44 protein-coding genes and 1 riboswitch (1 of these 45 only partly in view) are annotated in these 57,671 nt (G+C 49.7%); of the genes, 24 read left to right on the top strand and 20 right to left on the bottom strand.

From position 1 onward, the window contains the following. From ilvN to K6Q96_RS14995, 9 genes are all read right to left on the bottom strand, one after another. Positions 1–77, bottom strand: partial view of an acetolactate synthase small subunit gene (ilvN, locus tag K6Q96_RS14955; protein ID WP_002537707.1) — the start only. It extends 421 nt beyond the left edge of the window; 77 of the gene's 498 nt are visible here — the first part of the coding sequence; it begins with the start codon at positions 75–77; the stop codon falls past the left edge of the window. Beyond that, on the bottom strand, positions 77–1,795 hold the full coding sequence (locus K6Q96_RS14960; protein WP_039849785.1) for an acetolactate synthase 3 large subunit: 1,719 nt from the start codon (positions 1,793–1,795) through the stop codon (positions 77–79). Before K6Q96_RS14960 ends, ilvN begins: the two co-directional genes overlap by 1 nt. 522 nt (positions 1,796–2,317) lie before the next feature. Continuing rightward, positions 2,318–4,114: an AMP-dependent synthetase/ligase gene (locus tag K6Q96_RS14965; protein WP_251876666.1), complete on the bottom strand. Its 1,797-nt coding sequence runs from the start codon at positions 4,112–4,114 to the stop codon at positions 2,318–2,320. 298 nt (positions 4,115–4,412) lie between these two features. Next, positions 4,413–5,360 (bottom strand): transcriptional regulator LeuO, encoded by a 948-nt coding sequence (gene leuO / locus K6Q96_RS14970; RefSeq protein WP_251876667.1) that lies wholly within the window; start codon positions 5,358–5,360, stop codon positions 4,413–4,415. A gap of 336 nt (positions 5,361–5,696) precedes the next feature. After that, the gene (locus K6Q96_RS14975) at positions 5,697–6,833 is read right to left on the bottom strand and encodes an MJ1255/VC2487 family glycosyltransferase (protein WP_251876668.1); all 1,137 of its coding nucleotides are present in this window, start codon (positions 6,831–6,833) and stop codon (positions 5,697–5,699) included. A 21-nt stretch (positions 6,834–6,854) separates the two neighbouring features. Continuing rightward, entirely contained in the window at positions 6,855–7,361 is a 507-nt protein-coding gene (locus tag K6Q96_RS14980; RefSeq protein WP_251876669.1) for a phosphatase PAP2 family protein, read from the bottom strand. 89 nt (positions 7,362–7,450) lie between these two features. Next, positions 7,451–10,567, bottom strand: coding sequence for an efflux RND transporter permease subunit (locus tag K6Q96_RS14985; RefSeq protein WP_251876670.1), 3,117 nt, complete (start codon positions 10,565–10,567; stop codon positions 7,451–7,453). After that, on the bottom strand, positions 10,564–11,895 hold the full coding sequence (locus tag K6Q96_RS14990) for an efflux RND transporter periplasmic adaptor subunit (RefSeq protein ID WP_251876671.1): 1,332 nt from the start codon (positions 11,893–11,895) through the stop codon (positions 10,564–10,566). The genes K6Q96_RS14985 and K6Q96_RS14990 overlap by 4 nt, the downstream gene beginning before the upstream one ends. Further along, a complete protein-coding gene (locus tag K6Q96_RS14995; RefSeq protein ID WP_251876672.1) occupies positions 11,892–12,536 on the bottom strand; it encodes a TetR/AcrR family transcriptional regulator in 645 nt (214 codons plus the stop codon). The genes K6Q96_RS14990 and K6Q96_RS14995 overlap by 4 nt, the downstream gene beginning before the upstream one ends. 453 nt (positions 12,537–12,989) lie before the next feature. Between K6Q96_RS14995 and leuA the strand changes: the two genes are divergently transcribed. The 10 genes from leuA to K6Q96_RS15045 all read left to right on the top strand — a co-directional run bounded on the left by leuA (position 12,990) and on the right by K6Q96_RS15045 (position 25,083). After that, a complete protein-coding gene (gene leuA / locus K6Q96_RS15000) occupies positions 12,990–14,546 on the top strand; it encodes a 2-isopropylmalate synthase (RefSeq protein WP_251876673.1) in 1,557 nt (518 codons plus the stop codon). Between the two features lie 2 nt (positions 14,547–14,548). Continuing rightward, positions 14,549–15,637 carry a 3-isopropylmalate dehydrogenase gene (gene leuB, locus K6Q96_RS15005; protein WP_165015781.1) on the top strand — a complete coding sequence of 363 codons (1,089 nt, stop codon included), beginning with the start codon at positions 14,549–14,551 and terminating at the stop codon, positions 15,635–15,637. Between the two features lie 39 nt (positions 15,638–15,676). After that, positions 15,677–17,077 (top strand): 3-isopropylmalate dehydratase large subunit, encoded by a 1,401-nt coding sequence (leuC, locus tag K6Q96_RS15010; RefSeq protein WP_251876674.1) that lies wholly within the window; start codon positions 15,677–15,679, stop codon positions 17,075–17,077. 10 nt (positions 17,078–17,087) lie between these two features. Beyond that, entirely contained in the window at positions 17,088–17,690 is a 603-nt protein-coding gene (gene leuD, locus K6Q96_RS15015; RefSeq protein WP_251876675.1) for a 3-isopropylmalate dehydratase small subunit, read from the top strand. 113 nt (positions 17,691–17,803) lie between these two features. Beyond that, the gene (locus K6Q96_RS15020) at positions 17,804–18,601 is read left to right on the top strand and encodes a DUF547 domain-containing protein (protein ID WP_434802170.1); all 798 of its coding nucleotides are present in this window, start codon (positions 17,804–17,806) and stop codon (positions 18,599–18,601) included. A gap of 345 nt (positions 18,602–18,946) precedes the next feature. Beyond that, a riboswitch (TPP riboswitch) is annotated at positions 18,947–19,049 on the top strand. 71 nt (positions 19,050–19,120) lie between these two features. Then, positions 19,121–20,092: a thiamine ABC transporter substrate binding subunit gene (thiB, locus tag K6Q96_RS15025; protein ID WP_434802171.1), complete on the top strand. Its 972-nt coding sequence runs from the start codon at positions 19,121–19,123 to the stop codon at positions 20,090–20,092. A 4-nt stretch (positions 20,093–20,096) separates the two neighbouring features. Further along, entirely contained in the window at positions 20,097–21,698 is a 1,602-nt protein-coding gene (gene thiP, locus K6Q96_RS15030; protein WP_251876678.1) for a thiamine/thiamine pyrophosphate ABC transporter permease, read from the top strand. Further along, the gene (gene thiQ / locus K6Q96_RS15035) at positions 21,682–22,371 is read left to right on the top strand and encodes a thiamine ABC transporter ATP-binding protein (protein WP_251876679.1); all 690 of its coding nucleotides are present in this window, start codon (positions 21,682–21,684) and stop codon (positions 22,369–22,371) included. The genes thiP and thiQ overlap by 17 nt, the downstream gene beginning before the upstream one ends. A gap of 93 nt (positions 22,372–22,464) precedes the next feature. After that, a complete protein-coding gene (locus K6Q96_RS15040) occupies positions 22,465–23,466 on the top strand; it encodes a GGDEF domain-containing protein (RefSeq protein ID WP_251876680.1) in 1,002 nt (333 codons plus the stop codon). 177 nt (positions 23,467–23,643) lie between these two features. Then, positions 23,644–25,083, top strand: a complete 1,440-nt coding sequence (locus K6Q96_RS15045; protein ID WP_251876681.1) for a transporter substrate-binding domain-containing diguanylate cyclase — start codon at positions 23,644–23,646, stop codon at positions 25,081–25,083. Between the two features lie 60 nt (positions 25,084–25,143). Here K6Q96_RS15045 and K6Q96_RS15050 read toward each other — a convergent pair whose 3' ends face one another. After that, positions 25,144–26,517, bottom strand: coding sequence for a PhoH family protein (locus tag K6Q96_RS15050; protein ID WP_251876682.1), 1,374 nt, complete (start codon positions 26,515–26,517; stop codon positions 25,144–25,146). Between the two features lie 357 nt (positions 26,518–26,874). On the opposite strand from K6Q96_RS15050, the gene rapA reads away from it, so the two are divergent. The 3 genes from rapA (at position 26,875) to K6Q96_RS15065 (ending at position 31,639) form a co-directional block, all read left to right on the top strand. Continuing rightward, positions 26,875–29,793 (top strand): RNA polymerase-associated protein RapA, encoded by a 2,919-nt coding sequence (gene rapA / locus K6Q96_RS15055; RefSeq protein ID WP_251876683.1) that lies wholly within the window; start codon positions 26,875–26,877, stop codon positions 29,791–29,793. Positions 29,794–29,920: 127 nt separating this feature from the next. Beyond that, the gene (rluA, locus tag K6Q96_RS15060; protein ID WP_251876684.1) at positions 29,921–30,643 is read left to right on the top strand and encodes a bifunctional tRNA pseudouridine(32) synthase/23S rRNA pseudouridine(746) synthase RluA; all 723 of its coding nucleotides are present in this window, start codon (positions 29,921–29,923) and stop codon (positions 30,641–30,643) included. A gap of 42 nt (positions 30,644–30,685) precedes the next feature. Further along, positions 30,686–31,639, top strand: coding sequence for a D-2-hydroxyacid dehydrogenase (locus K6Q96_RS15065; RefSeq protein ID WP_251876685.1), 954 nt, complete (start codon positions 30,686–30,688; stop codon positions 31,637–31,639). 4 nt (positions 31,640–31,643) lie between these two features. Here K6Q96_RS15065 and djlA read toward each other — a convergent pair whose 3' ends face one another. Next, positions 31,644–32,471 carry a co-chaperone DjlA gene (gene djlA / locus K6Q96_RS15070; protein ID WP_251876686.1) on the bottom strand — a complete coding sequence of 276 codons (828 nt, stop codon included), beginning with the start codon at positions 32,469–32,471 and terminating at the stop codon, positions 31,644–31,646. Between the two features lie 161 nt (positions 32,472–32,632). On the opposite strand from djlA, the gene lptD reads away from it, so the two are divergent. From lptD to K6Q96_RS15100, 6 genes are read left to right on the top strand one after another with little or no spacing between them, the layout of a single operon-like run. Beyond that, positions 32,633–34,984 carry an LPS assembly protein LptD gene (gene lptD, locus K6Q96_RS15075; RefSeq protein ID WP_251876687.1) on the top strand — a complete coding sequence of 784 codons (2,352 nt, stop codon included), beginning with the start codon at positions 32,633–32,635 and terminating at the stop codon, positions 34,982–34,984. A gap of 22 nt (positions 34,985–35,006) precedes the next feature. Then, positions 35,007–36,305, top strand: a complete 1,299-nt coding sequence (gene surA / locus K6Q96_RS15080; protein WP_251876688.1) for a peptidylprolyl isomerase SurA — start codon at positions 35,007–35,009, stop codon at positions 36,303–36,305. Beyond that, positions 36,292–37,287: a 4-hydroxythreonine-4-phosphate dehydrogenase PdxA gene (gene pdxA, locus K6Q96_RS15085; RefSeq protein WP_251876689.1), complete on the top strand. Its 996-nt coding sequence runs from the start codon at positions 36,292–36,294 to the stop codon at positions 37,285–37,287. Before surA ends, pdxA begins: the two co-directional genes overlap by 14 nt. Next, entirely contained in the window at positions 37,284–38,093 is an 810-nt protein-coding gene (gene rsmA / locus K6Q96_RS15090) for a 16S rRNA (adenine(1518)-N(6)/adenine(1519)-N(6))-dimethyltransferase RsmA (protein WP_251876690.1), read from the top strand. Before pdxA ends, rsmA begins: the two co-directional genes overlap by 4 nt. A 20-nt stretch (positions 38,094–38,113) precedes the next feature. Further along, positions 38,114–38,488 carry a Co2+/Mg2+ efflux protein ApaG gene (gene apaG, locus K6Q96_RS15095; RefSeq protein WP_002536469.1) on the top strand — a complete coding sequence of 125 codons (375 nt, stop codon included), beginning with the start codon at positions 38,114–38,116 and terminating at the stop codon, positions 38,486–38,488. 8 nt (positions 38,489–38,496) lie between these two features. Continuing rightward, positions 38,497–39,330: a symmetrical bis(5'-nucleosyl)-tetraphosphatase gene (locus tag K6Q96_RS15100; RefSeq protein ID WP_251876691.1), complete on the top strand. Its 834-nt coding sequence runs from the start codon at positions 38,497–38,499 to the stop codon at positions 39,328–39,330. 4 nt (positions 39,331–39,334) lie between these two features. Here K6Q96_RS15100 and folA read toward each other — a convergent pair whose 3' ends face one another. The 4 genes from folA to rplU form a co-directional block, all read right to left on the bottom strand. After that, the gene (gene folA, locus K6Q96_RS15105; protein WP_251876692.1) at positions 39,335–39,817 is read right to left on the bottom strand and encodes a type 3 dihydrofolate reductase; all 483 of its coding nucleotides are present in this window, start codon (positions 39,815–39,817) and stop codon (positions 39,335–39,337) included. 121 nt (positions 39,818–39,938) lie between these two features. Next, positions 39,939–41,114, bottom strand: coding sequence for an Obg family GTPase CgtA (cgtA, locus tag K6Q96_RS15110; RefSeq protein ID WP_251876693.1), 1,176 nt, complete (start codon positions 41,112–41,114; stop codon positions 39,939–39,941). 383 nt (positions 41,115–41,497) lie between these two features. Next, on the bottom strand, positions 41,498–41,755 hold the full coding sequence (rpmA, locus tag K6Q96_RS15115; RefSeq protein WP_002536479.1) for a 50S ribosomal protein L27: 258 nt from the start codon (positions 41,753–41,755) through the stop codon (positions 41,498–41,500). Between the two features lie 17 nt (positions 41,756–41,772). Further along, complete coding sequence (gene rplU, locus K6Q96_RS15120) at positions 41,773–42,084, bottom strand: 50S ribosomal protein L21 (protein ID WP_002536481.1); 312 nt, start codon at positions 42,082–42,084, stop codon at positions 41,773–41,775. A 269-nt stretch (positions 42,085–42,353) separates the two neighbouring features. Between rplU and ispB the strand changes: the two genes are divergently transcribed. Continuing rightward, positions 42,354–43,325 (top strand): octaprenyl diphosphate synthase, encoded by a 972-nt coding sequence (gene ispB / locus K6Q96_RS15125; RefSeq protein ID WP_251879655.1) that lies wholly within the window; start codon positions 42,354–42,356, stop codon positions 43,323–43,325. Positions 43,326–43,410: 85 nt separating this feature from the next. On the opposite strand, the gene mdh is transcribed toward ispB, so the two are convergent. Then, on the bottom strand, positions 43,411–44,346 hold the full coding sequence (mdh, locus tag K6Q96_RS15130; protein ID WP_251876694.1) for a malate dehydrogenase: 936 nt from the start codon (positions 44,344–44,346) through the stop codon (positions 43,411–43,413). Positions 44,347–44,655: 309 nt separating this feature from the next. On the opposite strand from mdh, the gene argR reads away from it, so the two are divergent. The 3 genes from argR (at position 44,656) to K6Q96_RS15145 (ending at position 48,587) form a co-directional block, all read left to right on the top strand. Further along, positions 44,656–45,126 (top strand): transcriptional regulator ArgR, encoded by a 471-nt coding sequence (gene argR, locus K6Q96_RS15135; protein WP_046303052.1) that lies wholly within the window; start codon positions 44,656–44,658, stop codon positions 45,124–45,126. A gap of 401 nt (positions 45,127–45,527) precedes the next feature. Continuing rightward, positions 45,528–48,098 (top strand): TRAP transporter permease, encoded by a 2,571-nt coding sequence (locus K6Q96_RS15140; RefSeq protein ID WP_251876695.1) that lies wholly within the window; start codon positions 45,528–45,530, stop codon positions 48,096–48,098. 51 nt (positions 48,099–48,149) lie between these two features. Then, positions 48,150–48,587, top strand: a complete 438-nt coding sequence (locus tag K6Q96_RS15145; RefSeq protein ID WP_251876696.1) for a universal stress protein — start codon at positions 48,150–48,152, stop codon at positions 48,585–48,587. A 64-nt stretch (positions 48,588–48,651) separates the two neighbouring features. Here the strand turns inward: K6Q96_RS15145 and K6Q96_RS15150 are convergent, their stop codons facing one another. Together K6Q96_RS15150 and mpl are read right to left on the bottom strand one after the other, a co-directional pair. Further along, positions 48,652–49,284: a flavin prenyltransferase UbiX gene (locus tag K6Q96_RS15150; protein ID WP_434802150.1), complete on the bottom strand. Its 633-nt coding sequence runs from the start codon at positions 49,282–49,284 to the stop codon at positions 48,652–48,654. A 7-nt stretch (positions 49,285–49,291) separates the two neighbouring features. Next, on the bottom strand, positions 49,292–50,647 hold the full coding sequence (gene mpl / locus K6Q96_RS15155; RefSeq protein ID WP_251876698.1) for a UDP-N-acetylmuramate:L-alanyl-gamma-D-glutamyl-meso-diaminopimelate ligase: 1,356 nt from the start codon (positions 50,645–50,647) through the stop codon (positions 49,292–49,294). 294 nt (positions 50,648–50,941) lie between these two features. Here mpl and fbp point away from each other — a divergent pair, with 294 nt between their 5' ends. Continuing rightward, positions 50,942–51,958, top strand: a complete 1,017-nt coding sequence (gene fbp, locus K6Q96_RS15160) for a class 1 fructose-bisphosphatase (protein ID WP_062666551.1) — start codon at positions 50,942–50,944, stop codon at positions 51,956–51,958. 45 nt (positions 51,959–52,003) lie between these two features. On the opposite strand, the gene tamB is transcribed toward fbp, so the two are convergent. After that, a complete protein-coding gene (gene tamB / locus K6Q96_RS15165) occupies positions 52,004–55,726 on the bottom strand; it encodes an autotransporter assembly complex protein TamB (RefSeq protein WP_251876699.1) in 3,723 nt (1,240 codons plus the stop codon). Beyond that, positions 55,723–57,447, bottom strand: a complete 1,725-nt coding sequence (tamA, locus tag K6Q96_RS15170; protein WP_251876700.1) for an autotransporter assembly complex protein TamA — start codon at positions 57,445–57,447, stop codon at positions 55,723–55,725. The genes tamB and tamA overlap by 4 nt, the downstream gene beginning before the upstream one ends. Between the last annotated feature and the right edge of the window lie 224 nt (positions 57,448–57,671).

The raw sequence follows: 57,671 nt of genomic DNA on the forward strand, positions 1-57,671 counted from the left end.
CGCTGTGAAAACAGGCCAACTACGCGAGACAATGCGCCCGGTTCGTTTTCCATCAAAATCGATACAATACTGCGCATTATGTTCTCTCCGTCTTGCTCAACCACATTTCATTCATCGCACCACCACGCACCTGCATTGGATAAACGTGCTCTGTTTCATCCACGCTGATGTCGAAGAAGACCAGTTTGTCTTTCATCGCCAGACCGCGTGCCAGCTCGCTTTCCAGCTGAGCCGGATCGCTGATGCGAATACCTACGTGACCGTAGGCTTCTGCAATTGCAGCAAAATCAGGCACCGAGTCCATGTAAGAGTGAGAGTGACGACCTTGGTAAATCATGTCCTGCCACTGCTTCACCATGCCGAGGAAGCGGTTGTTGAGGTTGATAATCTTGACGGGGATATCGTATTGCAGCGCCGTCGACAGCTCCTGAATGTTCATCTGGATACTGCCGTCACCTGTCACACACAGCACTTCTGCATCAGGGATTGCAAATTTCACACCCATCGCAGCAGGTAGGCCAAAGCCCATGGTGCCGAGACCACCGGAGTTGATCCAGCGACGTGGCTTATCAAACGGGTAGTAAAGCGCAGCAAACATTTGGTGCTGGCCAACATCCGATGCCACGTATGCATCACCATTGGTGAGCTTATAGACCGCTTCAATCGCTTGCTGCGGCTTGATGCGTTCGTTATTCGTTTCGTAAGCCAAACACTTGCGTTCACGCCATACGTTGATGTTGTTCCACCAAGCGTCCAGTGCGGCTTCATCGTTCGTGCCGCCCTGCTCGGTCAGGATCTTCAGCATGGTGTTCAGTACCACGTCTGCCGAACCAACGATTGGGATGTCAGCCGAAACGGTTTTTGAAATGCTCGATGGGTCAATGTCGATGTGCATGACCTTGGCATTTGGACAGTATTTCTCGAGGTTATTCGTCGTACGGTCATCAAAGCGAACACCAATACCGAAGATCAGATCCGCATTGTGCATTGCCATATTGGCTTCGTACGTGCCGTGCATACCAAGCATGCCCAGCGATTTGTCACCCGTACCCGGATAAGCACCAAGGCCCATCAATGTACTGATAACAGGAATATTTAGTGTGTCTGCCAGCGTTTTAATTTGCTCGCCACACTCAGAAATGATGGAACCACCACCGATGTACAGTACCGGTTTTTTCGCTTCGAGTAGAGCTTTAAGGCCACGCTTGATTTGTCCTTTATGACCCGAGGTTGTCGGGTTGTAAGAACGCATGGACATGCTTTCCGGGTACTCGTAAGGGAACTTGTTTGCTGGGTTCAGCATGTCTTTTGGCAGATCGACAACCACAGGACCTGGGCGGCCGGTTGACGCCAAATAAAAAGCTTTCTTGATGATTTTTGGAATGTCTTCGGTGTTTTTCACCAAAAAGCTGTGTTTCACGATAGGGCGCGAGACACCCACCATGTCACATTCCTGGAAAGCATCGTTACCAATCAGGTTACTCATGACCTGGCCGGACAAAACCACCATAGGAACTGAATCGTAATACGCGGTCGCGATACCGGTAATGGCGTTGGTTGCGCCTGGGCCTGAAGTCACCAGTACAACACCGACTTCGCCGGTTGCACGAGCATAGCCATCAGCCATGTGAACGGCTGCTTGTTCATGGCGAACGAGAACGTGCTCGATATCGCTTTTCTCATGCAGTGCATCATAGATATCCAAAACCGATCCGCCCGGATACCCAAATATATGTTTTACGCCTTGGTCGATCATCGAACGAACGACCATGTCGGCTCCTGACAACATTTCCACTATATGCCTCCATGTATGCATAGTTTAGGACTTATTTGTAGCCTAGAGATGGATGTCGGCGTGACTACCTGTTTGCCGCCAATCCATGCCAGCTATGCTTTTGATTCCGGTCGTAACAAGAATCAAAAAAGCTTCCACTTTTCCCGCTTTTTTGGGCTGGCTGACGCCAGTTGCTCACTGCGGTTAAAGCACTGTCAACTTTAACGCTTTGTTAGCAAATATGTCTATTGGTTAACTCAGATTCCCATTAATACTCTAATTGGGCAAAGTTTCATCACTAAAGACTCTACCCAGACCACCCAAATCAGCATTCACTGCTAAAAACCCTCCAATTGACAATATTTACTGTTCATAAGATGGGTGTTTCAGCGTATGACAAAAGTATGTTTTTGGCTGTTACCGACAGATTTCCTGGGAAGTAGCACGTTAAGGACACTTTAACGCCACTTTCCTTACGGGAATTTGGGGAAGGCAGCAATAAAAAACCCGGCTCAGTGGCCGGGCTTCTCAATCCAATCAGGATCAGCTGTGCTTCTTGTACATCGCTTCGATTTGTTTCTTATAACGCTCGAGGATCACCTTACGGCGTAGCTTCAGCGTAGGCGTCAATTCGCCTTGTGCCATGGAGAACTCAGAAGGCAGTAGAGTGAACTTCTTCACCTGCTCAAACTTCGCCAGCTCTTTTTGCAGCTCTTCTACGCGTTTTTCGAACATTTCCACCACTTCACTGTGCTTAATCAGCTCAATGCGATCATGGTATTTGATGTTCAGCTCTTTCGCCCAGCTTTCAAGTGATTCAAAACAAGGCACAATCAGTGCAGACACAAAATGGCGCGCATCCGCTACGACAGCGATTTGCTCGATAAAGTGGTCTTTACCCAGCTTACCTTCGATGACCTGTGGGGCGATGTATTTACCCCCAGAGGTTTTCATCAGTTCTTTGATGCGGTCAGTGATAAACAGGTTACCCTGCGCATCAATATGGCCTGCATCACCGGTTTTCAGGAAGCCGTCCGCCGTGAAGGTTTCCGCTGTCTCTTTTGCCTTGTTGTAGTAGCCACGCATCACCATTGGGCCGCGCACCAGAATTTCGTTGTTCTGGCCAATCTTCACTTCTGCATTCGGCATTGGCATACCGATAGAATCCGGATCAAAGCTACCGCTGTCCCAGCAAGAGATGGTGGCGGTGGTTTCAGTCATGCCGTAACCCAGCTTCACGTTCACACCAATGGCATGGAAGAAGCGTCCAATGGTCGGCTCCAGTTTAGCACCGCCACACGGCATCATGGTGATATTACCACCCAGCAGTTGGCGCAGCTTGCTGAGCACCAGTTTGTCTGCCATGCGGTGAGCACTTTTCAGCCACGGTGCAGGTTTCTTACCTTTACGGGTAATTTCCGCCATCAGGTTGCCAATATATACCGCGGCGCGGAACATACTTTTTTTCACCGGACTGGCTGTCGCCACCTTCTCGTGAACGGCGCTATAGATTTTCTCGTAGAAGCGCGGAACCGCACACATCACGGTTGGTTTGACTTCCTGCAACGCTTCGCGGATGGCATTGGTGTTAGACAGATAGCAGTTGGTCGCACCGTGGTGCAGGACGTAAAAGCTCCAGCAACGCTCAAACACGTGAGACAGCGGCAGGAATGCCAGTGATACTTCGTTCTCACTGATCCCCAACACCTTATCGTGGCTTTCAATCTGTGCCGCGACATTGGCATAATCCAGCATCACGCCTTTTGGCTCGCCCGTGGTGCCTGAGGTATAAATCAATGTCATCAGATCGCTCATTGAAGCGTCTGCAATACGCGCCTGCATTTCCTGCTCGACATTGTCATTGGCTGTTTGCAGGAATGCTTCCCAGCTTTGGCCCATTTCATGGCCGGCAAAATCGACGTTATCAGCAAAGCTGACAATCTTTTCCAGTGCTGGGCAGCTTGCTGCAATCGACATCGCGGCATCTGCCTGCGATTGGTCGCCAACAAACAGAATACGCACACCCGCATCGCACAGGATATACGCAGCCTGATCGGCAGTGTTGGTTGGATAAATTGGCACTGGCACGCAGCGCACCTGAAGTGCGGCAATATCCGCAATACTCCATTCCGCACAGTTGTTGGCAAAAATGCCGATTTTGTCCTGCACAGCGAGGCCTGAAACCAGCATCGCTTTTGAAGCTGCATCAATACGCTCACCGAACTGACGCCAGCTCATTTCGCCCCAGGTATTTCCTTGCTGGAAACGCAGTGCGACTTTTTCGCCTTGAGCTTTTACCTGCTCGCGAATTCGGTTAACGATATGAAGTTCCAGCGCCATTTAATTCTCTCTCAGCACGTGGTGCGTCCCTTTGGAATACATGTTGGGACGACGACAAAATTTAGCTAACACTTGTAAGCTAAAACTCAGGCAGCAGTGTAATGACTCCCCCATCAATTACAAGAAAAAGCGCAGCCAAAGCGGTTAAAATATAGGCAATGATTTTGACGAACACTGTTCATTTCAGAGTACACTTGTTTCCTCAACTTTCAGGAAAGTTGTAACAGGCTGTAATCAAAAAGGTCTTAGGCACAAAAAAACCGGCCGAAGCCGGTTTTCACATCTATTTTGGCATCACTTATGCCAGTGAATTACCACAAATTGACAGTAATTGGTCACGCATCCAAAGGTGGCCTTTGTCTTTTTCTGCAGACGCATGCCAGCTCAGATAGCCACTGATACGGTTGGTATCCAATGGCAGCGGCAACATCTTCAAATTATCGCGGTTATGGCCTGCTTCGATCATCCAGCGAGGCGCTACAGCCACCAGCTGTGATTGGCTGACCACATAAAGAATATTGCTCAGGCTAACGCCCTGATACGCTTCACGGTAACGACCGTCACGGTAAAGCGCTTCTGCGTAACCCTGCATTTCACCATTACGCTTCAGCACGGCGTGCGCTTCAGCTGCCAGCTCTTTCGCTGTGATGCTTTCTGTCAAACGGGGATGATTCTTGCTCGCCACCACAACCAGCTCATCATTGAACATTTCTGTGCTGCTGAAGCCTGATTCATTGAAGTGCAGGTAATCAATCACAAAATCCACTTCCTGATAACGCAGCTTACGCGCGATATCACGATCAAATTCCGTTTCTACCTGAACTTTCACGCACGGTGCAACTGACGAAATCGTGTTCAGGATTTGTGGAACAAAGCGCATGTCTGATGGGCTGCAAATCGCCAAGCGGAATGTACGGTTACTGGTTTCCGGAATGAATACGGAAGTAGGCAGTTCATTTTTAATCAACTGGATCGCCTGACGAATCGGACCAAATAGCTGACGGGCACGTTGGGTAGGTTTAATACCACGGCCATTTCGAACAAACAGCTCATCGTTAAACATCACTTTAAGACGTGACACTGCATTACTCACCGCTGGTTGTGACATGCCTAGACTCTGTGCGGCGCGCGTAATGTTCTGTTCCTGCATCACTGCATCAAAAACGGTGATGAGATTGAGATCAACACTTCTTAACGTCGTATCCGTACGGTTTTCAATATTGTTAACCGACTCTTTCTGCGTCATAGCAAAACCCTAAAGGAAGGAGTAAATGTAAAGCGTCCGTCACCGAAATTACCGAACGACCCTGAAAATGAGTATGTAAATTGAAAAGGGTCGACAGCTATCAGTAAGGCAACTCAGCCTGCTCACGCCCCAGCATAATGAGTGAAACTGAACACACGCTAACCAAGGCACCAACTTAGTAACATGATCGGATAAATGCGCCCCAGTAAATTGTTATAAAATCATGTGCAACAGAAATGGTAAAAATCTAAAAATAAAACAAAAAAGAGGCTGATAATCAGCCTCTTAGATCTAAAAATCAAAACTAACAACCTTGTTAGTTACACATTCATTCCATCAATGCTGGCGTAATCCTTTATTCGCTTGCGATGGCAGCCGCATGCTGAACATCGCACGCTTACGTGTTTTTTGAGGCCAGAAATCTGAGAGAAGATCGGTGACATGCTCTGGAAATGACACTTGTGACCAGAGAGATTCACGAAGCAAGGATAAGGTGCTTAAATCCCCTTTCCCGAGCCATGTTGCCAATTCCGAAGCAACATTCGGGTATTTAACTCGACTGCTCTCTGCCTGCTCCAGCCACTCGCGAATCATGCCAACATCCAGCGACTCCATCGAGCTTGCAAGCCCCAGCATGTCGAGCGTCGAGACATTGCTTTGCTGTTCAAACTGACCACTTAGGGGTTTCAACAATAGCTTCTTTCCCAAAGACAATGCTTCAGAAGGTAGCTCAAATCCGCCGTTAGCAATCACACCATCACAACGAGCTAACGCTTCATGGAAAGCTGCTTTGCTCAACGGACGCACATCCACATTCTCTTCGATTCTTGCTTCCTGACAGGATGGATGAAAACAAATGAAACGGTGACTGAAATGTTGTAGTACGCCGATAACCTCGTCCAGTTCTTCAAACGGAAGGTACGTCAAAACAGTACCATTCTTGGAGGTTTCTGTTGTTTTCAGATCGATGATCGGCGGCAGTATAGGCTGATTGAAGTGGTACCAATGCAGGCCAATTTTGGTCTCAGTTGGCGCAAAGTAATGCATGATGAGCTTATCCAGCAGGGATTGCGCCTGCTTTGGGACATCGAAGGCAAACGCCGATTGATGGCTGACCGATACTGTCGGCACCCTCTGACGCCTAGCGGCATGCGCGGATATTGGCTCGAAATCAGACACCACCAAATCGTATTCGGACACATTCAAATCACGCACTTCTCGGGCAAACGACACCAGACTGTTGTTCAATGCCGTTTTCAGCATACTGACTTTGCCTGCCTCACTGATAAACGTCAGGCCACGACGAACCTCATAATCCCCGAATATACCCATATCAAAATATTCCGACGCAGGTCGGCCGGAAAACAGAAACTTCACCTTAACATGCGGTAGCTTGGAAAAGGCTTCAGCCATCGCACGCGCACGGGAAATATGGCCATTCCCTGTACCTTGCACGCCATAAAGTATTTTCATGCAGATTCTCGTTGTGATTAATCAGACCATTAAAGCCAATGAAGCACAGGCCAGTCCAAGCAGAGCACCGACGAAGACATCGGTAATGAAGTGAACACCAAGCAGCACACGTGAAGCGCCAATCGCGGCCGCCCATCCCCAATAAACATGACTGAATTCGGGGTAGAAGTGGCTTAGCAATGCCGCCATAACAAATGCTGCCGCCGTGTGTCCTGAAGGCATACTGTAGAGATCAGACGGCGTGATAAATGCTGGAAGATGCTGTGGCCTTGCGCGGCGAAAGCGCCTTTTTAGCCACATAAAAAGAGGGACTTCAATGGCAAACGCTAGCAGGCCGACGACAAGGAAATGTAGGCCTTGCATGCCGCCGAAAAGAGCAAGCAACACACCTATTGCTGCATAAAGATGACCGTCTCCACTTTTAGAGACCCAACGGAAAATCCGTGCGATATCCGCACTGAAACGGTGATTAAGGCAAAGGGTGGACACGGCATTATCCACCCTTTGGATAGCGACAAGACTCCGCATTCATCTACTCCAATTCTTCACGTTACCGTTTCAGATTAGGAGTCAGGAATGACAGTCCCGTGACGCTTTGCAGACGAGTTGATGAACTTTTAAGCGAAATCTCCGTGCAAAGACTCGTGCTTTTTCACTTTGCCGAAGTCCGCCAATATGGCGTAGGCCGCCGGTATCATAAACAGCACCAGCAGTGTCGAAGTGAAAATCCCAAACACGATCGAGATGACGAGAGGCTTCACCACCTGAGCCTGCAAACTGGTTTCCAATAGTAGCGGCAACAAACCTGCCGCCGTGGTCAGCGACGTCAGGAAGACGGCACGGAAACGCTCCTGACTGGCTCGCACCACGGCATCATAAATGTCTTCCCCTTCGTCCAGGTGATGACGGATATATTGCACCAGCAAGATGGAGTCATTTACGACCACACCCGCCAGCGAAACGAACCCCATCAGGCTTGGCATACTGAGCGGATGCCCCAGCAGCCAATGCCCCCACAGCACGCCAATTAAGGCAAGTGGAATGGCAATCAAGACCACAAAGGGTTCAAGGTAGCTGCGGAATTGATAACTCAGGATCACGAAGATACCGAACAAGCCCAGAGCAAAACCAATGGTCATGGATTGACTGGTCTCAGCCGTGTCCTGACTCTGGCCTTCAAACAAAACATGTAACCCCGGATATTTCGTTTCCAGCCCTGGGATCACATCGCGTTTTAATTGCGCCAAAACATCACCAATACTGACCTGGCTTTGCACCACATCGCCATAAACACTGAGCGTGCGCATGCCATCAATGCGCTGGATACGCACGAAGTTACGCTGGTAATTAAGCTCTGCGGCGGTAGAAAGCGGTACCTGACTGCCATCAGGCAATACAATCGGGAAATTGGCAAAGCTTTGCAGGCTGGCGGCATCATCACTGTCGAGGCGAACATCTATCTCGATACTCTCAGGGCCCACCTGAATTTCATCTGCCGTTTGACCAAAGTACGCGGCGCGAAGCTGACGGGCTATTAACTGGCCGTTGATGCCAAAGGCTTCCGCCCCCGGGCGCAGCGTGACTTTGACTTCTTCCTTACCGGGGCGCATATCATCCAGAACGCCGGATACGCCCTGAAACTGGCTGATAAACTGCTGGATGGCGATCGAGGCTTGTTTCAATTCGTTCAAATCGTCATGTTGCAAGCGAATATCAAAGTCGCGTCCACCGGGTCCAAACGCGGGCTGCTTGAAAACCATGGAAATAGGATCAGTCAGCACGCCGGTTTCTTTTTCCCAATCTGAGATGAAGTCATCAATCAAGGTGTTGCGTATCTCCGCACTCAACAAATCAAGCCTCACTGTTGCGATATGCTGACCACTTTCATCGGCATCGGCGTTGAAGTTGAACTGTTCAGTAATGTGCTCCACCAAAGGCTGACCACTCTCATTTTGTTCACTTAATCGCTCACCCACTCGATTGGCTGAGGCAACCAATCTTGCGACAACAGCCTCAGTTTGCGCCAGTGATGAACCGGGCGGCAATATGACGCGGGCTTCCGCAATATCCCCATCGAGCTCAGGAAAGCCGACAAACCGCAGTTGACCAGATGCCAGCAGTGAAACTGAAATCAGCAACATGGCTATCACGCCTCCCACAAAGGGGTAGCGCCATTTCACGGCACTGGTGACCAACTCCGCCAATTTACCCGCGCGGAAAGCTTCAAACTTCTCGAGAAAGATGCGTTTGAAAGCCAAATCAGGTTTTGGCGCTTTGGCTTTCGCCAAAGAATGCTGCAAGTGATGCGGCAGAATAAGGAAGGCTTCGACAAGACTGAGTGTCAGTACCAGGATCAGTACCATAGGCACGACCCGGAGCACCGCTCCCATCTCACCTTGCAAGAAGATCAGGCTACCAAAAATGCAGACTGTGGTGAGGTAAGAAGACACCACACCAGGCAGCACCTTTTTGACCCCATTAACCACGGCATCTTCAAGTTTTTGCCCCCGATCGATATGGGAGGCGATGGACTCGGATATCACAATGGCGTCATCCATCATGATGCCGATAGCCATCAAGAGCGCGACCAGCGACATGATGTTGATGGAAAGCCCTAGTTGCGCCATCAAAAAGAAGCTGCCGAGGAAGGCAACAGGCAAGCCTGCCGCCACCCAGAATGAATAGCGCAACGAAAAGAACATCCACATCACACCAAATACCAGGATCACCCCTTGCCAGGCATTGCGGGCCATCATGGTCAGGCGATCCCAAAGGAGCGACGAGAAATCATTGGTAAGGTTAAGTGTCACACCATTGGGCGCGCGGGTTCGTTCGTCATCAACAAACTGCGCCACTTTTTCTTTAATACGAAGAGCATCATCAGCTTTGTTTTTGCTGATTTTAAGCAGCGCCGAAGGTTTGCCATCAAACCACACCTGCTGTTCATCCAGCTCAAAGCGCTCAGTCAGGGTGGCGATATCCTGTAGACGAATCACGCCGCCATCGCTGTCAGCAGCAACGACAATCTGCCCTAAGGTATCCGCAGCAATACGTCTCTCATCAAAGCGTATCAGCAGGCTCTTGTTATCAAGCTCAACATTACCGCTAGGGAGGTTAATGTTCTGCGCACTGACCTGAGCGGCAATATCAGAAACACTTAACCCTAGCTGGCGAAGTGCACTCTCTCGCACTTCGATGCGGATTTGCTTTCCCGAGAAGCCTGCCACACTGACCAAAGGGACATCGTAATCACGTTTAAGTGTCTGTTTGAGAGCCTCTGCGTAGGCTTTGAGCCCCACCCAATCGGTATCGGCAGCAATCGCCACATCTACCACGGGTTCATTCCAATCCAACTCACGCACCACTGGCGGCTCAATATCGCTCGGGAAGTTGTTGATGGCATTGATTTGGGTTTGGATGTCCACCAGCATGCGTGAGATATCAGCTTGGGCGTCCAGCTTCACTATCAAACCAGCAGAACCTTCCACGGCTTCACAGCGGGTTTCAACGATGTTAGAAAGACCATCTACCGCGTCTTCCATCAACAAACAGATGTTTTGCTCTACCTGCTCTGGGCTGGCACCGGGATACACTACCGTGGCGAGGATAAAAGGCGGCGCAAATTCAGGAAAGGTTTCACGCTTGAGTTGTGGCAGTGACGTTAATCCAAGAAGGATCAACGTTAGCATCAGCAAGTTAGCGGCTGTCGGGTGACGGGCGAAAAAACGGATCATGATGCCTCCCCGTTCACCGCATTGTTTTCTACCACCTCACCGTTTAAGGTCACCGCGCGAAGTTCCATGCCTGGCACCGCGGGTAACAGATCATTCAACACCAGTTGCTGGCCTGCTTTCAGATCCCCAGCGATCGCCACGCTTTCTCCGCGCCTGAATAAAATGGTAACCGGCACCACTTTCAATGTACCGTCTTCCATCAGGTAAATCTTATCACCGCGAAGAGCACGCTCTGGGATAACCCACTGAGCGACAGGTTTGCCTTCGATGTGCGCTTTAACAAACATGCCATTCACCAAACTTGGCTGTGCGGCAATACCCTGTTTTTGTTCTTCATCAAGCGTAATTTCGAGGATGACCCCAACCGTCGCCTGATTCAGGCTGACAGTATCACTCAAACGCGCCACCTTAGCGGGCCACTCTTCTTCGAAGCTACCACTGGAAAGGCTCACACTCGCTTCAAGTTGATGCAGTTTCCCCGAAAAACCTTCGCTATGCTTGCCGTGTAACGTGTCGAATACGGTCTGCATATCATGGATGGAGACCTGCGCATCCACCTCTACCGCGCCAAGACCATGGGCAATCACCATCACTTGCTGCGGTGTAACAACCTGATCGCGTTCGATGTTCACTTCAGCAATACGGCTATCAACAGGTAAGACGATTTGGGTTTTATCAAGGTTCCTCTGGGCTTGTTCCAGCGCCAGATTGCTCGCTTCAAGTTCTGATGCAGTGATGCGTTTTTCGTCCGGCAGAACTTTTAGCTGAGCCTCCAGATCCTGAACACGGGTTTGCTGGGAAAGAAATGTCTGCTGCTCGTTGTCCAGAGCCGATTGTGATGTCAGACCTTTCTTGCGCAGGTTCTTTTGGCGGGTCAATTCGTCTCGGCTCAGTGTCAGTCTGCGCTTCTCGATCGCCAAGGTGGTTTTAAGGTTGGATTCGTCCAATTCCAGTTTGGCCAAACGCGCTTCCCTAACACTGACGTCAGCCTGAGCCTGTGCAACCGCCAGTTGATAGTCAGTCGGGTCAATGCGCAAAAGCTCAGTGCCTGCGGGCAACACCCTTCCTTTTTCTAGCGCTGGATTGCGGTAAATCACCTTTCCATTCACTTCTGCAATTGCCTGCCAGGTGAGCTTCGGTGTCACCCGACCAAAACCAGTGACCACAGGGGCGATATCAGATTGCTGCAGGGTGACCACATCCACTGCCCGCGCTTTAGATTGCGCAGGTTTTACCGGTACATCTGGCCTGCTGTTTATCGCAATAAAAAGCACGGCAATACCGACGGCAAGAGCTGGAAAGAAAAGCAGTTTGCGGCGAAGTGTCATGGTGTGTTGTCTCCCTGAACCTTGAAAATTCCGTGTTGCAGCAGTGCAGCGTTGTGTTTGGCGAGTTTTTCCAGAAAAGCACTGTCCATGGTGATCCCTTGAATGTCAGCGAGCGCTGTGGGAATGATAAATGGAAACACCATCAAGCTTGAGAAGCTCATTCGTGCCAGTTCCGGATCGATGTCTATTCTCAAAGCACCTTTTTCCTGTAGACGCTGAAAGAGTAATTGATGAAGGGGCAAGAGAATGTCCTGAAACAGCTTTTCTACCGCCTGTCGTTGCTGATCGTCTTCATCCAGCATCATGCTACGGAAGATCAGCGTGGGTAGATTAGGTCCTGTAGACATCTCGCGGTAAAACGTTGTGACGACATCATTGAGGCTTTCAATTTTCCCTTCTTCAACCGCCTCACGCATTCGGGTGATCATCGGCGCCGCTGTCTCTCTGACCATGGCCTCAAACAAGCCTGCTTTATTGCCAAAGTAATAGCGGATCATCGCCACGTCGACACCGGCATTTTCTGCAATACGGCGTGTCGACACCTTGTGGTAGGGTTGTTTGTGAAAAAAGCGTTGGGCTTCGCTGATCAGCGCAGCTCTGGCATCAGAGCCTCCCAATGGTCGACCCGGCTTTTTGGTCATGGCATCATCCGTAATTCATCAGCGTTGAATTTATACTACTCCCTGTTTGGTCTCTTTTCGCACAATTTAATTCCCTAGATCATAGGATTGTGATGAATTTCCGTTCAAAAAATAACCACAGATGAATACTCTGCTTTTTTGACAAAAAAGCAGTTTTTTAAACCACAGTTAACATTATGAGTGACGCTTTCTTGTTATTTTCTAATTTGATATTGACGCTTTAGTAAGCTGTTTGGTATTCATTTGTGCAGACATCTTTAGAGAACTGTTACAAATGATGAAACGCATTTTCCTTCTAGACCTTCTACTTCTCGTGAATTGTTCGCGCGGGTAGGTCATGGATTGAAAACAGTTTTCACCTGACACACGAAACCCGCGCCAAGGCGCGGGTTTTTTGTATGACCTGCCAAAGGTGCGGAGTACAACCTAAAAAAGGCACATGAGGGAACGACCATGAAAGACCAAGTCATCATATTTGACACCACATTACGCGATGGCGAACAAGCGCTGTCCGCCAGTTTGACTGTAAAAGAGAAGTTGCAGATTGCACTGGCGCTGGAGCGTCTGGGTGTGGATGTGATTGAAGCTGGCTTCCCTGTTTCAAGCCCAGGTGATTTTGAATCCGTCCAGACGATCGCTAAATCGGTCAAGAACAGCCGTATTTGTGCCTTGTCCCGTGCCGTCGATAAAGACATCGACGTTGCTGCTGAATCCCTCAAAGTTGCTGAAGCGTTCCGTATCCACACTTTCCTTTCCACTTCTACTATTCACGTTCAGGACAAACTGCGCCGTAGCTACGACCAGGTTGTTGAAATGGGTGTGAATGCCGTCAAACGCGCCCGTCGTTACACGGATGACGTGGAATTCTCCTGTGAAGATGCAGGCCGTACGCCAATCGATAACCTGTGCCGTATGGTGGAAGAAGCGATCAAAGCTGGCGCAACCACGGTCAACATTCCTGATACTGTGGGTTACACCGTTCCGGGTGAGTTCGGTGGCATCATCGAAACCCTGTTCAACCGCGTGCCAAACATCGACAAAGCGGTGATTTCGGTTCACTGTCACGATGACTTGGGCATGTCGGTCGCCAACTCGATTGCCGCAGTTCAAGCAGGTGCGCGCCAGATTGAAGGCACCATCAACGGTATCGGTGAACGTGCCGGTAACTGTGCGCTGGAAGAGATTGCGATGATCATCAAAACCCGCGGCGAGTTGTTAGGCGTGGAAACAGGTATCAATCACAAAGAAATCAGCCGCACCAGTAAGATGGTTAGCCAACTGTGTAATATGCCTATTCAGTCCAACAAAGCGATTGTCGGTACGAATGCATTCAGCCACAGCTCTGGTATTCACCAAGATGGCATGCTGAAGAACAAGAACACTTACGAAATCATGACGCCAGAGTCGATTGGTCTGGGTCAAAAAGCGCTGAACCTGACTAGCCGTTCAGGCCGTGCGGCGGTGAAGAGCCACATGGACACCATGGGCTACAGTGACGAAGACTATAACTTGGACAACTTGTACGAATCTTTCTTGAAACTGGCAGACCGCAAGGGTCAGGTTTTCGATTATGATCTGGAAGCTTTGATGTTCTTCAACAACTTGCAGGAGGAAGATGACTTCTACAAGCTGAAGTATCTGAGCGTACAAAGCGGCAGCGTGATGGCGACCACAACCGTCAGCCTGCAGTGTGGCGATGAAGAAGTCAGCGACGCTGCAATTGGTAACGGCCCGGTTGATGCCTTGTATCAGGTCATTTACCGCATTACCGGCTATGACATTGTACTGGACAAGTTTGACCTGACCGCCAAAGGCGAAGGGGAAGATGGCTTGGGTCAGGCAGACATCATCGCTAACTACAAAGGTCGCAAGTACCATGGTACGGGCGTCTCAACAGACATTATTGAAGCCTCAGGTCAGGCATTGCTGCATGTGATTAACAGCATTTACCGCGCTGACCGCATCGCGCAAATAAAAGAACAAGCAACATTAAAAATGGAGACAGTGTAACCATGGCAGGCACCTATAAGATTGCCGTTCTACCGGGAGACGGTATTGGCCCGGAAGTGATGCAACAAGCCCACAAAGTTCTTGATGCCGTAAGCGCTAAATTTGGCATTAGCTTTGAGAAAACTGAATACGATGTCGGTGGTATCGCCATCGACAACCATGGCACCCCGCTGCCAGACGCAACCCTGAAAGGGTGTGAAGCGGCAGATGCGGTGCTGTTTGGTTCAGTGGGTGGCCCTAAGTGGGAACACTTGCCACCGAATGAACAGCCTGAGCGTGGCGCACTGTTGCCACTGCGTAAGCATTTCCAACTGTTCTGCAACCTGCGTCCGGCGCAAATTCATGCGGGCCTTGAAGCTTTCTCACCACTTCGCGCAGATATCTCTGAGCGCGGTTTTGACATCGTAGTGGTGCGTGAGCTGACCGGTGGTATCTACTTTGGTCAGCCTAAAGGCCGTGAAGGTTCGGGTGCAGAAGAGAAAGCGTTCGACACTGAAGTTTATTACCGCTATGAAATCGAGCGTATTGCGCGCATCGCGTTTGAGTCTGCACGTCTTCGCCGCAAGAAGGTAATGTCAGTCGATAAAGCGAACGTATTGCAAAGCTCTATCCTTTGGCGCGAAGTGGTAGAAGAAATCGCGAAAGACTACCCTGATGTTGAGCTGTCACACATATACATCGACAACGCGACCATGCAGCTGATTAAAGACCCTGCACAGTTTGATGTTATGCTGTGTTCTAACATCTTCGGTGACATCATCTCTGATGAGTGCGCAATGATCACTGGCTCCATGGGCATGCTGCCATCTGCAAGCCTGAACGACAGCAAGTTTGGCCTTTACGAGCCAGCTGGCGGTTCAGCACCGGACATCGCAGGTAAGAACATTGCCAACCCAGTGGCGCAAATCCTGTCTGCCGCTCTGATGCTGCGCTACAGCCTTGGCGAAGAAGACGCTGCACGCGCTATCGAAGCTGCGGTCAGCCAAGCGCTGGAAGCCGGCGAGCTAACGGCTGATCTGGCTGGCGATGCGACCCCGCTGACCACATCCGAAATGGGTGATAAGATTGCAGCGTATGTAAGCGAAGCCTAAGCGCACTGGAAGCACATAATTATTAAGGAAGACAGGGCAATGTCAGCAAAAACCCTTTACGAAAAAATCTACGACGCGCATATCGTCGTAGAAGCACCGGGCGAAACCCCGTTGTTGTATATCGACCGTCATTTGGTCCACGAAGTGACCTCTCCTCAGGCATTTGATGGCCTTCGTCAGCATGGTCGTAAGGTGCGTCAGGTTTCTAAAACCTTCGCGACCATGGATCACAACGTTTCTACTGAGACCAAAGACATCAACGCCTCAGGCGAGATGGCAAAAATTCAGATGGAAACGCTGGCAAAGAACTGTGAAGAGTTCGGCGTCACCCTTTACGATTTGAACCACCCTTATCAGGGCATCGTTCACGTCATGGGTCCTGAGCTGGGTATTACCCTGCCGGGCACTACCATTGTTTGTGGCGACTCCCACACCGCGACCCACGGCGCGTTTGGCGCGCTGGCATTCGGTATCGGTACCTCTGAAGTTGAACACGTACTCGCGACCCAAACCTTGAAGCAAGGCCGTGCCAAGACCATGAAGATTGAGGTCAAAGGTAAGGTCGCTGAAGGCGTAACCGCGAAAGACATCGTTCTCGCGATCATCGGCAAAGTTGGCCATGCAGGTGGTACCGGTCACGTGGTTGAATTCTGTGGTCAAGCAATTGAAGATTTGACCATGGAAGGCCGCATGACGGTCTGTAATATGGCGATCGAGCTGGGCGCGAAGGCGGGTCTGGTTGCACCAGATCAAACCACCTTTGAATACCTGCAAGGCCGCAAGTTCTCGCCAACTGGCGCCGACTGGGATGCGGCTGTGGAATACTGGAACAGCCTGAAAACTGATGCTGACGCTAAGTTCGACACCATCGTCACGTTGGAAGCCGCGGACATCTCCAACCAGGTCACTTGGGGCACCAACCCAGGTCAGGTTGTGGGTGTGAACGATGTGGTTCCCGCACCAGAGAGCTTTAGCGATCCTATCGAGCGTCACTCTGCAGAGCGTGCGCTTCGCTACATGGGCATCGAAGCAGGACAAAAAATCACTGATATCGCCATCGATAAAGTGTTTATCGGCTCTTGCACCAACTCACGTATCGAAGACATGCGCGCAGCAGCGGCTGTCGCCAAAGGCCGTAAAGTGGCTGCAGGCGTTCAGGCGCTGGTGGTTCCTGGCTCCGAGCAAGTCAAAACACAAGCAGAACAAGAAGGTCTGGACAAGATTTTCGTCGAAGCTGGCTTTGAATGGCGTCTACCAGGGTGCTCTATGTGTCTGGCGATGAACAATGACCGCCTTGGGCCAAAAGAGCGCTGTGCATCCACCAGTAACCGTAACTTCGAAGGCCGTCAGGGTCGTGAAGGCCGCACTCACTTGGTGAGCCCAGCGATGGCAGCTGCTGCAGCCGTTGCCGGTCACTTCGTTGATGTGAACAGTTTATAAGGAGTCCACCATGTCAGGAATTAAACAACACACAGGCTTGGTGGCACCGCTGGACGCAGCAAACGTCGATACTGATGCCATTATTCCAAAGCAATTTTTGCAGAAAGTAACCCGCACTGGTTTTGGTAAGCACCTGTTTCACGACTGGCGTTTTCTGGACGATGCAGGTCAACAAGACAACCCAGAGTTCGTGCTGAACCAAGCACGTTACAAAGGCGCTAGTGTGCTACTGGCACGTGAAAACTTTGGTTGTGGTTCATCCCGTGAGCACGCACCTTGGGCACTGGCTGATTTCGGCTTCAAAGTGATGATCGCGCCAAGCTTTGCGGACATCTTTTACGGCAACTCCATCAATAACCAGATGGTACCGGTTAAGCTGACTGAAGCAGAAGTCGACGAACTGTTTAAGTTTGTGGAAGCCAATGAAGGCGCGGAGATCGCCTTGGATCTGGAAACGCAGACCGTTTCAGCGGGTGGTAAATCTTACTCGTTCGAAATCGACGAGTTCCGCCGTCACTGCTTGCTTAATGGCTTAGACAGCATCGGTTTGACGCTGCAACACGAAGAAAAGATCGCTGAATACGAAAGTAAGATCCCAGCATTTTTGGCGTGATCGCAGACAAAGTATCAACAAGCCGGCTCATCGAGTCGGCTTTTTTTGTCATATCAGAAAGAAAATGATGGATTAAAAGGTCTTAGGCTTTAGAACGACTCTTTAGGGAAAAGATCATGCGAACTATTTTAACCATTTGCGCCGCGTTTTTATTTTTGAGCAGTCAAGCTTTTGCTGCACCCAAAAGCGACCTTTGGCCTATTTGGGACAAGAGTAACGAGTCTAACTCTGCCTCGTTTGATCACAGCCATTGGCAGAAAATCCTAGACAAATACCTTATCGAAAAAGGCCAGCACAACCTTTTCAATTACAGCGCAGTCATTCCGGCTGATAAGGCCTTACTCAGTCAATACCTGACTAATCTAACTGCTCTGGATCCTCGCAATTACAGCAAAGCTGAACAGTTTGCTTATTGGGTAAACCTGTACAATGCACTGACTGTTCAACTTATCCTTGATGAGTACCCTATAAAATCAATCACTAAACTGGGTGGCTTTTTAAGTTTTGGTCCTTGGGATGATGATGTTGCCAAAGTCGCAGGGCAAGCATTGACGCTCAATGATATTGAGCACCGTATTCTTCGTCCAATCTGGAATGACTCACGTATTCACTATGCGGTCAATTGTGCAAGCTTGGGCTGCCCTAACCTCGCAACGACCGCATTTTCCTCAGATAACAGTGAAGCGCTATTGAAAGCAGCAGCCAAACAATTCACCAACAGTCATAAAGGCGCCAGTATTGACGGTAATACTCTGACACTATCTTCGATTTATGACTGGTATGGCGTAGATTTCGGTAATAATGAGCAAGAAATATTAAAAGCCATCGACCGATACCGCGACGGCTCAAAACTTGAAGGCTGGAAGGGTAAAATTAAATACGATTACGATTGGTCACTTAACCAACCTTAAAACGTATCTTGTTGAAACGCCGAAGACGGGCGCATTACGCACCTGTTGCTATTTATATACCCAAACAACCTGAAAATGTAGGATTCAGCGAGATTGACTGGCGTTGTGATCGCGGCGTTCCTTTGTAGGTGTAGTCACCTCCATCAAAAAGGAACAACAACGAGCACGGCGTCAGTCAACTCGCCCGAAGGGAGGGCCTCAATGCGCCCACTTCTTCGTTAAATTCCGCGGAAATAGAACGACTATTCCTCGCGAAATTTGCCTCGAATTGAACGCATTGATGACCTCTGAATGCGAGCATCTTCAAGTTGTTTGGGTATATCATTGCGATTGGTTTACAATATTGACCATCTCGTGGGGTGCTGACTTCGTCGGCTGAGATTGCTAACGCTAAACCCATGTACCTGAACCAGATAATGCTGGCGTAGGAATGAGATGTCCAAAGCTGACCCGCTCAATGACCTCACCCTCGCCGCACATTGATGTGAGGCAACGATGAAATATTCTATTTCTGCTCTGATGTTGGCAATGACCATTGCTGGTCCTGCGCTGGCGCACTCTACCGATACCCTGACGGTATACACTTACGATTCCTTTGCTGCTGACTGGGGTCCCGGCCCTGCAGTTAAAGAAGCATTTGAGGCTGAATGTCACTGCACCTTAAATCTGGTCGCATTGGAAGATGGCGTCACCATATTGAACCGTCTGCGCCTCGAAGGAAAAAACAGCAAAGCGGACGTGGTCCTGGGTTTAGACACCAACCTAATGACTGAAGCAGAAAAAACAGACCTGTTGGCACGTCACAAAGTAGATACTAGATCAGTTACTCTGCCTGACGGTTGGAGCAATGACACTTTCGTTCCCTACGATTATGGTTATTTCGCCTTTGTTTACGACAAAACCAAGCTGGAAAACCCACCGAAGAGCTTGAAAGAGCTGGTTGAGAATCGTGATGATATCTCCGTTATTTATCAAGACCCTCGCACTTCTACACCTGGCCAAGGCCTGATGCTGTGGATGAAGTCTGTTTACGGCAATGATGTTGCGGGTGCCTGGCAGCAACTGGCACAGAAAACCGTTACCGTCACCAAAGGCTGGTCTGAAGCTTACAGCATGTTCCTGAATGGCGAATCGGACATGGTGCTTTCCTACACCACATCTCCTGCTTATCACCTGATTGCAGAAGAAAATCCTAACTTCAGCAGTGCTAACTTTGAAGAAGGCCACTACATGCAAGTAGAGGTAGCAGCCAAAGTGAAAAGCTCAGAAAAACAGGAACTGGCCGATCAGTTTATGCAATTCATCCTGAGTGACGGTTTCCAGAATGCAGTACCGACCGGTCAGTGGATGTATCCGGTTACGGGCGTTGAACTGCCAAAAGGCTTCGAAACGCTTTCTGTACCTGGCAAGAGCCTGCAATTCACTCCAGAAAAAGTGGCAGACAATCGCCGCACATGGATTCGTGAATGGCAATCGGCGCTGGTAAAATAATTACGTGTTGAACCCTTCCAGAACTTGGCCCGGCATCTTGTCGGCGTCAATCATCGCGGTGCTGATTAGCGCCGCTTTGTTTTCTTTGCTTAGTCAGGCACCGTCTTTGGATATTGCCTCCCTCTGGCACGATCCCTACTTGCAGCACGTAACTGAGTTCAGTTTCAAACAAGCGCTGCTTTCGACACTACTGTCTGTCGGTTTGGCTATTCCGGTCGCCCATGCACTCTCGCGGCGGCAGTTTCCGGGCAAACGCCTGTTGCTGAAATTATTTTCCATGACACTGGTGCTTCCTGTGCTGGTTGGCGTGTTCGGTATTCTGGCGATTTACGGAAAAAGAGGATTACTGTCAGATTGGCTTCCTTTGCTTGGTATAAGCTGGGACGTCAACATTTATGGCCTTTCCGGCATTTTGCTGGCACACGTTTTTTTTAACATGCCATTTGCCACCCAGCTTATGGTCCAGGTATTAGAACGGGTTCCAAGTGATCAACAAAGACTTGCGCAGCAACTCGGGATTCGTGGATGGTACCGCTTCCGTTTTTTGGAATGGCCTTACCTCCGTCAGCAACTGCCTCATGTCATTGGTTTAGTTTTTATGCTCTGCTTTACGAGCTTCGCTGCGGTGATGGCACTCGGTGGCGGACCGAGCGCAACGACCATTGAACTCGCTATCTATCAGGCTATCCGCTTTGACTTTGATTTGCAGACAGGTGCACTGCTGGCACTTTGGCAATTGCTGCTTTGCGGTCTATTTCACCTCACCATCCAGCGACTAACACGTCCCATATCCCAACAAGGAAAGGACAGCCATATTGTGCTTCCTCCGAGACTCGACAGCACCATTGAGAAAGTTTGGGATACTGTTTGGATTTCACTCGCGGTACTTTTTGTCATACCTCCCCTTTTGATGGTCGCGTTGGGAGGTATCAACCCCAGCGCGCTGCACGTTTTGACAAGCGCAGCACTTTGGCAAGCAACAGCTAATTCCATTTCACTCGCTACAGGCGCATCACTTTGTGCTTTCATACTTGGCAGTACTATTGTGCTGACCAGCCGATTCTGGCGTTTAAGCGGTTCAAGCAGACGTGCTGACAGCATTGAGATGACTGCTTCTTTGATCCTGGTGGTCCCCAGTGTGGTGCTAAGCACCGGACTTTTTCTCATGCTGCGCGAGCACATAGATGTGTTCAACTCACCCTATTGGCTGGTTCTCGCAGTCAATACTTTAGTGGCTCTGCCTTATGTAGTGAAAACACTAAGCACACCTGCTTTTCAGCTTTCACAGCAATACCAATCTCTCTGTAATACGTTAGGCGTGAAAGGGCTTAACCGCCTCAAGCTCATTGAATGGCGTGCTTTAAAACCGCCTATTGCCCATGCTGTAGGTATCAGCTTTGTGCTTTCAACTGGCGATCTGGGCGCCATTGCTTTGGTTGGTAGTCAGGATTTCCAAACATTACCTTTGTATTTATTTCACCTGATGGGCAGTTACCAAATGGATGCCGCAGCTGCCGCTTCGCTGATCCTATTCGCTCTCAGCCTTGGCAGTTACGCTCTCATCGAAAAACTCATCGCAGGAAGAAATCATGCTGAACGTCAATGAACTCAGTTATCAGTATCAGCCAGAGACGCTCAGTTTCTCCTTCAACGCTGCACCCGGAAGTATCACGGCGATTTTAGGCCCAAGTGGTGCGGGGAAAAGCACCCTACTTTCCTTGCTATGCGGCCTATTGCCACCTCATGGCGGTGCGGTGACCTTTGCTGGTGAAGATTTCACACAAAAACCGTCGTATGAGCGCCCGCTCTCTATGCTGTTTCAGGAGCATAACCTATTTAGTCATTTGAGTGCTTTCGATAACATTGCGCTAGGCATCAGCCCCAAACTCTCTTTGACCGCTAAAGATAAAGCAAGTGTTAAAGAAGCGGCAGCTAAGGTAGGGTTAGAAGGTTACCTAAACCGTCAGCCTGGTGAACTGTCAGGTGGCCAGAAACAGCGGGTGGCATTGGCGAGATGCCTCGTCCGTAACCGCCCTTTGCTCTTGCTGGATGAGCCCTTTTCGGCGCTGGATCCTTCCCTGCGTCGGGATATGCTTCTGGAAGTTCAGCAACTTGCTAAAACAACAGGAACCACCATTTTGATGGTGACCCATCATCCAGAAGATGCCGTCACCATCGCCGATAGAGTGTTGTTTATTGATGATGGAAAAGTGGTTTATCACGCTGATATTGAAGAACTTAGCGCGCCACCAGAAGTCATAAAGCCCTATCTTTCATAATCTTAGTTGATGTACTGTGGTGAAATATTGCGCATCAACTAACCGCATCTATACTTACGATTAAGACATATAACTCATAAGTGAGACACGATTGTGACTGTTACCAGTATCGATGTGCTGGACTCGGTGGTCGATATTACAGCCCAGACAGAGTCCGATACCATTTCCGAAAGCCTTATTACGACTGTTTTACAGCTAACACCGGCTAACCAGGTATTGGTGTTGGATTACAATGCAGAAGCAAGTCCGGAGTTCATGGTTGTCGCGTGTTCAGACATCTTCTTGTTCGAAGAAGAGAAAGACGCCATTGAGCGGGTACTTCGCAACTGCGTGATCATTGGTGAGAACGTGGTGGAATACAGTAAGGATGACAATCAAGCCTTGCTCGCCGTCCCCATCCGTTACGGTGAAAACAATGACATCCATGCTGTCGTATTTTGCAAAGCCGACGAGCTCAAAGGCGATGAAGTGCAGCTCATTGAAGGGCTAGCGAAGATCTATGAGAATTACCAGAAGATCATTTCCGCCAGTGAACGTGATGGCCTCACAGGTCTGTACAACCGCAAAGTATTGACGACCAAAATAGACCTGTTACTCGATCGCTTTTTGATTCAGGGCTCCAGCATCACGGATGACCCAACCCATCACCACTGGGTCTGCATATTCGATGTTGACCACTTCAAGCAAATCAACGACGCACTTGGTCACGTATTCGGCGACGAAGTGCTACTTCTCATCACCGCGATGATGAAGCAGACATTTGACGAGGAAGATATCCTGTTCCGCTATGGTGGTGATGAATTTGTAGTGATTATGCATCCCCAGCCTCGTGAACAGATGGAAGCCACGGTGAGAAACTTCTTGGAGACCGTCAACAAACGCGATTATGGTCAAGCTAAGGAAGTGTCCATTTCTATGGGAGCTGCGGCCATCAGTGATCAGGAGCTGAATGCTATCACTGTACTGGGTTTCGCTGACCAAGCTCTCTACAAAGCGAAGCAAAATGGCCGAAACCAAGTTGCCTTCTATGAAGATTTGATAGCCTCTGGTGAACTAAAAGAGCTTGTGCCCGAGGATGATGTCGAATTGTTCTAACCGTCGCATTGTTCGGGAAGCCGCCGCATAAGGCGGCTTTTCTTTTTGGGATATAAGTTCAATTTTCACATCATATTAACGATTGACAGAAATCTTATTAATCGTTTCCCTCAGCGAAAAGGGTTGCGTATAATCCCGTCAGATAATCTAGACAGGTTGATGTACCCGAGTTTATTTATGCCCAGTATTCGCCAGCTTGCTGCTCTTTCGCTGACGTCAGTACTTTTTCTGTTTTCTTCCTTCTCTTATGCAGAAACTAAGAAACTGATCATTACGGGCTCTTCGACGTGGCAACCCTTCTCATTTATCAACCGCTTTGGTGAACCTGATGGCATCATGGTCGACTTCTGGCGTCTCTACGGCGAAGCCAACAACGTCGATATCTCGTTTGAGTTAAAACCCTGGAGCGAATCACTCGCCTTCATACGCAACACGCCAAACGTTGTCCATGGCGGCTTGGGCTATACCGGTGATCGTGCTAAATCCCTCGCATTCTCCCGAGAGCTCCCGCTCAACCATTACAATGTGAATTTGTTCGTTCAAAAAGACCTGCCGTTTGATGATTTGCATGCTCTGGATTCAGCCCTCATTGGCACAGTCAAAGAAAGTACCAAACACGCGTTTTTAGTCTCGCGAATTCCAGAGAAAAACATCCGTTTATTCCCGACATTTGGCTCTTTGAATGATGCCGCTTACCGTGGTGAAGTAGATGTGTTTATTGATGATCTCAGTACCGCGCTTTATGACATGCGCCATACTGGCAATAGCGGTCAGTTCACCTCGCGCCAGAAACTTTATTCATTCCCGTTACATTTCGCAGTTAACAAAGCTTCAAAAGACATGATTGCAGATGTTGAGCGTGGATTGGACAACATTCATCCGGATGACATCAAAGCCATTTACGAAAAGTGGTTGCCACAAAACAAGTTACATCTCGCTTTACCCTGGCTAAACAAAACGGCACAGTACCTGATTTTTATTGGCTCCATGGTGTTGCTGACATTGGGTCTTTTCCTTTATCACCGCCTTCTCAAGCACCGAACAGAAGAGCTGAAATCCGCGGTAAAAGCCTTAAAAGACTCGAAGCAGAAACTGGAAACCGCAACACAAAATGACCCGCTGACTGGCACCAAAACCCGTCATCAGTTTTTCACAGCGTTGAGCGATAAGCGCTTTTCACCATCGCCTTACGTGGTGGCAGTGCTGGATATTGATCATCTCAAGGAAGTCAACGAGAGCTACGGTCAGGATGTTGGCGATATGGCAATCAAACACCTTGCCATGCAGTTACGCATCCAACTCTCCAGCCAAACACTTTGCGCTCGTTTGGGCGGGGGAGAATTTGCTGTCCTGTTTGATTTAAGTGACAGCAGTCAGGCTCAACGTAAGTTGCAACAGTTGCAGAAAACGCTTCAGCTCAGCCTGCTTTACATCGACCAGCAAGTCGTACCCGTCAAGTTCAGCTATGGGATTGCCTGTTATCCCTACGATGGTGAAAGTGGAGAAAAGATGGTGCGTATAGCTTCGGCACGCATGCGCACCAATAAACCGTCACAAATTAACTTTACGGCGGGGAACAATGACGACGATTTATTTACTGAGCATCGCTGGGCATAGTAGCACTATGCAGAAAAAACAAAGGCTGCCAAATGGCAGCCTTTTTCAATTCAGTTCCGGTTAGAGGTTTTCTTCAGCAAACTCTGCGAGACGGCTGCGCACCACACCATTGAGGTAAACGCAGGCACTGCCTTCAAAGTTCTTAAATCTTTCCACAATGTACGTCAGCCCTGAAGTCACAGGGGTCAGGTATGGACTATCTATTTGCGCCAGGTTACCGGAGCAAACAATTTTCGTTCCTTCACCACAACGGGTGATGATGGTCTTCAACTGTGATGCGGTAAGGTTCTGACACTCATCCAAAATCACAAAGGCATTCTGGATAGAGCGGCCACGCATAAAGTTGATGGATTTAAACTGGATATTGGCCTTATCCATGATGTAACGCATCGAGCCGTCTGCACACTCGTCATTTTTGTGCAACGCTTCCAACGTATCGGTCACTGCACCTAACCAGGGCAGCATTTTCTCTTCTTCGGTGCCAGGAAGGAAACCGATGGATTCAGCAATTTCCGGCGTGTTACGAGTCACGATGATCTTGTCATACATGCCCTTTTCGACCACCTGCTCAAGCGCTGCTGCCATTGCCAGGATGGTTTTACCACAGCCTGCAGGGCCAGTGAGGATAACCAGATCCACATTCGGGTCGAGCAATGCATCCATTGCCATTCCTTGATAGATATTTTTCGGGCGAACTCCCCAGGCTTCACGGTGCATCAAACGTTCACGGCTGATGTCCTTAATGGTCATTTCCGTATCAGTTAACCCCACGACACGTCCGGCAAAGTCGTCGCCTTCGTCAAGCAGGTACTGATTCACGAAGGTGGTGTCGGCGAGTTCACGTGGCAAAGTGTGTAAGGTGGTGCGACCGCTATTTTCCGTTTCTACCTGACCGACCTTGTCCCAAAAGCCGCCTTCAAAGACCTGGAAGCCTTTGGTCAGCAAGCTGACATCGTCAATCAGCTGGTCGGTACGGTAATCTTCAACAAACAGTACGCCAGCTCCTTTCGCACGCAGTCGCATGTTGATATCTTTGGTGACCAGTACCACGGTCCTTGGCGAGCGTTTTGCCTGCAGATGAAGGACCGCATTCAGAATACGGTTATCCCCCGCCTTGTCGGCAAACGCCTGAACGGTTTCTTTAATTTCGTAGTCTGCAAATATGGAGACGGTTCCCGTGCTGCCTTCTTTGCCGACAATAATGCCTTCAGCAATTTGGTCTGGGGTGGCGTCTTTAAAGATATCTTCGAGGGCACGAATCGCGACACGTGCGTCACGGGAGACGTCCCGCTTGCTGTCTTTGATCCGGTCGAGTTCTTCGAGGACGGTCATGGGAATGATCACGTCATGTTCTTGAAAGGAATAGATGGCGAAAGGTTCATGAAGCAGGATATTGGTGTCCAGCACAAAGAATTTCCGATCGGCATCGCCCATAGGCACCTCCTTGGTTGCATAGGCTTGTGGGAGCCCCACGAGTTTCCCCTGATCCCGCAAGCAAACCGCGTGCCACGGTAATCGGGTAAATACAGCCACTACGCTATAAAGTCCGTGTCTGCATAATCTTAATCGTAAGACATATTTCAGTGTTTACCCGTCGACTACGCCACATTTTCATGAATTTGTTACTTGTTTGTTACGACCGCCAAATTTCCAACATTCGCCGTGACCCTGCTCACAAGTTCGAGTACCATTGGCAGCCTTTTTCTCCGTGCGCATCATGGCCTACACTGTAGTTCGCATGAGGCACGTGGTCTCCAATTTGTGTCAGCTTTAACCAGAGGTTTCTCCCCTATGTCTTACGCCCTCGGACAACGTTGGATCAGCGATACCGAAAGTGACTTGGGTCTGGGTACAGTTGTTGCGCTTGATGCGCGTACTGTGACCCTAATGTTCCCAGCCAGTGAAGAAAATCGACTCTACGCCAATAACGACGCGCCCATCACGCGCGTGATGTTTAACGTAGGTGATACCATTGAAAGTCACGAAGGCTGGTTTCTGACCGTTGAACGTGTTGACGAGGAAGGCGGCGTGCTGACCTATGTGGGTACACGCACTGACACGGGCGAAGAAAACACGCTACTTCGTGAAATTTTCCTGAGCCACCAAATCCGTTTTAACCGCCCGCAGGACAAGCTGTTTGCCGGTCAAATCGATCGCATGGACCGTTTTGCACTGCGCTACCGCGCTCTGAAGAACCAGTACGAACAGCACAAGAGCCCGATGCGCGGCCTGTGTGGTATGCGTGCAGGTTTGATCCCTCACCAGCTTTTCATTGCCCATGAAGTGGGTCGCCGTCACGCACCACGCGTATTGCTGGCTGACGAAGTAGGTCTGGGTAAAACCATTGAAGCAGGTATGATCATACACCAACAGGTGCTGTCTGGCCGCGCGTCCCGCGTTTTGGTTGTTGTGCCGGAAACCCTCCAACACCAGTGGCTGGTTGAGATGCTTCGTCGCTTCAATCTGCACTTCTCCATTTTCGACGAAGAGCGCTGCATCGAAGCGTTTGCGGATTCAGATAATCCGTTTGATACTGCACAGCTGGTACTGTGTTCATTGGACTTTCTGCGTAAAAGCCGTAAACGTGCGGAGCAAGCCGCCGAAGGCGAATGGGATTTGCTCGTAGTCGACGAAGCGCATCACCTTGAGTGGAGCGAAGAGAAAGCCAGCCGCGAGTATCAGGTGATTGAAGGCATCTCTGAAAACACCCCAGGCGTACTGCTGCTGACAGCAACCCCAGAACAGCTGGGTCACGAGAGTCATTTTGCCCGTCTGCGTCTTCTCGACCCAGATCGTTTCTATGACTATCAGGCATTTGTAGAAGAAGAAACCCAATACGCTCCGGTCGCTGACGCAGTGGGCCAGCTGCTGTATGAAGACAAGCTCAGCAATGAAGCGAAAAACAGCATTACCGAACTGCTTTCCGAGCAGGATGTTGAGCCGCTATTGCGTATCGTCGAAGCAGGAGATGTCGACGACGACCAACGTCGTGACGCTCGTAACGAGCTGATTGACAACCTGATGGACCGCCACGGTACGGGCCGCGTGTTGTTCCGTAACACCCGAGCGGCGATCCAGGGCTTCCCGCAACGCCACCTGAACCTTTACCCATTGGCACTACCAAGCCAGTACCAGACCTCGATGCGTGTTGCCGCCATGATGGGCGGTAGCAGCCAGTCTATCGAGCAAAAAGCGGTTCAATGGCTATACCCTGAAGATATTTACCAGCAATTTGAAGGTGAAAACGCCTCTTGGTGGGGCTTCGACCCACGTATCGATTGGCTGCTGGATTTGCTGAAGTCCAACCGTCAGGAAAAAGTGCTGGTGATCTGTTCACGCGCACAAACTGCATTGTCGCTGGAGCAAGCACTTCGCGAACGTGAAGGTATTCGCGGTACTGTTTTCCACGAAGGCATGTCGATTCTGGAACGCGATAAAGCAGCCGCTTACTTCGCACAAGATGAAGCCGGCGCACAGGTGCTGATCTGTTCTGAAATCGGCTCAGAAGGCCGTAACTTCCAGTTTGCTAACCAACTGGTGATGTTCGATTTGCCAATGAACCCCGACTTGTTGGAGCAGCGTATCGGCCGTCTGGACCGTATTGGCCAGAAGCGTGATATCGAAATTCACGTTCCATTCATGGAAGGGACGTCGCAAGCACTGCTGGCGCGTTGGTACAACGAAGGCTTGAATGCCTTTGAAGAAACCTGTCCGACAGGCCGCGCTGTCTTTGAACACGTTCAGGATGATTTGCTGCAACTGCTGGCAAAAGGCAGCTTGGATGAATCTCTGGATACGCTGGTTGAAACCAGTGCCGAGATGCACCATAGGTTGAAAGCAGACCTTGAAAAAGGCCGAGACCGTCTGCTCGAGATGCACTCCAATGGCGGAGACAGTGCCAAAGCACTGGCAGAAACCATCGCCTCCCATGACGGTGACACCAATCTGGTGACCTTCGCGTTAGGCCTTTTTGACACGGTTGGTCTGAATCAGGACGACAAAGGCGAGAATGCCATTGTCGTGACGCCTTCAGAGCACATGTTGGTGTCGAGCTACCCTGGCCTGCCAAGTGAAGGCTGCACCATCACCTTTGACCGCGAAACTGCACTGTCACGTGAAGATCTGCACTTTATCAGCTGGGAGCACCCAATGATCCAGGGCGGTATCGATCTGTTGCTTTCTGAAGATGTGGGCACCACTGCAGTTTCCCTTTTGAAAAACAAGGCGCTACCCGTCGGCACTCTGTTCCTTGAGCTGTTGTATGTGGCAGATGCACAGGCACCGAAAAGCTCGGGGATTCACCAGTTCCTGCCAGCGACACCAATCCGCGTATTGCTCGATGCAAAAGGTAACGATCTGGCAGCACAGGTAGAGTTTGAAGGCTTCCACCGCCAACTGAGCCCAGTAAACCGCCATCTTGCAAGCAAGCTGGTTTCTTCTGTTCAGACCCAAATTCATGGCCTGATAGAAATGGGCGACCCGCTGGCTGAAAAACAACTGGCCGTGGTCAAAGAAGCCGCAGAAGCTGAGATGGCAGCCAAGCTTCGTTCTGAGCTGGATCGCCTCCAGGCGCTGAAAGCCGTGAACCCGAATATCCGTGACGATGAGCTGGAAGCGATTGAAACCCAAATGGGTGAGCTTCGCGGCTACATCAATCAGGCACAGGTGAATCTGGATGCGCTGCGTGTGATCGTGGTCAGCCATCAGTAATCTGAGCTAGCCCAAAGGCAAGGCACTGCTTCGGCGGTGCCTTTTTGTATCCAGCCTTCCCTTTACATTGGGGCATGCTAAACTGCCGCCCGTCTAAACTTCGAGCAGTTCTTTTTCGAGTAAAGCCATGAGCGACTTTATTTATAACCCGCCAACGGAACCTTGGCTGGATATTATCTATCAGGATGACGACATCATTGCCATCAACAAACCGAGTGGTCTTCTGACCAACCCGGGACGCGACCCTGCCCATTACGACAGTGCATGGTCACGCATCAAGGCGGAATATCCTGACGCTGAACTGGTTCACCGACTCGATATGTCGACCTCTGGCTTGATTGTGTTTGCCAAACACAAAGAGGCAGAACGCCACCTAAAAGCCCAATTCCGTGAGCGTGTGACCCACAAGCTCTATTACGCACGCGTATGGGGTAGCGTTGAGCAGGATGAGGGCCGAATCGACCTGCCACTGATTTGTGACTGGCCAAACCGTCCCAAGCAAATGGTGTGTTTCGAAAATGGCAAGCCGTCAATAACAGACTATGAAGTGATCAAGCGGGAAAAGAAAACCTCGCTGGTGCGTCTTCTTCCTATCACGGGTCGCTCCCATCAGCTTCGCGTTCATATGCTGGCGCTCGAACACCCAATTGTTGGTGATGAGTTTTATGCTCACCCGCAGGCACTAAAATACTCACCTAGACTGCAACTTCACGCTGGGGAGCTTTGCTTCCTGCATCCGGGTTCGGGAGAGCCGATGCATTTGTCTGCGCCATGTGATTTTTACAGCAGTGCGCCGGGTGACACGCTGGTACGACGAGGCATCAAAGCTGACCCTGAACTGTTGAAGTAATCAATAGTTCGGATTTACACTGGCGGAAAAAGGAAGCCCGCCATGGAAAAGATTGTCTTTCTGGATAGTGCCACTATCCCTTCTCATATTTGTATTCCCTCGCCATCTTTTCCTCACCAATGGGAAAGCTTCGAAGAAACGTCGCCCGAAGAAGTATTAGACAGACTCAAAGACGCGACCATCGTTGTCGCCAACAAGGTTCTCCTCAGCGGCGAGTTACTGGCGCGATTGCCATCGCTTAAGCTGATTGCCGTGGCTGCAACGGGCTATAACAATGTCGATATCGACTGGTGCAGAGCCCACAACCTACCCGTTTGTAATATCCGTGGTTATGCCACTGGTTCCGTGCCCGAACATGTCATCGCACTCGCCTTTGCACTGAGAAGAAACCTCAATGCCTACCACAGGGACATTGAGCTAGGTGTTTGGAAAGAGAAGAACCAATTTTGCTTTTTCACTCACCCTATCGGTGATATTGCCGGTGCAACGCTTGGAGTTATTGGGTCAGGCAGTTTGGGGCAGGCAGTAGAGATACTTGCTAAAGCTGTCGGCATGAAGGTGATTCGCTCAGAACGAAAAGGCGAAACAACTGTCCGAGACGGGTATGTTTCATTTGAGGATGTATTACAAACGGCCGATATCCTGACCCTGCATTGTCCGCTCAGCGATGCGACCCGAAACCTGATTGGTGCTGAAGAACTTAGCCAAATGAAGTCTACGTCGGTTTTGATAAACACAGGGCGAGGTGGCTTAGTGGATGAAATGGCGCTAGTTGAAGCACTTAAGAAGGGTGAGATTGCAGGTGCTGGGGTGGATGTGTTTACCGAAGAGCCTGCTACAAACAGTAATCCGTTACTGGCTCATTCAGGTCTGCCCAACCTAATTCTAACCCCTCATGTCGCTTGGGGCAGTGATTCCAGTCTTCAGACATTGGCAAATCAACTTACCGATAACCTGAATGCCTTTATCGAAGGTAATCCACAAAACCTCGTGTAAGGGCTTATTTAAAGCCCTTTTCTTTTTTGATCAGATCGTATGCAGCTTGGATTTCCTGCGCTTTTTGTTTCGCCATCTCCATCATCTCTGGCGGCAGGCCTTTTGCAGCTAGCTTATCTGGGTGATGCTCATTCATCAGCTTTCTATGTGCGCGTTTAACTGTCTGCGCATTCGCATCTTCATCAACACCCAAAATCCTATAAGCATCGGCGATATTTGGCCCGCCAAAGCCTTGTTGCCATTGTTGCTGGCCTTGATGCTGACCGCCCTGCTGCTGGTAAAACTGGTAAGCCGCTTCTTGCATCGCCAAGCGCTGCTCGAGTTGCTCACGGGAAAAACCTAGGGTGCTGGCAATGGTGTAAAGCACCTGACGCTCGCTGGGGTGCATGGAGCCATCGGCATACGCCGCCTGAATTTGTACTTCGAGAAAGAACTGCAGCAGGTCAAAGCGGCCACCACAATTGCGACGAACCGATTCCAACGTGTCTTCCAATGGGAAAGTCGCGTCTTTACCTTCACGGAATGCATCTTGTGCCTGCCGTCTGGCATCTCCATGCAAACCCATACGATCCATAAGATTGGTCGCAAGACGGATCTCATTTTGTGTCACCTGACCTTTAGCTTTGGCAACATGCCCCATCACTGCAAAAGTGGCATGAAAGTAAGCCTGCTGACGCGCTTGCTGGTTCTGTCCCTGAAAACCACCGCCAAAGGAAACGTTTTGTCTCGCCTTATCGAACTTATGCCCTAGAAACAGACCTAACAATAACCCGAAAGGACCACCGAGCAGGAAGCCAAAGAATGCCCCCAACACTTTTCCCCAAACCGCCATGTTTATTTCTCTATTTGATTAATTTATCTCGTTTAAGCCAGCAAGCAGGTGCCGTGAGGCATGATTTGCATTATCATAACCCCCATTTTTCAGCAAAAATTTGCCAGGACGCAGCGCAAGAGTATACCAGTGCTGTATGCCAACAACAGGATTGAGTTTTAATGTCACTGACTGCCAGAAGTTTTTTATCCTCGATGATTTGCCTTGCCCTATATGGACAGGCCATGGCGGAAGAGAGCCAAGCCACTCAGAGCAGCACCGATCCACTGGTGATCCCTACAGGAAAATGTCTTGCACCGGAATACCGCTGTAATCCTACCGCTGGCAGCGCTGAAGACATCAATGATCTTCCCGTTAAAATCCTCGCAGACAGCGCCGAAGCCAAAGCTAATGTAAAAGCTACTTATCGTGGCGATGTCATCGTGACTCAAGGCAACCGGACAGTCAAAGCTGACTCTGCAACCTTGCGCCAACCAGAAAACATTGTCACAGCGGAAGGCAATGTTTATTTCCATGACGGCCAGATCGCTATTTCAGGCGAATCTTTACAGACGAATTTGGATAATGAAGACACCACATTAAATAACGCCCAGTACAAAATGATGTGTACACCGGGTCGCGGGGAAGCCAAACGCGTCTTTAAAAATGGTACAACGTTCTACGAGCTCGAGGATGGTACCTACACCACTTGCCCAGACGATGACAAGAGCTGGCGATTCAGCGCAGGGAAATTGGAAAAAGAAGATGGTGACATATTCGCTGATCTTTACAACGCCCGCTTTGAGGTGCTGGATACCCCAATCTTCTATCTACCTTACCTCCGTGTGCCGGTAGAAGATGGCCGCCTGACTGGCTTCTTATACCCATCAATCAGTTGGAACGATACTGATGGTTTTGAGCTGGAAACACCTTTTTATTGGAATATCCACCCTCAAACCGACATGTTAATCACACCGCGGTACATGTCCAATCGTGGTTTATTCATGACTCTGGAGCCTCGCTACCTGACCGAAATGGGTTCAGGCGGCATGGTACTTGAGTATATGGGGGAAGATAAACTCTACCCAGAGTTCGATAAAAGCTGGGGATTCAACTGGACTCATTCAGGCATTCAAAACCATTGGTCATACGATATCGATTACAGCAAGGTCAGCGACTTCAGTTACTTCAGCCGTCATACCGACTCGCGTGTCGGTAGCCGAGAAGACAATACCTTGTTGCAAACAGGTGAAGTGTCCTATCGTGACCTGAACTGGGACTCGACACTGAGTATCCGAAACTTCCAGCCATTGAGCCCCAACACGTCTGTATATCGCCTACTCCCGCAACTTGCGATGAACTATTATCGTCCAGAGGCAGGCTTTGGATTAGACTTTTACATGCCAACGAAAATCAGTAAATTTGCAACTGATGACGACAGTAAACCTGATGCGCTTCGCTTTAATATTGAACCCACCCTTGTCTTGCCTTACAACCTGCCCTGGTTGAGTGCAACTGCAGAAGGTAAATTGTTTTACACCTACTATGACCAGTCGAATATTGATAGTGTGACTGGCGTTAATGGTGAGGAGCTTGAGGCAACTGTCTCGCGCATAGTGCCGATGACAAGGCTTAATGCCGTCGTAACGCTTGAACGCAATGGCGCTTTCTTCGACACACCTTACACTCAGACTCTCGAACCACAAGTTCAGTATCTTTACATCAAAGACGTTGATCAGTCAGGTATTTATAACCCCGTTAACTACTCGGGTGGTGGTTATGATACTGCACGTTTACAAACCGATTACTATGGTCTGTTCCGGGCTAACCAATACAGCAGTGTTGACTATATCAACCCGGCTAACCAATTTACGGTCGGTGCTGCGACCCGTTTCTTTGATGATGGCTACAAAGAGCGCTTTAACCTAGCATTTGGCCAGATTTACTACCTTGATCGTTTCGGTAATCAGGAAGATACCTCCATCAATTATTCTGCGTGGGCAATTGAAAGTGAGCTGAACCTCAATGATTACCTATTTGTTAGAGGATCATTGGAATATGATAGCAACCTCAGTGACTTGCAGTTTGGTAATGCCACTTTGGAGTATCGTGATGGCGGGTTTTACGCTCAAACTAGTTATCGATACGTAGCAAAAGACTATATCGCGAGTACCGTTGGGTTCAACAATTTAGACCAGATCACTGAAGACGGGATTTCCCAAGTTGGTTTAGTCACAGGCTTTCCCATCACTTCAAATGTGAATTTTCAGGGGCAGTACTTTCACGACTTAACGCAAGAGCTGATGTTAGAAAACCAGTTTGGTCTGACGTACACATCGGCTTGCTGGGTGATTGGCCTAAGTTACAACGAATATCTGCTGGCGCGCAGCAATATCAATGATACTGCGCGATACGACAACAACATTAGCCTGTCATTCAGTTTGCTTGGTCTTGGTGCGAACGCAGGCTTTGGCTACAGCTCTGCGAGCGGCAACGCATTGGGTTACCGCAATCCGTTTGGCCTTAAGAACTAATTTTGAGATTTTGGAAACGCAAATGAATAAATGGACGAAAGCTTTACTGGCCACGGCAATCTCAGCCAGTTCGTTAACGGTGTCGGCTTCCCCGGCAGAATTAGATCGCGTTATCACTGTTGTGAATGAAGGAGTGATCCTTTCAAGTGATGTCGAATCTCTGAAAAAGACAGTGGCTTTGAACGCAGATACGGCAAATTTGCCACCGGAAGATGTGCTTGAGCAACAAATCCTCGACCAGCTCATCATTGAAGAACTTCAGCTTCAAGAAGCCAAGCGTCTAGGTATTCGTATTGATGATACCCGCCTTGAGCAGGCCATCGACTCTATTGCCAAGGACAAGAATATTTCAGTGTACCAACTGCGTGAAGAGCTGAAACGCAACGGTATTACCTGGTCGTCTTACCGAGACCAAATCCGCCGCGAGATTACCATCAGCGAAGCACGTAATGCTCAGGTTCGCCGCCGCATCAACATACTTCCTCAAGAAGTAGAATCATTGGCATCCCAACTCAATGCAAAAAATCTTGAAAATGTCGAATATCGTCTGAGCCATATCCAACTTCGATTAGATGACGGTGCAGAGAAAGAAGAGCGTGATGCTGTCGCGGAGAAGGCAAACAAGTTGGTATCTGATCTTCAAGCCGGAAGTAACTTCAAAGCGTTGGCGCTGGCAAACTCTAAAGGTCCAAAAGCGCTTGAGGGCGGTGACTGGGGATGGATGCGTTTGGAAGAAATGCCAACCATCTTCGCAGACCAGATTAAAAACAATGGCAAGGGTGCCATTATTGGTCCGTTCCGCAGCGGCGTGGGTTACCACATCCTAAAAATCGCTGATGTGAAAGGCCTTCAGTCTGTTGCCGTAACGGAAGTGAAGGCGCGTCATATTCTTATCAAGCCTTCTATCGTCCTCAGTGACGATGGTGCTAAGCGCCAGCTCAGCCAAATGATTGAACAGATTAACAAAGGCGAAAAAAGCTTTGACGATTTAGCAAAACAATACAGTGCAGACCCCGGTTCAGCAGTGAAAGGCGGAGACCTTGGCTGGCAGACATCAGAGCTTTATGTTCCTGAGTTTAAGGACAAAGTAGATACTTTGCCTGAGGGTGAAATCAGCGAGCCTTTTAAGACGGTTCACGGCTGGCATATTGTCGAGGTATTGGAACGCCGCCAGGCTGATCGCACCGATGCAGCAGTGCAGAACCGCGCATACCGTATGCTACTGAACCGTAAGTTCAATGAAGAAGCGCAGGCTTGGTTACAAGAGCTTCGTGCTGGTGCTTACGTAGAGCAGGTGGGTAATCTTGATGAAGACAGCTAACACAAAACGTATCGCCATCACCCCAGGTGAGCCAGCGGGCATCGGTCCGGATTTGGTATTGGCGTTAGCACATGATAACTGGCCGCATGAGCTGGTGATTTGTGCCAATAAGGAAATGTTGGCGGAGCGTGCTAAAAAACTTAACATTGATGTCAGCTTTGAAGATTACGACCCGTTAGCAACTCCTAAGGCCCATCAACCCGGCGTTTTAGTGGTTTGTGATGAGCCGCTTGAAGCTGACGTAGTGGCAGGCGAGCTCAATGAAGCCAATGGTCACTATGTATTAAACACCCTAACCCGCGCAGCCGAAGGCAATATGCAGGGCGAGTTTGCCGCTGTGGTGACAGGGCCGGTTCACAAGGGCGTGATTAACCGCGCCGGTGTATCTTTCAGTGGCCACACTGAGTTTTTCCAGCACCACGCCAACGTACAACAAGTGGTGATGATGCTGGCGACAGAAGGTCTCCGGGTAGCCTTGGTGACCACTCATATCCCTTTGGCGTATGTATCGAAAGCCATCACCGAAGATCGTCTGTTTCAAGTGATTGGCATTTTGAATGACGACCTCAAATCCAAATTCGGTATCGCAGAGCCCAGAATTTATGTCTGTGGCTTGAATCCCCATGCCGGGGAAGATGGCTGTCTGGGCCGCGAAGAGATAGATATCATTGAGCCCGCACTTGATAAGCTTCGCGAACAGGGAATGAATCTCATTGGCCCTCTTCCAGCAGACACACTATTCCAGGACAAGTACCTGAAAGATGCAGACGCCGTATTGGCGATGTATCACGATCAGGGATTGCCTGTGTTAAAATTCAAAGGATTTGGAAAGTCAGTCAACATCACGCTTGGTCTGCCTTTCATCCGAACGTCAGTAGATCATGGTACCGCATTGGATTTAGCAGGTACCGGAACGGCGGATACTGGAAGCCTGCGGACAGCGCTATCCCACGCCCTCGAATTAGTAGATAAGAAAGCATGAGCGATAAAGTCCATCTCGGCCACCGCGCCCGTAAGCGCTTCGGTCAGAACTTCCTGAACGATCCGTACATCATTGACGGCATTGTTTCTGCCATCAACCCTCAGCCTGGCGAGAACCTCGTTGAAATCGGTCCAGGCCTCGGCGCATTGACTGAGCCTGTTGCCCGAGAAGTCGACAGACTAAGTGTGGTTGAGCTTGACCGCGATTTGGCTGAACGTCTTCGCCATCACCCAGATTTGGCAGATAAACTGACCATCTATGAAGGCGATGCGATGAAGTTCGACTTTACGCAACTGTCGTCTGAAGAGAATCCACTTCGTATTTTCGGCAACCTGCCGTACAACGTATCAACACCGCTGATGTTCCACCTGTTCAGCTTTGCAGGTAAAGTAAAAGACATGCACTTTATGCTGCAAAAAGAAGTGGTTAACCGTCTGGCTGCGGGCCCTAACAGTAAAGCCTATGGCCGTTTGACTGTAATGGCACAATACTACTGTAAGGTAGTGCCAGTACTGGAAGTACCACCAACGGCATTTAAGCCAGCGCCAAAAGTGGACTCGGCCGTTGTGCGCCTTATTCCGCATAAAGAGCTGCCACACCCAACCACTAGCCTTAAATGGTTGGAGCGTGTTTGCCGTGAGGGCTTTAACCAACGCCGCAAAACCGTGCGTAACTGTTTCAAATCACTGATTGATGCAGAAACCATGGAATCGCTGGGTATCGATCCTTCGGCGCGCCCAGAGAGCCTCTCGTTGGCACAGTTTGTTGCACTGGCAAACTGGATGGATGCAAACCATCAACAATAATTTCAGGGAACACTTCAGGGATGATAAACAACAACTTTACGGTTCGCGTGCTGACTCACTATGTAGAAGAGCAATCTGAGCCGGATAAAAAACGTTATGTGTTTTCCTATACGATCACCATTGAAAACAATGGTGATCGTCATGCACAACTCCTTCGTCGTAAATGGCTAGTCACCGACGCCAACGGCAAAAAACTGGTGATCGAAGGTGAAGGTGTTGTGGGGGAGCAGCCCCTTATCGAAGCGGGCGATGAATATACCTACACCAGCGGCACTGTGCTGGAAACACCTGTGGGTGTGATGCAAGGTTTTTACACCATGATAGATGTCGACGAAAAAGAGTTCGACATCGAAGTCTCACCATTCCGTCTCGCGCTTCCCAATATTCTCCACTAGGTAAATCTGTGGCTACTTACCTTGTCGGTGACATTCAGGGCTGTTTTGACGATCTTAACGCGCTATTGAAAGAAGCTAGCTTCGATCCATCCAGCGATCACCTATACATAGCTGGAGACCTAGTAGCCCGGGGCCCCGATTCCCTTGCAGTGCTTAGGTTTGTGAAATCACTGGGAGAGCATGGTCATATGGTTCTGGGGAATCATGATCTCCACCTTTTAGCAGTATCAGAAGGGATCATGAAACCAAAAGGTAAAGACAAAACCCTGCCGATACTGGAAGCAGACGATCGTGAAGAGTTGCTTGAGTGGCTCCGCCAACAGCCCCTGCTGATCCATGTTGAACAGGCCAATGGTGAGAGTCCGGGGTTCGTCATGACCCATGCAGGCATTCCTCCGGTCTGGAATATTAGAACGGCAAAAAAGCACGCGAAAGAAGTAGAAAGTGTCCTTAGAAGTGACCGTTATGCTTGGTTACTTGAGAACATGTATGCTAACGAACCCGCCCTCTGGTCACCGAAATTAGAAGGCATCGAAAAGTATCGCTATACCATCAATGCGATGACTCGGATGCGTTTCTGTGAGCCAGATGGAAGCCTGAATATGGCGTGTAAACTTCCCCCAGAGAAAGTTAAAGATGGAAGTCTCATGCCTTGGTTTCAAATGCCAAACCGTCGCACAATTAGCGAAACTCTGGTTTTTGGTCATTGGGCTGCATTGGGTGGGGTACTAACAGATAACCTACTTGGTTTGGATACTGGCTGTGTGTGGGGTGGTTCCCTCACCATGGTGAGGTGGGAAGATGGGCAAAGGTTTTCTCGCCCTTGCCCGATTCATGCCTGACAGCTTAAGTCCGCTCTAACACCACAAACTCCATGTCGTAGCAGTTCTTTTCATCAGCCTGATAAGATTCGCGGTGTGTTTCTGACCATCCCTCCCCCCAATCAGGGAAACAGGTATCACCGTCTATCTCCGCATTAATAAAGGTCAGACAAAGCTTATCTGCCCGAGGCATGCTCGCCTCATAAATGGCACCACCACCAATAATCACCGCTTCTTCAACATCACCTACTCGCGCAATCGCCTCGTCAATGCTGGTAGTGCTCTCGACGCCTTCTGCTGACCAATTTTCATTTCGGCTGATCACTATATTACGTCGACCCGGCAGCGGGCGGCCAATGGACTCATAAGTTTTCCGCCCCATGATGATTGGCTTGCCTAACGTGTTTTGTTTGAACCAGGTAAAATCGGCAGGCAGATACCACGGCATGGCGTTGTCTTTCCCTATTACACGTCCCTTCGCCATTGCGGCAATCATACTGATCTTCATCTGCTATTGATCCTTTATTTTCAAGCTGCTGCGACATGCTACATCACAGACTTTCCCTACGAAACCGTATTTAGGTGAAAAAAAACCGCCTTTATCGAGGCGGTTTTCTATGTATTCCAGTTTATGGGCGGTAGATGATCTCTACGTCGTAATCATCTTCGTTCCAATCATCCCAGTCATCATCGTCGTCATCAGACTTAGACTGCTTCTTGATTTCCTGCTCGTGGTAGTCGTCCCACTTGAATTCAACTTTAGCTTCTTCAGCCACTTCTTCCGGCTCAATTGCCGTTGGCAGCGATTCGATGAATTCCATCAGATCGTAAGTGAGTTGCTGAGTATTGCCTTTGTTGATAGCAGAAATCGCGTAGTAAGGTTCATCCCAACCTAATGCATCAAGGATACGCTCGATTTCCGCTTCCGCATCTTCTTCACTCATCAGGTCGATCTTGTTGAACAGGATCCAACGTGGCTTATCAGCCAGCTTCTCGCTGTAGCGTTGAAGCTCTTCAATGATAGTGAATGCATTATCGACAGGATCAGAACCATCAACAGGCATCAGGTCAATCATATGCAGCAGCACACGACAGCGCTCAAGGTGTTTCAGGAATCGAATACCGAGGCCAGCACCTTCCGCAGCACCTTCAATCAGACCCGGGATGTCAGCAACGACAAAACTCTTGTTGTCAGCGACACGCACCACGCCAAGGCTAGGCACCAGCGTGGTAAACGGATAATCCGCCACTTTTGGCTTAGCCGCTGACACCGCACGGATAAAGGTTGATTTACCTGCGTTAGGTAAACCCAACATACCCACGTCAGCCAACAGAAGCAGCTCAAGACGCAGATGACGCAGCTCACCCTTGGTGCCCATCGACTTTTGACGAGGAGCACGGTTCACAGAAGACTTGAAGCGGGTGTTACCCAAACCATGCCAGCCGCCTTTTGCCACCATGATTTTCATACCATGATGAGTCAGGTCTGCAATGACTTCACCGGTGTCTTCATCGACAGCACGGGTTCCGACAGGGACGTTCAATATCAGATCGTCACCACGCTTACCGGTACAGTTACCACCACGACCATTTTCACCACGGCCAGCAGCGTGAAAACGCTCAAAGCGATAGTCAATCAGGGTGTTCAGGTTTTCATCTGCCAGCAGGTAAACGTCGCCACCATCGCCGCCGTCACCGCCGTCAGGACCACCTTTAGGCACGTATTTTTCACGACGGAAACTGACCGTACCGTTACCGCCATCGCCGGCTTCAACGCGGATTACCGCTTCATCTACAAATTTCATTTTTCTTCTCCATACCCTGCACCACCCACCTTCAGGCAGGTATTACGTGTTCTTGGGTTAACATTGGCGATCGAGCAGCACCCTGTTGGAGCACTTCTGGCCGATGATCCTAATCCATTAAAAAGATCTTAGGATCAAAAACCGGGTTGCGTTCAGTATTGCCACGCTATGTATGCCTACAGATGCATTCGCGACATCTGTGACATCCGCGTGACGCGATTCCCTTCAAGCCGCGAATGATACGCGGCATGCGTAAATTCGCTGCTGACCCGCCTGAGCTTAGATTGCTGTTGTATAGCTAAATAACTTCACCCAAAGTCACTTAGCTATGCAACAAAAAGCCCCGCCGTAAGGCAGGGCTTCAAAATCAGTATCGAGTGCTATTATTCAGCTTCGATGCTAACGAATTTACGGTTCTTAGGACCTTTAACTTCGAATTTCACTTTGCCGTCAGACAGAGCGAATAGAGTGTGGTCTTTACCGCAACCTACGTTAGTGCCCGCGTGGAATTTAGTACCACGTTGACGAACGATGATGTTACCTGCCAGAACAGATTCACCGCCGAAGCGCTTAACACCAAGACGTTTGCTTTCTGAATCACGGCCGTTACGAGTAGAACCGCCAGCTTTTTTATGTGCCATTTATCTCTTCTCCTAGATTAAGCGCTGATGCCAGTAATTTTGACTTCAGTGAACCACTGACGGTGGCCCATTTGCTTACGAGAATGCTTACGACGACGGAACTTAACGATTTTCACTTTGTCGCCACGACCGTGAGTAACTACTTCAGCAGTTACTTTACCGCCTGCTACGAACGGTGCACCAACGGTGATTTCTTCGCCGTTAGCTACCAGCAGAACAGAATCAAACTCAACAGTTGAGCCAGTTTCAATGTCTAGCTTTTCCAAGCGAATAGTTTGGCCTTCGCTTACACGGTGTTGTTTACCACCACTTTGGAAAACTGCGTACATGGTTTTCTCCGCATTTCCGCACAGCCTTCTGCGTTTAAAAATTGTGCAGTGAGGGGTGCGCATTTAATTCATCAATAGGGCGCGAATTCTACGGTAAGATTCGCCTTCTGGCAAGGGGGTAGTGAAAGAAAATTGGTGAAAACCTGTTCACTGTATTTAACCGTCTATTTTGCCAACATTGATACTGTGTCGAGTAAGGAATTTTAGTGTACTATCATCGCAAAAACGAGAGCAGCAAACTGCAATCTACCCTTGGACCGGACGCATCAATGGATTTTAACACCATCCAAGCACTGACTGCCGATGACATGGCAAAAGTGGACAAAAAAATACTTGCGCAACTGAATTCTGACGTCGCCCTGATTAACCAATTAGGCTTTTACATCGTCAGTGGCGGAGGCAAACGCCTGCGTCCTATGCTTGCTGTTTTGTCAGCCCGTGCGCTGAACTATCACGGTGAAGGACATATCACCGCCGCTGCCTTTATCGAATTTATCCATACTGCCACCCTGCTGCACGATGATGTTGTCGATGAATCTGACCTCCGTCGTGGCAAAGCAACTGCCAATGCTATGTTTGGCAATGCAGCTAGCGTGCTGGTGGGCGACTACATTTATACACGCTCATTCCAGATGATGACAGAGCTTCGATCTTTAAGGATCCTCGATCTGATGAGTGAAGCTACCAATGTGATCGCTGAAGGCGAGGTTTTGCAGTTGATGAACTGTAATGACCCCGACACCACTGAAGAAAGTTACATGCAGGTGATCTACTCAAAAACTGCGCGTCTTTTTGAAGCAGCGACCCAAATAGGCGCCATCCTTTCAGACTCCTCTGAAAATGTAGAAAAGGCGTTGCAAGATTATGGCCGCTACCTTGGAACTGCTTTCCAGCTTATCGATGACGTAATGGATTACACCTCACAAGGCGATGAGATGGGCAAAAATACGGGTGACGACTTGGCTGAAGGCAAACCTACCCTACCATTGCTGCACGCTATGGCGAACGGTAATCCAGAGCAGGCAGCTATGATCCGCGAAGCGATCGAACAAGGCAATGGCCTGGACAAGCTTGATCCTATTCTTGCCTGCATGAAAGAGTGTGGATCTCTGGAATACACAAGCCAACGTGCAGAAGAAGAAGCGGAGAAAGCCATAGAAGCCCTCGCACCCATTCCCGAGTCGGAATATAAAGAGGCGCTCAAAGCGCTGGCACACATCGCTGTGCACCGTAAAAAGTAGACGTTCTGAAAAAGATCGACATGCTCTTTTAACAATGACAAAAAAAGCGGCTATCCAGCCGCTTTTTCTCTTTATCAGGAAGAAGTTACTTAATGAACTCTTCGCCCAGTTGGATATCTTTACGCAGCGTGTCCAGCATGCTGTCCAGTGCGTTTTGCTCGAACGCACTCAGTGGGCCGTGCTCCAAGATCTCTTCCACACCGTTTTTGCCAAGACGTACCGGTTGAGCGAAGAAGCGCGCGTATTTGCCGTCACCTTCCACATAAGCACACTCAACAACGTCTTGCTCGCCTTGAGCTGCGCGAACCAGCGCCAGACCAAAGCGACATGCTGCCTGACCCATAGATAGAGTTGCAGAACCGCCACCCGCTTTTGCTTCAACCACTTCAGTACCCGCGTTTTGGATACGAGGTGTCAGCGCAGCCACTTCTTCTTCAGAGAACTCAACACCTTCAACCTGAGACAGCAGCGGCAGAATAGTCACGCCAGAGTGACCACCGATAACTGGTACGCGAACATCGCTTGGATCTTTGCCTTTCAGCTCTGCTACGAAGGTTTCAGAGCGGATGATATCCAGTGTTGTTACACCGAAAAGACGGTTCTTGTCGTAAACACCTTTTGCTTTCAGCACTTCTGCAGCAATTGCAACGGTGGTGTTTACTGGGTTAGTGATGATACCGATCAGTGCTTTCGGGCACACATCAGCAATTCTTTCACTCAGAGAACGAACGATACCTGCGTTCACGTTGAACAGATCAGAGCGATCCATACCTGGTTTACGCGCCACACCGGCAGAGATCAGAACAACGTCAGCACCTTCCAGTGCCGGCGTTGGATCTTCACCGCTGTAACCTTTGATCGATACTGGGGTAGGGATGTGGCTAAGATCAACCGCAACGCCTGGTGTTACAGGTGCGATATCATACAGAGCCAGATCAGAACCCGCAGGCAGACGGTTTTTCAAAAGCAGGGCTAAAGCTTGACCAATGCCACCAGCGGCGCCAATCACAGCAACTTTCATCTCGTTCTCCTTATTTACGATTTTATTATTTCAGACCTTGGATACGGAGTAAGCCAACATAAGGTGGTTTACTTAAATTTACTGACAACCCCGCACACATAACGGACCTTATCCGCATGATACGTTCCCATCATAGATGACCACAAGCTTATCAACCTGAGGATAAGCTGCGCTTCTCATTTTTATCTTCAAAGCCGCGAAGGCCTGTTGAAAGGTGATAGGTGCGTCACTTTACCGCTGATTTTATTGCTCATGACTGAATCACTATGCAAGAATGCGCCATCCTGATACGGGGAAGAAAGAAGAAATATGCGCAATTCAGATAAACAAGATCAATTGGTGAAAGCTTTTAAAGCCATCCTGAAAGAAGAAAAATTCAGCTCCCAGGGCGAAATCGTGGATGCTCTGAAAGCGCAAGGCTTTGAGAACATTAACCAATCTAAAGTTTCCCGCATGCTGACCAAGTTTGGCGCTGTACGTACCCGCAACGCAAAAATGGAAATGGTGTACTGCCTTCCTGTTGAACTTGGCGTACCGACCACCAGTAGCCCGCTGAAAGAGTTAGTGATGGATATCGACTACAACGATGCTTTGGTTGTTATCCACACAGGTCCGGGTGCGGCACAACTTATTGCCCGCTTGCTGGACTCTCTGGGTAAAGCAGAAGGTATTCTGGGCGTGGTAGCCGGTGACGACACCATCTTTATCACCCCAACGCGCTCTACCACCACTGCGCGACTGTTTGAAGCCGTTTGCGGACTTTTCGATTACTCCCGCTAACTCACACTGAGAAACCTTGCAAATAGGCAGGATGATTTTCCAACCATACTGCCTATTTCTTTATCCAACCATCACATTCTGAGACATCATTCCATCTCAATAATAAGACTTTCCCGCTTTTATCTTCCCTCATACCTCAATTCAATGCGAAAGATCATGACAAAATATTTCGCTAGTTTTAAATTTTGGAAACGGATTTGTTATTATTCACAACCAAAGAATCCTAAATACACAAGATAAACTGAGTCTTACACAAGACCGTGAAAAGCAGTACTCGTCATTAGGTGAAGACAATAAAGGCGTACAAAATACGCTGTGGAGATAGCCCGCTTCGTTGCGGGTTATCCGCATCTGATGTCAGGTTTTTTTACACTTTTACTTGCCGATTAAAGGACAATGGCATGACGAAGACGACCGAGACACCGCAAGAAGCGCAGGACATTGTCGCTCAAGCGGACACCGGAGCCCGCGCTCCGTCAGGTTTACCGGGAAAAATCCTCTGGTTTGTTCCCCTGTGCTGGTCTATTTTCCAGCTCTGGTATGCCTCACCATTTACTGTCGCTCTCAATGATACCGAGGCACGATCGATTCACTTGGCGTTTGCTATCTTTCTGGCATTCACCGCTTACCCCGCATTGAAAAATTCTCCACGAGATCGCATTCCTGTCCAGGACTGGATATTTGCCCTAGTGGGAAGTTTTGCAGCCGGGTACCTTTTCCTTTTCTACACCGAACTGGCTTCCCGTGCTGGTGCTCCAACAAGCTTTGATATCGTTGTTGCAGTCACAGGTATGATTTTGCTGCTGGAAGCGACACGACGCGCCCTTGGCCCACCGCTGATGGTCGTCGCACTGGTATTTCTTATCTATACCTTCGCAGGCCCCCATATGCCCGATGTTATCGCGCACAAAGGGGCAAGCCTGAATAAAGCCATGTCGCACATGTGGCTGACCACTGAAGGTGTATTTGGTGTCGCACTGGGCGTATCAACATCTTTTGTTTTCCTGTTTGTACTCTTCGGTGCCTTGCTTGATCGTGCTGGTGCAGGTGGCTACTTCATCAAAGTGGCCTTTTCTATGCTAGGTCATATGCGTGGCGGTCCGGCAAAAGCTGCCGTTGTTGCTTCTGGTCTGTCAGGCCTGATTTCCGGCTCATCCATCGCGAACGTTGTAACAACGGGTGTATTCACCATTCCACTGATGAAACGTGTCGGTTTCCCGGGCACTAAAGCCGGTGCAGTAGAAGTTGCCGCATCGACAAATGGTCAGCTGACGCCACCTATCATGGGTGCAGCAGCCTTCCTGATGGTGGAATACGTAGGTATTCCTTACATCGAAGTGATTAAAGCGGCGATTTTACCAGCCATCATTTCTTACATAGCTCTGATTTACATCGTCCACCTTGAAGCTTGTAAGGCTGGTATGACAGGCCTTCCACGTCGTCATCAGTCAACGTTGGTACAATCTCTGCTGAGCTTCCTGACCATCGTGATTGGTATCTGTGTACTGAGCTTTGCGGTTTACTACGGTATTGGCTGGACCAAAGATGTGTTTGGTGCGGCGGCGAGCCCAATCATTGCAGTAGCAATTTTCATTGCCTACATCGCACTGGTTCGCTACTCAGCGCAATACAAGAAAGAGGCAGTAGAGGACCCAGCAGATACCGACCTTTCTGAACTACCTGATCCAGGTCCAACTGCACGTTCAGGCCTCTACTACCTGTTGCCAATCGTGGTACTGGTATGGTGTCTGATGGTTGAGCGCTTCTCACCAGGCCTGTCTGCATTCTGGGCAACCTTGTTCATGATGTTCATCGTGGTCACGCAACGCCCACTGTTTGCTTTCTTCCATGGCGAATCTAACTTCGGCGAAGAAATCAAAAACGGTTTTATCGACTTGGCAGAAGGCTTTGTTGCAGGTGCACGTAATATGATTGGTATCGGTGTAGCTACAGCTGCAGCGGGCATCGTGGTAGGCGTGGTCACACTGACTGGTATCGGCCTGGTGATGACGGACTTCGTTGAGTTCATCTCAGGCGGTAACATCATGCTGATGTTGCTGTTCACTGCAATCATCAGTTTGATTCTGGGAATGGGTCTGCCAACCACGGCAAACTACATCGTGGTATCCACCCTGATGGCGCCGGTTATCGTGACACTGGGTGCGCAAGAAGGGCTTATCATCCCATTGATCGCCGTTCACCTGTTCGTGTTCTACTTCGGGATTCTGGCAGATGACACTCCACCTGTTGGTCTTGCTGCCTTTGCGGCAGCGGCGATTGCGAAATCTGACCCCATCAAAACCGGTATCCAGGGTTTCACTTACGATATCAGGACCGCGATCCTGCCGTTTATGTTCATCTTCAACACCCAGCTGCTGTTGATGGACATTGAAGGCCCAGTGCATCTTATGCTGACCATTGGCTCAGCCGTGATTGCTATGCTCGCCTTCTCAGCCGCGACACAAGGTTGGTGGTTCACCAGAAACAAGTGGTGGGAAACGCTGCTGCTGCTGTTGATCACTTTCTCACTGTTCCGTCCTGGCTATTGGTGGGATCAGATTCACCCAGCAACTAACGATTACCCAGGTTCGTCTATCATTGAAGTGGCAGAAAAACTGCCAGATGGTCAAACGCTTAACTTGCAAGTCCGCGGTGAAACCATCGACGGTGATATCGTCACCAAACACGTTCACCTGCCCGTTGACTATGCACAGGCTGAAGGGCTCGCGCGTGTGATGTCAACCGGTTTGGAATTGCGTGACGAAGAAGGGGCAAAACTGGTCGATATGGTTCAGTGGGGCAGTCCTGCATCGGATGCGGGTATCGACTTCGACTGGGAGATTGTTCAGGTGAGTACACCGGCAGACCGACCAGCCAAAGAGTGGGTCTTTGTTCCTACCCTGCTTCTGCTTGCTGCCATGGCCTGGAACCAGCGCCGTCGCATCAAGGTCGCAGAACAACAAACAGCGTAATCAGCCCGGGGCATTACGCCCCGGTTACTACCAAACAAGAGAGTAGACGATATGTATAAACACATTCTGGTCCCTGTTGATTTGAATGATGAAAGCTTTGCTGATAAGGCAGTTGAGCACGCTGTTTGGCTGGCAGAACAAACAGGTGCCACTCTGCACCTGCTCACTGCGCTGCCGGGAATTCATAACTCCATGGTGCAGTCATACTTCCCCGAAGATGCCGCCCGCCAAATGAAGCAAGACGTTCGTAACAACCTGAAAGCCTTTGCTGAACGCATCGTGCCAGAGGGCGTGACGTACGATTTGTCAGTGGCTGAAGGCAAACCTTACAAGGCCATCGTCAAAACCGCTGACAACCTAGCCTGTGATTTGATTGTGATGCCCAGCCACAAGCGCTCTAAAGCCAACAAACTGATTATCGGTTCTGTGGCATCCAAGGTACTGGAGCAGTCAAAAATCAACGTGTTGATCATGAAGCCACAAGGCTGATTACCTGCACTAAGAACTAAAAAGGGCGGTAAAATACCGCCCTTTTTCTTTTTTACAACCTGAGTTACTTTTCACGCTGGTCATAGCCCCACCTTGGCACAAGGACTTGCTCAATACCAAGATGGTCAAGAATACGCGCCACCATAAAGTCCACCAGATCGTCTATGGACTTGGGTTGGTGATAAAAGCCCGGTGCCGCCGGCATGATGGTCACACCCATTTGCGACAGCTTCAGCATGTTCTCTAAATGTAATGTGGAAAACGGCGTTTCACGCACCACCAAAAGCAATTGGCCTCGCTCTTTCAAAACGACATCGGCAGCACGCTCTGCCAGATTATCCGACATCCCATGGGCAATCGCCGCCAGCGAGCCAGCGGAGCATGGGCACACTACCATTTTCTTGGGCGCTGCGGAGCCAGATGCGACTGGCGAAAACCAATCTTCTTTACCACACACCACCAATTTATCAGTCGGTACATTGAGGTGTTTCACCAAAGCTTCTTTTGCCGCTTCTGGGCCTGATGGCAGTTTTAAACCATGCTCAGTGGCCAACACTACACGCGCAGCAGATGACACCAGCAGATAGACTTCATAGTCTGCCGCCAACAAGCACTCCAGCAGACGGAGTCCATAAGGCGCACCAGAAGCACCGCTCCATGCCAGTGTGATGCGTTTGTCGCTCATTGAAGTTGCCATGTTTCCCTTATCGTTGTTCTAACGCAGCTTTCAGTTTGTCGTGAATGCCACCAAAACCACCATTACTCATCACCAGTATAACGTCGTCCGCTTTGGCCTCGCTGACGATGCCTGAAACCAGTGCATCAATCTCATCAAAGGTTTGCGCTGGTGCTTTGCACGCTTCCGCTACATCTTTGACAGACCATTCGATATGCTCCGGCTGGAAGAGCAATACCTCATCGGCAGCATCCAATGACGGTGCAATATCATCTTTATGTACGCCAAGTTTCATCGTGTTGGATCTTGGCTCCAGCACAGCAAGGATTCTACGTTCACCCACTTTGGCGCGAAGTCCTTCCAAGGTGGTTCTAATCGCCGTTGGATGGTGGGCGAAATCATCGTAAACCGTGACACCTTTGAAATCGCCTTTGTGCTCGAGACGGCGTTTAGTATTAATAAAACTGCCTAACGCTTTACAAGCCAGATCTGGGGTTACGCCGACGTGACGAGCAGCGGCGATGGTCATCAGTGCATTGCTGACATTGTGATCACCAATCAGATCCCACTTCACCATGCCAACCAACTCGCCATCAAACCAAACATCAAATTCACTACCGTCAGCTACGCGCTTTTCTGCCTTCCAGATACCGTCTTCGCCAGCAAACTCCAACTCGCTCCAGCAGCCCATCTCCAACGTTGATTTGATGTTCTCATCATTCGAGGGTGCAATAATACGACCGATACCCGGTACAGTGCGCACCAAATGATGGAATTGACGTTTGATAGCATGCAGATCGTCGAAGATGTCGGCATGATCGAACTCAAGATTGTTCATGATCAGCGTGCGTGGATGGTAATGCACGAACTTAGAACGCTTGTCAAAAAAAGCACTGTCGTATTCATCGGCTTCGACCACAAAGAACATCGTTTCACCGAGGCGCGCAGATATGCCGAAGTTGCCCGGCACACCACCAATCAGGAAGCCTGGCTGGTAGCCGCAATCTTCCAATACCCACGCCAGCATGCTTGCCGTGGTGGTTTTGCCATGAGTACCAGCCACAGCAAGCACCCAACGGTCTTTTAGCAGAAAATCCAGCAGCCACTGTGGGCCTGAAGTGTAATTGAGGTTGTGATTAAGCACATACTCCACACACGGATTGCCGCGACTCATGGCGTTACCCACCACCACCAGATCCGGAGCCGGATCAAGCTGAGAAGGGTCATAGCCCTGAATAATCTCAATACCCTGAGATTCCAGCAGTGTACTCATAGGTGGGTAAACATTGGCGTCACAACCTGTCACTTTATGACCTAGTTGTCTGGCTAGAATGGCTGCGCCGCCCATAAAGGTGCCGCAAATCCCCAAAATGTGTATATGCATAAGGTTCCGTCAGCTTAAAACCGTCGTTCTGTGTCTCCAAGGATCACAGATCCCGACATGTCCAAATTACTTCGATACGAATAAAAAGTTCTACACTATAAAATGTGTAATAAGTTGATTTTCTGTCCGGTTGTGACGTCACGTTTTTGGCAAAAATTTTTGCCTGTCACCCAAGCGGCGCGCTGGACGCTCGAAATCAACCAGGAAAGCAAAGATCTTTTTGCACTTCGCTTGCGACTTTGTTTTCCAGCATCTTACCCAAGAATCTAATAACAGACATCAAAAGGATCTGGAATGTCCGATATGCGTACACTTGGCGAGTTCATTGTTGAAAAACAACATGAATACCCTAGCGCCAGTGGAGAACTCAGCTCACTACTCTCTTCTATCCGACTGGCCGCCAAAATCGTTAACCGTGAAATCAACAAAGCTGGGCTCGCTGATATCACCGGCGCATTTGGTGGTGAGAACGTCCAAGGTGAAGAACAACAAAAATTGGACGTCTACGCGAACGAAAAATTCAAAGCTGCGATGGCTGCACGCGATCAAGTATGTGGGGTGGCGAGCGAAGAAGAAGATGACGCGGTCATCTTCGATACCGAACTCGGTCGTAACGCTAAATATGTCATCCTGATGGACCCACTCGATGGCTCCTCCAACATCGACGTGAACGTATCGGTAGGTACCATTTTCTCCATCTACCGTCGCGTCTCTCCCATTGGCCAACCGGCTACCATGGAAGATTTCCTGCAGCCAGGTAATCAACAGGTTGCTGCCGGCTACATCATCTATGGCTCATCCACCATGTTGGTTTACACCACAGGTAACGGCGTACATGGGTTCACCTATGACCCATCCATTGGTGCATTTTGCTTGTCCCACGAGAACATGACCATCCCAGAAGATGGCAAAATTTACTCCATTAATGAAGGCAACTACATCCGCTTCCCGCTCGGAGTGAAAAAGTACATCAAATACTGTCAGGAAAATGAACCTGCGGATGGCCGTCCTTACACTTCGCGCTACATTGGCTCTCTGGTATCAGACTTCCACCGCAACATGCTGAAAGGCGGACTATACCTGTATCCAAGTACAGCAGCTTACCCAAGCGGTAAACTGCGCCTGCTTTATGAGTGCAACCCAATGGCTTTCATTATCGAGCAAGCAGGTGGTAAAGCATCAGATGGCGCACAACGCATCATGGATATCAAACCTACCGAACTCCACCAGCGCGTGCCGTTTTTTGTTGGCTCAACCCACATGGTTGAGAAAGTCGAAGAGTTCCTCGAGAACTTCCCAGACGAAGAATAAGCCAGTAAAAAAGCCCGGTTTCACAACCGGGCTTTTATTTTGAGATTACTTGATACTAAATTGATAAAGCAGGTCGACGGCATTATCTGCGCCCGAAACCGCCTCGAGATAAAGATCTGACAGCAATCGGTAACGCACCGTGAATTCCGGCAAGCTGGTAAAAATCCCCACACCATATTTCACTTGAAGCCCCGGCAGAATATAACCTGAGACTTCGACCTTCTCATCATTACCACTGCCAGATGTGTCCACGGTTAGATCCTGCACACCAAAGGCCTCTCCAATCTGCCCCACTAGCTTACCGCTTTGCGACAGGCCAAGGCCAATCAGCATAGACGTCATCGCATTGCCGTCTGATTCACTGTCCAGATTCCGTCCGCGTGTGAGGTAAGACAGGGCATTTGCCTGCGGCATAGCAGGGTCTGAGAACACCTGTACCTCCGGTGCATCAGCAGGTCCAGTCACTCGGATTCCCGCTTCGACCCCATCTTCAATGGCATCTGGATTGCGGATCGCTTCTACCTGTAAATAAGGCTGCTCGGGCGGACCATTAAAGAGGATCTGACCTTTTTTAATTTGAAGATCCTGACCAAATGAACGGTATGTCCCTTCTTCCAAATTGATCTCGCCGTTGATATTTGGTCCTTTTTTGTTGCTGGCTACATCCAGTTTACCTACCAGATTGGTTTTCAGGCCAAAGGCTTCAAGGCGGACGTCATCGCCAATATTGACAGCAATGTTTGCATTCACCGTGATCGGGTTGCTTGCTTCCTCAGAAACAGGCTGAAGATCATCGTTCAGGATCACCACATCACTGGAAACCTGCACCGCCGATGCTGGCAGGTTTTCCACCACAATACGCCCCCAAGGAACAGAGACACTGCCTTTCACATTCACGGACTTCGGCGATGCATTCAGCGTCATGTCTGGGCTGACCTCCAATGCAACCATGGGTGGCACGACGACTTTCAGGCGTTGTCCTTTCACATTCAGCGATGCCAGCCAGGCATTAAGATCTTTCCAGTCCGCCTGACCAGCAAGTACCAAATCGCCATCCGGTGTTTTGATATCACCGTTGATGCGGCCATTGGTGCCATTTAACAACGCCTTTATCTGACCTTCCCGCACCTCCACAGGCGCAGCAAGGCTCTGGAGTCGAAGACCGCTTAGCTCAATACTGCCGTTCGCCATTGGCGCATCCAGATCGCCATTAAGAACAACGTTTCCGTTCAGCATACCTGCCAGTGTGGTGTCTTCACCCAGCGCCGGTGCCAGAATATCTAGGTCAATACTGTCGATACCGAAGGTGCTCTTGAGCGTGCGTTTCTGGCTTTCAAGATTCCCCATCACCGCATTCAAAGACACCTTGCCGTTGTCCGTCAACGCCAACAATAAATCAGCATTCAAGGTGTTGTTGGCAAGCGTCGCGTCCAGATTCACCGCATCCCAACCAATGGTCAGCGGTGCATCCAATTGTTCGGTCACCTGACCTTTCGACAAGTTCACTGACGCTTTCAGATCTGGCAAAGCATTAGGCTTCCAAGCCAAGTTGGCGTTTGCATTAACCTGTCCTTCAATCGTGGTCGTCACAGGTAGAAAGGACTGCACAATATCCAGGTTGAAATCGACGATAGAAAGCTGAGCCTCACCGCTTTCAGCCACTTTCGCAGGCTTATCCAGACAGATTTTGCTTTGGTTTTGCATCCAGCAGAACGCGCCAATATCGACTGCGCCGGATTTGAAATCCACATTCAGTGGCACATCGTTCGCCAGTTTCCATGGCCCCACAGGCGTTTTAACGGAAGAAGAATACAAGCTTCCCTTCCAGCCTTTTTCACGGTCCAAACTGCCTCGAACAGAAAGATCTGCGCCAACTGGCTTACCATCGACCTTGAGGCTCACCGTTTGGTCTTTCTCATCGCCTGACGCCCGAAGGGCCAGGCTTTTCACCTCTACACCTTCTGCTTTTACGCCATTCACATCGACAATCAGACCGCCACCAATGATAGGAAGTGGCGTCACAGAGCCGCGGATACTGACATCCTGCACGGTGACCAGCTCTTTCCAACGCAAGTCATTGGCATTGATTTGCAGCGCCGCCTCTGGCTTTTCCAGCGTACCTGAAAGACCGATATTACCTTTAATTTTGCCGCCAGCCTGCGGCACCGAAGCGGAAAGCTTAGGAAGGTTGAGATTGAGTTTCAGCGCCAGCGCTTTATCCACCTTGCCGGATACATCAATCTTGTTCGGACCATGTCGGAAGGAAAGCCCATTGGTTTCTACCAGCAGGTCACCTTTTCCTTTCACGTCGGAAGCATTGAGCTGTCCGCTCAAATCCAGCGCCTGGTCACGGATGATGCCCTTTATATCGAGCTCTGGCAGCCGCACTAGCCAGCCACCTTGTTCAGTCAGCTCACCACTGTTTTGCACCTCACCGGAGAGCTTGCCTTCTGCCTCTGGCCACTGTAGCCCAGGCTGAATGTCGGAAAATGCCAGTCGGGTTTGCCATTTCACCTGCTTTGACCAATCGACACTCGCCCAACCATCAATGCCACCACCAAGGGTTTTCAATAAGATATCCCCCAGCATCACTTTACCGAGATCCCCTGTTAACTTAGTTGACAGGTCGATATTCGGAATCGCTTCACCCGAAGCTTTGGTTTTGACCGATGCACTGTATTTTTTCAAGCTACCGCTGGCGTTAATCGCCGTGGAAGCCAACGTGTATTCGGCTTTACGGTCAATCGGCCACTGCAGGTTCTTACTGGTCAGCAGCACATCAAATGGCAGGTTGGGGTCAAGCACATCCAACTTGCCGGAAAGCACGGCTTGCAGCACGCCTTTCAGATTCACATTGAGCGCCAAATGGCGAAGGTCGCCGTTTGCATCCAGCGTCAGCGAGTGTCCTTGAAGCGGTGCCCTTCGCACATTCGCTTTCGCCGCAAGGTTCAGCGGATAATCTTCGTTCAGCGAGATATCACCATTGAGTGACATCTTCCCCTGCTCAGCGTCAAGACGCACTTCTTCCAGCGCAATGTCATAACCACCCGCTTTGCCTTTCACAAAGAACTCATGAATCACCTGTTTTTGCGGCAACAGGAGCTCTGCATCTTTCAGTGCAAAACCTTCAATCACCACATTCAGCGGAATAGTCACGGCGGGCAGTTCAATCGGTGTATCACTGCTTGGAGACGGAGCAGGGTCAGACGGCTTTTCTTCACTCTGGGCAAGCTCGACCTTGATGCCTTTCCATTCGGTAGGCTTTAAAGTCAACGTGTTGCCCTGCATCTGGGCGGCGGTGGTCAAACTGTCCCAATGCACCTTGGTGCCGAGAATATCGAGAGAGATATCCGAGAGAGCAACGCCGTTGAGAAAGAGTGGGATTGGCGTTTTAATTTCCGTCAATGGCTCTGAAGGCGGCGATTCCGGTGATGGCTCAGTTTCTCCTACCACCACCTCTATGCCGTCACCCGTTAGTGACTCCACGCACAGCGCAGGACCACTAAGACACCGGCTGTTGATATCAAGGGAAAAGGATTTACCCGACAGCGAGAAGCCTTTCATACTGAACGCCACACCTTCCAGTGCAAATCCATTCAGCAATGCTCCACGGCTTTTTTCAATGGTTAACTCAGGCAGAGCTTTTTGAGCGCCCCAGACCACGAGTTTCACGCCGGCAGGTGTCAACAACACAGCAAACACACCAGCTACAACCAGAACCAAAAACAATACGATCGCGATAACAAACCGCTTAAGCCAGCGCTTCATAGTTCTGGTCCAAGACTAAAGTGGATCATGAAATCATCGTCTTTGTTCTCAAAACCATGGGCAATATCGAAGCGAATAGGACCAACGGGTGACTCCCACCTCACACCTATACCGGCTGAAGTTTTCCATTCCGGATCGCTACTTGTCCAGGCGTCACCGCCATCCACAAATAGCGCCCCCCACCAATTTCCTGTCACACGATAGTTATATTCCAGCGTGCCAGTCGTCATGTAAGAACCGCCTTCAAGCTGACGTTCGCTATCACGGGGGGAAATGGATTCATAGCTGTAGCCACGAATGCTGTTATCACCACCGGCAAAGAAGCGAAGCGATGGCGGTACACGATCAAACTCGTCGGTAAAAATACCGCCTGCATTGACCCGGGTCAGGAAACGGTTATTGCTGTTCAGGCTTCGGATCCAAGCCGTTTGTCCCACTACACGGAACAGACTGATGTCTGACAACAATGCAGGATCGCCAGCTTCAAAGGTGATCGACTGTTTATCACCCCAATATGGCATGGCACCGCCACGGCTGCGTACACGGGAGAAGTTTATCCCCGGTAAAATCAGGTTAGAGATATTCGAGACACTGCCCTGGGTATAATCCGAATAGAGCCAGCGAAGGTACAACGCACGCTGCCAGCCAGTATCATACTTCCAATGGCGGGAAACAGAAGAGGTTAACTCAAGGCTAGTTGTGTCATTATTATCGAGATTTTCAAGGCCCACCTGCACTTGATAATACTCGCGCTGCACGTCTTCAAGCGGAATCTTATAGGTAGATTCCAGCGTCTGTTTTGGCTGGGAGACATACAGGTCGGTATTCAGGCTATGGCCGCGACTGTTGAACCATGGTTTTTTCCAACCAATCTTGACACGCGGTCCCACATCAGTGGAATAACCAATACCGGTTTCAAACTGGTTTCGTGGGGAAGGCGCAAGATTTACCGAAATAGGGACGCGATCATCACGCAAATCATCAATGCCAGCTTCGACTAGCACAGAAGAGAACCAACCAGTGTTGGATAACGATTGGTTAAAAGCCCCAAGCTCCGAAACCAGATACGGGTCTCCTTCCTTGAAGGTCAGCATGCTGTCGAGGCGCTCTTCATTGATCTGGCTGTTGTGATACACCACTGGGCCGAAGTGATAGCGCATCCCACTACTGAAATGGAGCCGAATGAAAGCCTGATGACGGCTTGGGGCGACTTCCAGCCTTGAGAGGGTATATTCCGCATCAAAATAGCCGCGACGCACTGCGAGGCTTTGAATCGACGATTTCAGGGCATCGTATTGCCCCTGGTTAAGAACGTCGCCGACTTTCGGCGCTGTTTTAAGAAGATCGGTAAATGCTTCATCGGTTTTAGCATCCCCAGTCAGCTCGACATCCACTTCTGCAATGCGCACAGGTTCACCAGGCGCAATAACCAGCACCACAGTAGCATCGTCGACCGACTTTTTATCTTCGACAGTATAGGTAATGGTTGGGTCGTAATATCCCAGAGCCTGCAGCGCTTTATTGATTTCGTCTGTCACGCGGGACTGGAACCGGAAAGTCAGCCTTCGCTCGCCGCCAGGTATGGCGTCTAGGTAAACGGAAACGTTCTTCTCAAGGGCATCATCTAACCCATTAATTTCGAAATCCACATCAGCGATTGCCACCCCAGGCACCCATGTTGCTGTGACGACGACCCAAGGTATTAATCGTTTCTTAATCATCAACCGTATGCTTTTCTCTCACCCTGAGAGCCTGTTTAAAATAAGATTAGTGACAGTATGACCGTCCATGTACTCGGTTGTACTGTTGCAAATATGCATCAATGCAAGGAAAAATGTCCTCAACGATTCATATGAGGATGCGGCAGAATCATCTTACGCGTGCAGCTTGAGTCGATTCGAGCAGCAATGAAAGAATATGCCCATTGCGCCGTTCTTTAGTTTTC

This window comes from Grimontia kaedaensis (assembly GCF_023746615.1).
GTDB classification, from domain to species: Bacteria; Pseudomonadota; Gammaproteobacteria; order Enterobacterales; family Vibrionaceae; genus Enterovibrio; species Enterovibrio kaedaensis.

Bases quoted from the DNA above. Each gene is read 5' to 3' on its own strand.
- K6Q96_RS14965 (WP_251876666.1), bottom strand. From the start codon at position 4,114: ATGGCGCTGGAACTTCATATCGTTAACCGAATTCGCGAGCAGGTAAAA.
- leuO (WP_251876667.1), bottom strand. From the start codon at position 5,360: ATGACGCAGAAAGAGTCGGTTAACAATATTGAAAACCGTACGGATACG.
- K6Q96_RS14975 (WP_251876668.1), bottom strand. From the start codon at position 6,833: ATGAAAATACTTTATGGCGTGCAAGGTACAGGGAATGGCCATATTTCC.
- K6Q96_RS14980 (WP_251876669.1), bottom strand. From the start codon at position 7,361: ATGCGGAGTCTTGTCGCTATCCAAAGGGTGGATAATGCCGTGTCCACC.
- K6Q96_RS14985 (WP_251876670.1), bottom strand. From the start codon at position 10,567: ATGATCCGTTTTTTCGCCCGTCACCCGACAGCCGCTAACTTGCTGATG.
- K6Q96_RS14990 (WP_251876671.1), bottom strand. From the start codon at position 11,895: ATGACACTTCGCCGCAAACTGCTTTTCTTTCCAGCTCTTGCCGTCGGT.
- K6Q96_RS14995 (WP_251876672.1), bottom strand. From the start codon at position 12,536: ATGACCAAAAAGCCGGGTCGACCATTGGGAGGCTCTGATGCCAGAGCT.
- leuA (WP_251876673.1), top strand. From the start codon at position 12,990: ATGAAAGACCAAGTCATCATATTTGACACCACATTACGCGATGGCGAA.
- leuB (WP_165015781.1), top strand. From the start codon at position 14,549: ATGGCAGGCACCTATAAGATTGCCGTTCTACCGGGAGACGGTATTGGC.
- leuC (WP_251876674.1), top strand. From the start codon at position 15,677: ATGTCAGCAAAAACCCTTTACGAAAAAATCTACGACGCGCATATCGTC.
- leuD (WP_251876675.1), top strand. From the start codon at position 17,088: ATGTCAGGAATTAAACAACACACAGGCTTGGTGGCACCGCTGGACGCA.
- thiB (WP_434802171.1), top strand. From the start codon at position 19,121: ATGTTGGCAATGACCATTGCTGGTCCTGCGCTGGCGCACTCTACCGAT.
- thiQ (WP_251876679.1), top strand. From the start codon at position 21,682: ATGCTGAACGTCAATGAACTCAGTTATCAGTATCAGCCAGAGACGCTC.
- K6Q96_RS15045 (WP_251876681.1), top strand. From the start codon at position 23,644: ATGCCCAGTATTCGCCAGCTTGCTGCTCTTTCGCTGACGTCAGTACTT.
- K6Q96_RS15050 (WP_251876682.1), bottom strand. From the start codon at position 26,517: ATGGGCGATGCCGATCGGAAATTCTTTGTGCTGGACACCAATATCCTG.
- rapA (WP_251876683.1), top strand. From the start codon at position 26,875: ATGTCTTACGCCCTCGGACAACGTTGGATCAGCGATACCGAAAGTGAC.
- rluA (WP_251876684.1), top strand. From the start codon at position 29,921: ATGAGCGACTTTATTTATAACCCGCCAACGGAACCTTGGCTGGATATT.
- K6Q96_RS15065 (WP_251876685.1), top strand. From the start codon at position 30,686: ATGGAAAAGATTGTCTTTCTGGATAGTGCCACTATCCCTTCTCATATT.
- djlA (WP_251876686.1), bottom strand. From the start codon at position 32,471: ATGGCGGTTTGGGGAAAAGTGTTGGGGGCATTCTTTGGCTTCCTGCTC.
- lptD (WP_251876687.1), top strand. From the start codon at position 32,633: ATGTCACTGACTGCCAGAAGTTTTTTATCCTCGATGATTTGCCTTGCC.
- surA (WP_251876688.1), top strand. From the start codon at position 35,007: ATGAATAAATGGACGAAAGCTTTACTGGCCACGGCAATCTCAGCCAGT.
- pdxA (WP_251876689.1), top strand. From the start codon at position 36,292: ATGAAGACAGCTAACACAAAACGTATCGCCATCACCCCAGGTGAGCCA.
- rsmA (WP_251876690.1), top strand. From the start codon at position 37,284: ATGAGCGATAAAGTCCATCTCGGCCACCGCGCCCGTAAGCGCTTCGGT.
- apaG (WP_002536469.1), top strand. From the start codon at position 38,114: ATGATAAACAACAACTTTACGGTTCGCGTGCTGACTCACTATGTAGAA.
- folA (WP_251876692.1), bottom strand. From the start codon at position 39,817: ATGAAGATCAGTATGATTGCCGCAATGGCGAAGGGACGTGTAATAGGG.
- cgtA (WP_251876693.1), bottom strand. From the start codon at position 41,114: ATGAAATTTGTAGATGAAGCGGTAATCCGCGTTGAAGCCGGCGATGGC.
- rpmA (WP_002536479.1), bottom strand. From the start codon at position 41,755: ATGGCACATAAAAAAGCTGGCGGTTCTACTCGTAACGGCCGTGATTCA.
- rplU (WP_002536481.1), bottom strand. From the start codon at position 42,084: ATGTACGCAGTTTTCCAAAGTGGTGGTAAACAACACCGTGTAAGCGAA.
- ispB (WP_251879655.1), top strand. From the start codon at position 42,354: ATGGATTTTAACACCATCCAAGCACTGACTGCCGATGACATGGCAAAA.
- mdh (WP_251876694.1), bottom strand. From the start codon at position 44,346: ATGAAAGTTGCTGTGATTGGCGCCGCTGGTGGCATTGGTCAAGCTTTA.
- argR (WP_046303052.1), top strand. From the start codon at position 44,656: ATGCGCAATTCAGATAAACAAGATCAATTGGTGAAAGCTTTTAAAGCC.
- K6Q96_RS15140 (WP_251876695.1), top strand. From the start codon at position 45,528: ATGACGAAGACGACCGAGACACCGCAAGAAGCGCAGGACATTGTCGCT.
- K6Q96_RS15145 (WP_251876696.1), top strand. From the start codon at position 48,150: ATGTATAAACACATTCTGGTCCCTGTTGATTTGAATGATGAAAGCTTT.
- K6Q96_RS15150 (WP_434802150.1), bottom strand. From the start codon at position 49,284: ATGGCAACTTCAATGAGCGACAAACGCATCACACTGGCATGGAGCGGT.
- mpl (WP_251876698.1), bottom strand. From the start codon at position 50,647: ATGCATATACACATTTTGGGGATTTGCGGCACCTTTATGGGCGGCGCA.
- fbp (WP_062666551.1), top strand. From the start codon at position 50,942: ATGTCCGATATGCGTACACTTGGCGAGTTCATTGTTGAAAAACAACAT.
- tamB (WP_251876699.1), bottom strand. From the start codon at position 55,726: ATGAAGCGCTGGCTTAAGCGGTTTGTTATCGCGATCGTATTGTTTTTG.
- tamA (WP_251876700.1), bottom strand. From the start codon at position 57,447: ATGATTAAGAAACGATTAATACCTTGGGTCGTCGTCACAGCAACATGG.